Origin of the sequence: Streptomyces sp. NPDC049585 (genome assembly GCF_040675615.1) — a bacterium.
GTDB lineage: Bacteria > Actinomycetota > Actinomycetes > Streptomycetales > Streptomycetaceae > Streptomyces > Streptomyces luteosporeus.
Window position 1 is genome coordinate 55,813 of sequence record NZ_JBFAPE010000007.1, and the last position, 53,640, is coordinate 109,452.

General features: G+C 70.6%; 67 protein-coding genes and 1 pseudogene (2 of these 68 cut by a window edge). 13 read left to right on the forward strand and 55 right to left on the reverse strand.

The window, feature by feature from the left end:
- Positions 1-684 carry the 3' portion of a GPP34 family phosphoprotein gene (locus AB0K17_RS10795; protein WP_365982804.1) on the forward strand. It extends 3 nt beyond the left edge of the window, so 684 of the gene's 687 nt are visible here — the last part of the coding sequence; its start codon lies beyond the left edge, outside the window; its stop codon occupies positions 682-684.
- Positions 685-687: 3 nt separating this feature from the next.
- Here AB0K17_RS10795 and AB0K17_RS10800 read toward each other — a convergent pair whose 3' ends face one another.
- The 6 genes from AB0K17_RS10800 to tsaB form a co-directional block, all read right to left on the reverse strand.
- Positions 688-1,500, reverse strand: a complete 813-nt coding sequence (locus AB0K17_RS10800; RefSeq protein ID WP_365982805.1) for a PIG-L family deacetylase — start codon at positions 1,498-1,500, stop codon at positions 688-690.
- Positions 1,501-1,537: 37 nt separating this feature from the next.
- Positions 1,538-1,996, reverse strand: coding sequence for a hypothetical protein (locus AB0K17_RS10805; protein WP_365965689.1), 459 nt, complete (start codon positions 1,994-1,996; stop codon positions 1,538-1,540).
- A gap of 74 nt (positions 1,997-2,070) precedes the next feature.
- Positions 2,071-2,412, reverse strand: a complete 342-nt coding sequence (locus AB0K17_RS10810; protein ID WP_365982806.1) for a hypothetical protein — start codon at positions 2,410-2,412, stop codon at positions 2,071-2,073.
- A 53-nt stretch (positions 2,413-2,465) separates the two neighbouring features.
- On the reverse strand, positions 2,466-3,608 hold the full coding sequence (gene tsaD, locus AB0K17_RS10815) for a tRNA (adenosine(37)-N6)-threonylcarbamoyltransferase complex transferase subunit TsaD (RefSeq protein WP_365982807.1): 1,143 nt from the start codon (positions 3,606-3,608) through the stop codon (positions 2,466-2,468).
- Positions 3,592-4,089: a ribosomal protein S18-alanine N-acetyltransferase gene (rimI, locus tag AB0K17_RS10820; RefSeq protein WP_365965736.1), complete on the reverse strand. Its 498-nt coding sequence runs from the start codon at positions 4,087-4,089 to the stop codon at positions 3,592-3,594. Before rimI ends, tsaD begins: the two co-directional genes overlap by 17 nt.
- Before the next feature lie 26 nt (positions 4,090-4,115).
- Entirely contained in the window at positions 4,116-4,784 is a 669-nt protein-coding gene (gene tsaB / locus AB0K17_RS10825; RefSeq protein WP_365982808.1) for a tRNA (adenosine(37)-N6)-threonylcarbamoyltransferase complex dimerization subunit type 1 TsaB, read from the reverse strand.
- A gap of 143 nt (positions 4,785-4,927) precedes the next feature.
- On the opposite strand from tsaB, the gene AB0K17_RS10830 reads away from it, so the two are divergent.
- Positions 4,928-5,530, forward strand: coding sequence for a hypothetical protein (locus AB0K17_RS10830; RefSeq protein ID WP_365965693.1), 603 nt, complete (start codon positions 4,928-4,930; stop codon positions 5,528-5,530).
- A 16-nt stretch (positions 5,531-5,546) separates the two neighbouring features.
- On the opposite strand, the gene AB0K17_RS10835 is transcribed toward AB0K17_RS10830, so the two are convergent.
- The 4 genes from AB0K17_RS10835 to alr form a co-directional block, all read right to left on the reverse strand.
- On the reverse strand, positions 5,547-5,732 hold the full coding sequence (locus AB0K17_RS10835; protein ID WP_365965694.1) for a hypothetical protein: 186 nt from the start codon (positions 5,730-5,732) through the stop codon (positions 5,547-5,549).
- A gap of 133 nt (positions 5,733-5,865) precedes the next feature.
- Positions 5,866-6,384 (reverse strand): tRNA (adenosine(37)-N6)-threonylcarbamoyltransferase complex ATPase subunit type 1 TsaE, encoded by a 519-nt coding sequence (tsaE, locus tag AB0K17_RS10840; RefSeq protein ID WP_365965695.1) that lies wholly within the window; start codon positions 6,382-6,384, stop codon positions 5,866-5,868.
- A gap of 129 nt (positions 6,385-6,513) precedes the next feature.
- The gene (locus tag AB0K17_RS10845; RefSeq protein WP_365982809.1) at positions 6,514-7,743 is read right to left on the reverse strand and encodes an alpha/beta hydrolase; all 1,230 of its coding nucleotides are present in this window, start codon (positions 7,741-7,743) and stop codon (positions 6,514-6,516) included.
- Between the two features lies 1 nt (position 7,744).
- Positions 7,745-8,956 (reverse strand): alanine racemase, encoded by a 1,212-nt coding sequence (alr, locus tag AB0K17_RS10850; protein ID WP_365982810.1) that lies wholly within the window; start codon positions 8,954-8,956, stop codon positions 7,745-7,747.
- Between the two features lie 83 nt (positions 8,957-9,039).
- Between alr and AB0K17_RS10855 the strand changes: the two genes are divergently transcribed.
- From AB0K17_RS10855 to AB0K17_RS10865, 3 genes are all read left to right on the forward strand, one after another.
- Complete coding sequence (locus AB0K17_RS10855; protein WP_365982811.1) at positions 9,040-10,482, forward strand: NAD(P)H-hydrate dehydratase; 1,443 nt, start codon at positions 9,040-9,042, stop codon at positions 10,480-10,482.
- A gap of 70 nt (positions 10,483-10,552) precedes the next feature.
- On the forward strand, positions 10,553-10,807 hold the full coding sequence (locus tag AB0K17_RS10860; RefSeq protein WP_365965738.1) for a hypothetical protein: 255 nt from the start codon (positions 10,553-10,555) through the stop codon (positions 10,805-10,807).
- Complete coding sequence (locus AB0K17_RS10865) at positions 10,804-11,184, forward strand: hypothetical protein (protein ID WP_365965698.1); 381 nt, start codon at positions 10,804-10,806, stop codon at positions 11,182-11,184. Before AB0K17_RS10860 ends, AB0K17_RS10865 begins: the two co-directional genes overlap by 4 nt.
- Positions 11,185-11,194: 10 nt before the next feature.
- Here AB0K17_RS10865 and AB0K17_RS10870 read toward each other — a convergent pair whose 3' ends face one another.
- Both AB0K17_RS10870 and AB0K17_RS10875 read right to left on the reverse strand, forming a co-directional pair.
- Positions 11,195-13,750, reverse strand: a complete 2,556-nt coding sequence (locus tag AB0K17_RS10870; protein ID WP_365982812.1) for an NACHT domain-containing protein — start codon at positions 13,748-13,750, stop codon at positions 11,195-11,197.
- A gap of 84 nt (positions 13,751-13,834) precedes the next feature.
- Positions 13,835-14,779, reverse strand: a complete 945-nt coding sequence (locus AB0K17_RS10875) for a MerR family transcriptional regulator (RefSeq protein ID WP_365982813.1) — start codon at positions 14,777-14,779, stop codon at positions 13,835-13,837.
- Between the two features lie 188 nt (positions 14,780-14,967).
- Between AB0K17_RS10875 and AB0K17_RS10880 the strand changes: the two genes are divergently transcribed.
- Positions 14,968-15,363: a hypothetical protein gene (locus AB0K17_RS10880; RefSeq protein ID WP_365965701.1), complete on the forward strand. Its 396-nt coding sequence runs from the start codon at positions 14,968-14,970 to the stop codon at positions 15,361-15,363.
- A gap of 4 nt (positions 15,364-15,367) precedes the next feature.
- On the opposite strand, the gene AB0K17_RS10885 is transcribed toward AB0K17_RS10880, so the two are convergent.
- On the reverse strand, positions 15,368-15,733 hold the full coding sequence (locus AB0K17_RS10885; RefSeq protein WP_365965702.1) for a hypothetical protein: 366 nt from the start codon (positions 15,731-15,733) through the stop codon (positions 15,368-15,370).
- A 199-nt stretch (positions 15,734-15,932) separates the two neighbouring features.
- On the opposite strand from AB0K17_RS10885, the pseudogene AB0K17_RS10890 reads away from it, so the two are divergent.
- Positions 15,933-16,220, forward strand: a pseudogene (locus AB0K17_RS10890) (chloramphenicol phosphotransferase); the annotation flags it as partial.
- Between the two features lie 28 nt (positions 16,221-16,248).
- Here the strand turns inward: AB0K17_RS10890 and AB0K17_RS10895 are convergent.
- Genes AB0K17_RS10895 through AB0K17_RS10905 form a run of 3 tightly spaced genes read right to left on the reverse strand, consistent with a single transcriptional unit; the run spans position 16,249 to position 18,770 of the window.
- Positions 16,249-16,617 carry a holo-ACP synthase gene (locus AB0K17_RS10895; protein ID WP_365965703.1) on the reverse strand — a complete coding sequence of 123 codons (369 nt, stop codon included), beginning with the start codon at positions 16,615-16,617 and terminating at the stop codon, positions 16,249-16,251.
- Positions 16,614-18,467 carry a glutamine--fructose-6-phosphate transaminase (isomerizing) gene (gene glmS / locus AB0K17_RS10900; protein ID WP_365982814.1) on the reverse strand — a complete coding sequence of 618 codons (1,854 nt, stop codon included), beginning with the start codon at positions 18,465-18,467 and terminating at the stop codon, positions 16,614-16,616. The genes AB0K17_RS10895 and glmS overlap by 4 nt, the downstream gene beginning before the upstream one ends.
- A 24-nt stretch (positions 18,468-18,491) precedes the next feature.
- The gene (locus AB0K17_RS10905) at positions 18,492-18,770 is read right to left on the reverse strand and encodes a hypothetical protein (RefSeq protein WP_365982815.1); all 279 of its coding nucleotides are present in this window, start codon (positions 18,768-18,770) and stop codon (positions 18,492-18,494) included.
- A 250-nt stretch (positions 18,771-19,020) separates the two neighbouring features.
- On the opposite strand from AB0K17_RS10905, the gene coaA reads away from it, so the two are divergent.
- On the forward strand, positions 19,021-19,944 hold the full coding sequence (coaA, locus tag AB0K17_RS10910) for a type I pantothenate kinase (RefSeq protein ID WP_365965739.1): 924 nt from the start codon (positions 19,021-19,023) through the stop codon (positions 19,942-19,944).
- A gap of 154 nt (positions 19,945-20,098) precedes the next feature.
- On the opposite strand, the gene glmM is transcribed toward coaA, so the two are convergent.
- The 3 genes from glmM to rplM form a co-directional block, all read right to left on the reverse strand.
- The gene (gene glmM, locus AB0K17_RS10915) at positions 20,099-21,457 is read right to left on the reverse strand and encodes a phosphoglucosamine mutase (protein ID WP_365965706.1); all 1,359 of its coding nucleotides are present in this window, start codon (positions 21,455-21,457) and stop codon (positions 20,099-20,101) included.
- A gap of 184 nt (positions 21,458-21,641) precedes the next feature.
- Positions 21,642-22,145: a 30S ribosomal protein S9 gene (rpsI, locus tag AB0K17_RS10920; RefSeq protein WP_344435171.1), complete on the reverse strand. Its 504-nt coding sequence runs from the start codon at positions 22,143-22,145 to the stop codon at positions 21,642-21,644.
- Positions 22,146-22,184: 39 nt separating this feature from the next.
- Complete coding sequence (gene rplM / locus AB0K17_RS10925) at positions 22,185-22,631, reverse strand: 50S ribosomal protein L13 (protein ID WP_344435172.1); 447 nt, start codon at positions 22,629-22,631, stop codon at positions 22,185-22,187.
- Positions 22,632-22,920: 289 nt separating this feature from the next.
- On the opposite strand from rplM, the gene AB0K17_RS10930 reads away from it, so the two are divergent.
- Positions 22,921-23,970 (forward strand): hypothetical protein, encoded by a 1,050-nt coding sequence (locus AB0K17_RS10930; RefSeq protein ID WP_365982816.1) that lies wholly within the window; start codon positions 22,921-22,923, stop codon positions 23,968-23,970.
- Positions 23,971-24,000: 30 nt separating this feature from the next.
- On the opposite strand, the gene AB0K17_RS10935 is transcribed toward AB0K17_RS10930, so the two are convergent.
- Positions 24,001-24,813, reverse strand: coding sequence for a hypothetical protein (locus AB0K17_RS10935; protein WP_365982817.1), 813 nt, complete (start codon positions 24,811-24,813; stop codon positions 24,001-24,003).
- 138 nt (positions 24,814-24,951) lie between these two features.
- Between AB0K17_RS10935 and AB0K17_RS10940 the strand changes: the two genes are divergently transcribed.
- Positions 24,952-27,021, forward strand: coding sequence for a glycosyltransferase family 4 protein (locus AB0K17_RS10940; protein WP_365982818.1), 2,070 nt, complete (start codon positions 24,952-24,954; stop codon positions 27,019-27,021).
- Between the two features lie 37 nt (positions 27,022-27,058).
- Here AB0K17_RS10940 and truA read toward each other — a convergent pair whose 3' ends face one another.
- The 31 genes from truA to rpsJ form a co-directional block, all read right to left on the reverse strand.
- A complete protein-coding gene (gene truA, locus AB0K17_RS10945) occupies positions 27,059-27,922 on the reverse strand; it encodes a tRNA pseudouridine(38-40) synthase TruA (protein WP_365982819.1) in 864 nt (287 codons plus the stop codon).
- Between the two features lie 76 nt (positions 27,923-27,998).
- Positions 27,999-28,463, reverse strand: a complete 465-nt coding sequence (rplQ, locus tag AB0K17_RS10950) for a 50S ribosomal protein L17 (RefSeq protein WP_365965711.1) — start codon at positions 28,461-28,463, stop codon at positions 27,999-28,001.
- Between the two features lie 165 nt (positions 28,464-28,628).
- Positions 28,629-29,651: a DNA-directed RNA polymerase subunit alpha gene (locus tag AB0K17_RS10955; protein ID WP_004946635.1), complete on the reverse strand. Its 1,023-nt coding sequence runs from the start codon at positions 29,649-29,651 to the stop codon at positions 28,629-28,631.
- Between the two features lie 117 nt (positions 29,652-29,768).
- Positions 29,769-30,173 (reverse strand): 30S ribosomal protein S11, encoded by a 405-nt coding sequence (gene rpsK / locus AB0K17_RS10960; RefSeq protein WP_003948617.1) that lies wholly within the window; start codon positions 30,171-30,173, stop codon positions 29,769-29,771.
- A 72-nt stretch (positions 30,174-30,245) separates the two neighbouring features.
- The gene (rpsM, locus tag AB0K17_RS10965; protein WP_344435179.1) at positions 30,246-30,626 is read right to left on the reverse strand and encodes a 30S ribosomal protein S13; all 381 of its coding nucleotides are present in this window, start codon (positions 30,624-30,626) and stop codon (positions 30,246-30,248) included.
- Positions 30,627-30,810: 184 nt separating this feature from the next.
- Positions 30,811-30,924 (reverse strand): 50S ribosomal protein L36, encoded by a 114-nt coding sequence (gene rpmJ, locus AB0K17_RS10970; protein ID WP_003956441.1) that lies wholly within the window; start codon positions 30,922-30,924, stop codon positions 30,811-30,813.
- A gap of 69 nt (positions 30,925-30,993) precedes the next feature.
- The gene (infA, locus tag AB0K17_RS10975) at positions 30,994-31,215 is read right to left on the reverse strand and encodes a translation initiation factor IF-1 (RefSeq protein ID WP_003956442.1); all 222 of its coding nucleotides are present in this window, start codon (positions 31,213-31,215) and stop codon (positions 30,994-30,996) included.
- Between the two features lie 163 nt (positions 31,216-31,378).
- Positions 31,379-32,215 (reverse strand): type I methionyl aminopeptidase, encoded by an 837-nt coding sequence (gene map, locus AB0K17_RS10980; RefSeq protein WP_365965712.1) that lies wholly within the window; start codon positions 32,213-32,215, stop codon positions 31,379-31,381.
- Between the two features lie 215 nt (positions 32,216-32,430).
- Positions 32,431-33,087 (reverse strand): adenylate kinase, encoded by a 657-nt coding sequence (locus tag AB0K17_RS10985; RefSeq protein ID WP_365965713.1) that lies wholly within the window; start codon positions 33,085-33,087, stop codon positions 32,431-32,433.
- Positions 33,087-34,400, reverse strand: a complete 1,314-nt coding sequence (gene secY / locus AB0K17_RS10990) for a preprotein translocase subunit SecY (RefSeq protein ID WP_344435182.1) — start codon at positions 34,398-34,400, stop codon at positions 33,087-33,089. Before secY ends, AB0K17_RS10985 begins: the two co-directional genes overlap by 1 nt.
- Before the next feature lie 215 nt (positions 34,401-34,615).
- Positions 34,616-35,071 carry a 50S ribosomal protein L15 gene (rplO, locus tag AB0K17_RS10995; protein ID WP_066930849.1) on the reverse strand — a complete coding sequence of 152 codons (456 nt, stop codon included), beginning with the start codon at positions 35,069-35,071 and terminating at the stop codon, positions 34,616-34,618.
- A 1-nt stretch (position 35,072) separates the two neighbouring features.
- Positions 35,073-35,255 (reverse strand): 50S ribosomal protein L30, encoded by a 183-nt coding sequence (rpmD, locus tag AB0K17_RS11000; RefSeq protein WP_365965714.1) that lies wholly within the window; start codon positions 35,253-35,255, stop codon positions 35,073-35,075.
- Complete coding sequence (rpsE, locus tag AB0K17_RS11005; protein WP_344435183.1) at positions 35,255-35,857, reverse strand: 30S ribosomal protein S5; 603 nt, start codon at positions 35,855-35,857, stop codon at positions 35,255-35,257. The genes rpmD and rpsE overlap by 1 nt, the downstream gene beginning before the upstream one ends.
- Before the next feature lie 47 nt (positions 35,858-35,904).
- Entirely contained in the window at positions 35,905-36,288 is a 384-nt protein-coding gene (rplR, locus tag AB0K17_RS11010) for a 50S ribosomal protein L18 (protein ID WP_344435184.1), read from the reverse strand.
- 3 nt (positions 36,289-36,291) lie between these two features.
- Positions 36,292-36,831 (reverse strand): 50S ribosomal protein L6, encoded by a 540-nt coding sequence (gene rplF / locus AB0K17_RS11015; protein ID WP_344435185.1) that lies wholly within the window; start codon positions 36,829-36,831, stop codon positions 36,292-36,294.
- Positions 36,832-36,852: 21 nt separating this feature from the next.
- A complete protein-coding gene (gene rpsH, locus AB0K17_RS11020; RefSeq protein WP_049718674.1) occupies positions 36,853-37,251 on the reverse strand; it encodes a 30S ribosomal protein S8 in 399 nt (132 codons plus the stop codon).
- A gap of 211 nt (positions 37,252-37,462) precedes the next feature.
- Complete coding sequence (locus tag AB0K17_RS11025; RefSeq protein ID WP_344435187.1) at positions 37,463-37,648, reverse strand: type Z 30S ribosomal protein S14; 186 nt, start codon at positions 37,646-37,648, stop codon at positions 37,463-37,465.
- A 2-nt stretch (positions 37,649-37,650) separates the two neighbouring features.
- Positions 37,651-38,202: a 50S ribosomal protein L5 gene (gene rplE / locus AB0K17_RS11030; RefSeq protein ID WP_365965715.1), complete on the reverse strand. Its 552-nt coding sequence runs from the start codon at positions 38,200-38,202 to the stop codon at positions 37,651-37,653.
- Positions 38,202-38,525, reverse strand: a complete 324-nt coding sequence (gene rplX / locus AB0K17_RS11035; RefSeq protein ID WP_344435189.1) for a 50S ribosomal protein L24 — start codon at positions 38,523-38,525, stop codon at positions 38,202-38,204. Before rplX ends, rplE begins: the two co-directional genes overlap by 1 nt.
- Before the next feature lie 2 nt (positions 38,526-38,527).
- Complete coding sequence (gene rplN / locus AB0K17_RS11040; protein WP_004946682.1) at positions 38,528-38,896, reverse strand: 50S ribosomal protein L14; 369 nt, start codon at positions 38,894-38,896, stop codon at positions 38,528-38,530.
- 98 nt (positions 38,897-38,994) lie between these two features.
- Positions 38,995-39,276: a 30S ribosomal protein S17 gene (gene rpsQ, locus AB0K17_RS11045; RefSeq protein WP_019888756.1), complete on the reverse strand. Its 282-nt coding sequence runs from the start codon at positions 39,274-39,276 to the stop codon at positions 38,995-38,997.
- Positions 39,276-39,500 (reverse strand): 50S ribosomal protein L29, encoded by a 225-nt coding sequence (gene rpmC / locus AB0K17_RS11050; RefSeq protein WP_004950453.1) that lies wholly within the window; start codon positions 39,498-39,500, stop codon positions 39,276-39,278. The genes rpsQ and rpmC overlap by 1 nt, the downstream gene beginning before the upstream one ends.
- Positions 39,500-39,919, reverse strand: a complete 420-nt coding sequence (gene rplP / locus AB0K17_RS11055) for a 50S ribosomal protein L16 (RefSeq protein WP_106677952.1) — start codon at positions 39,917-39,919, stop codon at positions 39,500-39,502. Before rplP ends, rpmC begins: the two co-directional genes overlap by 1 nt.
- A 5-nt stretch (positions 39,920-39,924) precedes the next feature.
- Positions 39,925-40,743 carry a 30S ribosomal protein S3 gene (gene rpsC, locus AB0K17_RS11060; RefSeq protein WP_365965716.1) on the reverse strand — a complete coding sequence of 273 codons (819 nt, stop codon included), beginning with the start codon at positions 40,741-40,743 and terminating at the stop codon, positions 39,925-39,927.
- Positions 40,743-41,090, reverse strand: coding sequence for a 50S ribosomal protein L22 (rplV, locus tag AB0K17_RS11065; protein WP_030685471.1), 348 nt, complete (start codon positions 41,088-41,090; stop codon positions 40,743-40,745). Before rplV ends, rpsC begins: the two co-directional genes overlap by 1 nt.
- Before the next feature lie 42 nt (positions 41,091-41,132).
- On the reverse strand, positions 41,133-41,414 hold the full coding sequence (gene rpsS / locus AB0K17_RS11070) for a 30S ribosomal protein S19 (protein ID WP_030368412.1): 282 nt from the start codon (positions 41,412-41,414) through the stop codon (positions 41,133-41,135).
- Between the two features lie 12 nt (positions 41,415-41,426).
- Positions 41,427-42,263, reverse strand: a complete 837-nt coding sequence (gene rplB / locus AB0K17_RS11075) for a 50S ribosomal protein L2 (protein WP_004950440.1) — start codon at positions 42,261-42,263, stop codon at positions 41,427-41,429.
- A gap of 41 nt (positions 42,264-42,304) precedes the next feature.
- On the reverse strand, positions 42,305-42,628 hold the full coding sequence (rplW, locus tag AB0K17_RS11080; RefSeq protein ID WP_365965718.1) for a 50S ribosomal protein L23: 324 nt from the start codon (positions 42,626-42,628) through the stop codon (positions 42,305-42,307).
- A complete protein-coding gene (gene rplD / locus AB0K17_RS11085) occupies positions 42,628-43,281 on the reverse strand; it encodes a 50S ribosomal protein L4 (protein ID WP_365965719.1) in 654 nt (217 codons plus the stop codon). Before rplD ends, rplW begins: the two co-directional genes overlap by 1 nt.
- A gap of 8 nt (positions 43,282-43,289) precedes the next feature.
- Positions 43,290-43,934, reverse strand: a complete 645-nt coding sequence (gene rplC / locus AB0K17_RS11090) for a 50S ribosomal protein L3 (RefSeq protein ID WP_344435197.1) — start codon at positions 43,932-43,934, stop codon at positions 43,290-43,292.
- A 13-nt stretch (positions 43,935-43,947) separates the two neighbouring features.
- Complete coding sequence (gene rpsJ, locus AB0K17_RS11095) at positions 43,948-44,256, reverse strand: 30S ribosomal protein S10 (protein WP_003948644.1); 309 nt, start codon at positions 44,254-44,256, stop codon at positions 43,948-43,950.
- A 576-nt stretch (positions 44,257-44,832) separates the two neighbouring features.
- Between rpsJ and AB0K17_RS11100 the strand changes: the two genes are divergently transcribed.
- The 3 genes from AB0K17_RS11100 to AB0K17_RS11110 all read left to right on the forward strand — a co-directional run bounded on the left by AB0K17_RS11100 (position 44,833) and on the right by AB0K17_RS11110 (position 49,024).
- Positions 44,833-46,923 carry a PIG-L family deacetylase gene (locus AB0K17_RS11100; RefSeq protein ID WP_365982820.1) on the forward strand — a complete coding sequence of 697 codons (2,091 nt, stop codon included), beginning with the start codon at positions 44,833-44,835 and terminating at the stop codon, positions 46,921-46,923.
- A gap of 121 nt (positions 46,924-47,044) precedes the next feature.
- On the forward strand, positions 47,045-48,046 hold the full coding sequence (locus tag AB0K17_RS11105; protein WP_365982821.1) for a winged helix-turn-helix domain-containing protein: 1,002 nt from the start codon (positions 47,045-47,047) through the stop codon (positions 48,044-48,046).
- A gap of 114 nt (positions 48,047-48,160) precedes the next feature.
- Positions 48,161-49,024 (forward strand): metallophosphoesterase, encoded by an 864-nt coding sequence (locus tag AB0K17_RS11110; RefSeq protein ID WP_365982822.1) that lies wholly within the window; start codon positions 48,161-48,163, stop codon positions 49,022-49,024.
- A gap of 276 nt (positions 49,025-49,300) precedes the next feature.
- Here the strand turns inward: AB0K17_RS11110 and tuf are convergent, their stop codons facing one another.
- From tuf to rpsL, 4 genes are all read right to left on the reverse strand, one after another.
- Positions 49,301-50,494: an elongation factor Tu gene (gene tuf / locus AB0K17_RS11115; RefSeq protein ID WP_365982823.1), complete on the reverse strand. Its 1,194-nt coding sequence runs from the start codon at positions 50,492-50,494 to the stop codon at positions 49,301-49,303.
- Between the two features lie 179 nt (positions 50,495-50,673).
- Positions 50,674-52,797 (reverse strand): elongation factor G, encoded by a 2,124-nt coding sequence (gene fusA, locus AB0K17_RS11120; RefSeq protein WP_365965724.1) that lies wholly within the window; start codon positions 52,795-52,797, stop codon positions 50,674-50,676.
- Positions 52,798-52,836: 39 nt separating this feature from the next.
- Positions 52,837-53,307: a 30S ribosomal protein S7 gene (rpsG, locus tag AB0K17_RS11125; protein WP_365965725.1), complete on the reverse strand. Its 471-nt coding sequence runs from the start codon at positions 53,305-53,307 to the stop codon at positions 52,837-52,839.
- A gap of 2 nt (positions 53,308-53,309) precedes the next feature.
- Positions 53,310-53,640, reverse strand: the 3' portion of a protein-coding gene (gene rpsL / locus AB0K17_RS11130; protein WP_003948652.1) for a 30S ribosomal protein S12. It continues 41 nt past the right edge of the window; the window shows 331 of its 372 coding nt (coding positions 42-372); its start codon lies off the right edge, out of view — the gene reads right to left on this strand; its stop codon occupies positions 53,310-53,312.

Consider the following 53,640-nt stretch of genomic DNA (forward strand, 5'->3'; position numbering starts at 1 on the left):
AACGCGACCCCTGACGGCTGGCCGACGCTGCCCGAAGAATTGTTGCTGCTCTCTCACCAACCCTCCACTGGCCGGAAGTTGTGCCGCGGCCGCTTCCTGCAGTACGGCGTGGCCGGCGCCGTACTGGCCGAGTTGGCACTCGCTGGGCACGTGGCCGAGGAGCGCGGGCGGGTGGTCGTCACCAACCCGCTGCCGCCCGCGGATCCGCTGCTGGCGGCCACCCTCGCCGAACTGGCCGCCCAGACCCACGGCAAGGGTCCCCAGGCGAAAGGGCCGCGGACGCGGGCCTGGGTGCGGCGGGCCGGGCGGCGGCTGGAGGGGCCGTGGCTCGACCGGCTCGTCGAGCGCGGGGCGCTGCGCCGGGAGTCGCGCCGGTTGCTGCGCCTGATCCCCTACCACTGCTTCCCCGTTGCGTCGGTCGACCGCACGACCCCGGCGCGCATACGCCTGGACGAGGCGCGTCACGCCGGTTTCCCCGACCCGCGCGCGCGGGCCCTGGGGGCCCTGCTCGCCGCGATCGACGTGCACGCCCGGCTGTACCCGGGCTGGGACGCCCGCCGTACGCGCCGGGAGCTGCGGCGGCTGACGCGGCAGGAGTGGCCGGCCGAGGCGGTGTACCGCAATGTGCGGCAGGACAAGTCCTCGGGCGCTTCCGATTCGGGCGCGAGCGCCGCAGTGAGCTGAGCGTCAGCGCCCGCCGGTGGGTCGGCGCAGGGGCTGGAAGATGCCGGAGACGACGTCCGGGGCGCAGGCCCCGGTGGCGTCGACGAACCACTCGCGCCCCAGCAGCAGCCCGAAGACCGGGGCGGGGAGGCGGATCAGGGCCCGCATCACCGGTGCGAGCCGGCCCGTTCCCCGTACCTGACTCCGGTGGGTGGCCATGGCCTGCTGCTTCTGGCGGGCGAACCTGCGGGCGTCCACCGCGTGGGTGATGGCCGTGCGCGGGCTGTAGGCGGTGTGCGGTGCGACGGCGTCGTGGCGGACGGGAAGGCGCAGGCGGTCGACGAGCTTGAGGGTCCGCACGACCAGGTCGCGCGGGATCGTCGCTTCGAGCACGCGGTCCACGCCGGCGAGGGCGGCCGCCAGCCGGCCGACCTCGTGCACCCTGACGTGGTCGCGGTGGCCGTAGCCGCCGTTGGCGTCGTAGCTCAGAAGCAGGTCGGCCCGTTCCTCGCGCAGGACGGCGGCCAGCCGCTCGGCGGCGGTGCGGGAGTCGGCGCTGACGAAGCGCTTGCGGTCGGGCGGATCGGGGTACAGCTCCTTGCCGTTGCCGCTGTCCGCGTACCCCAGGTGCACGACACGGGCCGCGCCGAGGACGGCGGCGCTCGCGCGCAGTTCTTCGAGGCGGACGGGTCCGCCGGGCCCGACGGCGTCCATGGTGCCGTCCGTGGCGACGACGATCACGACGCGGTGCCCCTCGGCGGCGGCGCGGGCCAGGGTGCCGCCGGTCATCAGGGCCTCGTCGTCGGGGTGGGCGTGGAAGGCGACAAGGGTTGCCATGCCGGCCCATCCTGGCCGACGGGGGCGGCCGCGGGGGTCAGGGCGCGTACCAGCCACCCGTACGACCGACCCAGCGCGGTACGCCGCCCACGTGCCGCCTGCGGTGCTGGATGGCCGTCTCCCAGGTCAGGAGCGGTTCGGTGGTCCCCCAGGCCTCGGCCGCCAGCGCGTTGATGCGGGCCTCCAAGGTACGCAGGTGACCCCCGATGCGCTGGATGCCCTTGTTGATGCCGCGAAGCCAGAGGACGGCGAGCAGGAGCACGCCCGCCGTCACGTACAGACCGGGGCCGTCGAAGGCGAGCGGGTTCGCCACGGCCAGGAACGCGGAGACGACCCCGGCGAACCCGATCATCTGCATGCGGGCGGCGACGCGTTGGGTTATCTCCTCGCGCAGCGCGCGGTACTCCTCGAAGAGCGCGCCGATCTCCCTCTCACGGTTGCGCACCGGGACGCCTGCGGCGACCGGCGGCGGAGTCTGCTCCCCGGCTGAACCCACGCCCGAGTACGTACCCGCCGCGCCGGTCGCTCATACGGCCGCCCCGTCCCCCGGCCGCGGCTCCTGCGAGACGGTCACAGACCGTCGTGGGCGTCGTCGAGCATGCGCCCGAGCTCGGCTGCGGCCTCGCGGACCTGTGCCTCGTCCTCCGAGGCCGCCACCAGGTCCTCGAGTTCCCGGAACCGCGCCGCGATGTGCGGGTGACGCTGGACGTGGACGTAGGCCGCCCACGAGGCGATGAACTTCCGCAGTGGGCCCGGGTCCGACGCCTGGCACGCCTCGTCGGCCGCCGCGTCCGCTTCCCTGGTGAAGGCGGGCAGGGCGGCCGGGGCGACCCTCGCGACGGTCTGGCGCAGTGCGGCAACGGTAGCCGGAGGCTGCGGGATCAGCGGGTGCTCGGGGACACCGGCGGTCATGTGTTCTCCCACGGTGGGGCTGGTGGGTCGCCGGACGAGTCCTGACCGGCCCCTTACGAGTACAGGTTGTCCTTGCTCAGCTCGTGGAAGTGGTCGTGGTCATGGCCGTGACCGTGCCCATGCCCGTGCTCGTGGTCGGTGTCCTCGCCCGGGACGTGGGTGTGGGTCACCGGCAGCGAGGAGTCCGCCGACAGGTCCCACGACGACGCCGCCCGGCCCCGTGCCACCATCTCCGCGCCCAGGGCCGCCACCATGGCGCCGTTGTCGGTGCACAGCTTGGGGCGCGGGACGCGCAGCGTGATGCCGGCGTCCTCGCAGCGGCGTTCGGCCATGGCGCGCAGGCGGGTGTTGGCGGCGACGCCGCCGCCGATCATGAGGTGGTCGACGCCGTGGTCCTTGCAGGCGCGGACGGCCTTGCGGGTGAGGACGTCGACGACCGCCTCCTGGAAGGAGGCCGCCACGTCCGCCACGGGGACGTTCTCGCCGGCCGCGCGCTTGGCCTCGATCCAGCGGGCCACGGCGGTCTTCAGGCCGGAGAAGGAGAAGTCGTAGACCGGGTCGCGCGGGCCGGTCAGGCCGCGCGGGAAGCGGATCGCGTCGGGGTCGCCCTCGCGCGCGTAGCGGTCGATGACCGGGCCGCCGGGGAAGCCGAGGTTCAGCACGCGCGCGATCTTGTCGAAGGCCTCGCCCGCCGCGTCGTCGATGGTGGAGCCGAGGGGGCGGACGTCGGAGGTGATGTCCGGGGCGAGCAGGAGGGAGGAGTGGCCGCCGCTGACCAGCAGCGCCATGGTCGGCTCGGGCAGGGCGCCGTGTTCGAGCTGGTCGACGCAGATGTGGGAGGCGAGGTGGTTCACGCCGTACAGCGGCTTGCCGAGGGCGTACGCGTACGCCTTGGCGGCCGAGACGCCCACCAGGAGGGCGCCGGCGAGGCCGGGGCCGGCGGTGACGGCGATGCCGTCGAGGTCCTTGGCGGTGACGCCGGCCTCCTCCAGCGCACGCTGGATGGTCGGCACCATGGCCTCCAGGTGCGCGCGACTGGCGACCTCGGGCACGACGCCGCCGAAGCGCGCGTGCTCGTCGACGCTGGAGGCGACGGCGTCGGCCAGCAGCGTGTGGCCGCGGACGATGCCGACACCGGTCTCGTCGCAGGAGGTTTCGATGCCGAGGACGAGGGGTTCGTCAGTCCTGCGAGCCATGGGTCATTCCTTGGACAGCGTTGATCGGATCGGACAGGCGCATGACGAGCGCGTCGACGTTGCCGGGCTGGTAGTAGCCGCGGCGCACGCCCACCGGCTCGAAGCCGAAGCGCTCGTAGAGGCGCTGGGCACGGGTGTTGTCCACGCGCACTTCGAGCAGCACCTCGCGGCAGTCGAAGGCGGTGGCCGTGGTGAGCAGTTCGCTCAGCAGGCGGGCGCCGAGGCCGGTGCTCCAGTGCTCCCGGTCCACGGCGATGGTCTGCACGTCGCCGGTGCGGTCGACGGCAGCGAGGCCGGCGTAGCCGACGATGCGGGCGGCGCCGGTGGTCCCGTCGGTGGTCTCGGCCACGACGTAGCGGCGGTTGGCATGGGCACCGCGCGCGTGGGCCAGCTCCGACCAGAACAGGCCCTTGGACCAGGCGTCGTCCGGGAAGAGCGCACGCTCCAGTTCCAGCACCGGGGCGATGTCCCACCAGCGCATGTCGCGGACGCGCACTGCGGTGCCGGTCACTGCGGCGTGACCACCTTGTAGTTGGCGGGCACCTGGGCGTCGGGGCGGCGCAGGTACAGCGGCCGGTCCGGCAGGAACTCGCCGCCCGTGCGGAGCTTCTCCGCCGCCAGCGCCGCCAGCGCCCCCGCGCTCTGGTGCTGCGGCAGCTGCTCGCGCACGTCGCCGAAGGCGTCCGCGTACAGCACGGCGCCCGCGCCGATCGCCGGCAGGGCCGTCACGTCGGCGGGCAGCTCGGCGGGACGGTCCACGGCGGGCTCGGTGACGCGCGTACGGGCGTCGGCGTAGCGCGCCCAGTACACCTCCTTGCGGCGGGCGTCCGTCGCCACGACGAATTCGCCCTCCATCCCGGCCTGCCCCGCCGCGTACGCGATGCCGTCCAGCGTGCACAGGCCGTGGACGGGCACGGACAGCGCGGCCGCGAACGTCGCGGCCGTCACGATGCCCACCCGCAGGCCGGTGTACGGGCCCGGGCCGACGCCCACGACGATGCCGGTCACGGCGTCCAGCGCGGTACCCGCCTCGCCGAGCACCCGGTGCACGGCGGGCAGCAGCAGCTCCCCGTGCCGGCGGGCGTCGATCTGGGTCGACTCGGCGACGACGGACTCCCCGTCGTGCAGGGCGACCGTGACGGCGGGGGTGGCGGTATCAAGAGCGAGCAACAGCACGTGACAAGCGTACGGCGCGCCGTGGGAGCTGTGTGGTGCGGGCGCCGGGACAACGGCGCGGCAGGCGTGTGCGGCACCTGGTGCTACGGTCAGCCGCATAGCCGTACGACGCATCGGGTAAGTCGGTAAGGAGTGTGCGCAGCGTGGCACGCAGCAGCTCGGGGGTCATCGTGGCCGCGCTCACCGCGGCGGCCCTCGCCGGGGTCGGCTTCCTGGCGTACCAGGCGGAGGCCGCGCCCGACCGCCCCGCCGCCGCCCACGCAGCGGGCCAGGGCTCCGGCAAGGGCGCCAAGGGCGACGGTTCCGGTGCCGATGCGGGCAAGGGCGGGGACGCGGCCGGCCAGGGGCAGGCCCCGGCGCCCGACGCGGTGCCGGAGGGCTCCGGGACGGGGCTGCGCGTCGTCTATGCGCTCGCGCAGAAGCGCGTGTGGCTGGTGGGCCAGGACGGCAAGGCCACCCGCACCTTCGAGGTCGCACCGAGCACGGTGAGCCCGCCGCCGGGCACGTACGCGGTCACCTCGCGCACCCCGACCGTCACCGGCTCCGACGGCACGCCCGTCGAGCACGTGGTGATCTTCCACAAGGACCCGACCGGGATCGTCTTCGGCTTCAGCGCGGCCGTGGACGGCTCCTCGCCGAACCCGGCGTCGGCGAAGAAGACCGGCGCGATCCGCGAGAAGCCGGCCGACGGGCGGTCGATGTGGGAGTTCGCGGTGACGAACACGAAGGTGGTCGTGATCCCGTAGCGGTCACCCGTTCGGGCTAAGCCGCGTCGCGCTGCTCCTGCGGCCCGTCGGTGCGGGTTTCGTCCGGTTCCGGCGCGCGCGGTGGCGTGGAGACCGCGTCCGCGGCGGCGCAGGAGGCCAGCAGGTCGTGCATCGACGGGGTCCGTTCCGGATCGCGCGGCACGGCGGCAACGGCGGGGGCAGCGGGCTCGTGGGCCGACATGGTGCCTCCTGGGGAGCAGAGCGCGGGCACGCAGGCGTAGGTTAGGTAGACCTAACCAAGCCTCCGTACTCCATGTGACCACGCGCGGCACCACGCGCGCAACATTTTGCCGACGGCCTGTCGGAACCCGGTCTCAGACCAGGGTGGTGAAGTCGGCGTCCGCCCAGCGCGCACCGATGCCCGTGACCGTGACCGTACGCACGTCGTCGGCCTCGTCGCCCGCGTCCAGGGCGGGGGCGTCCGCGCCCACCGCACGCTCGATCACCACGCGCAGCCGGTCCTCCGAGAGGTCCTCCACCTTGCCGTCGCCCCACTCGACGACCACGACGGACTCGGGGAGGGAGACGTCGAGGTCCAGGTCCTCCATCTCGTCCAGGCCGCCGGAGAGTCGGTAGGCGTCGACGTGCACCAGCGCCGGACCGCCCACCAGGGACGGGTGGACGCGGGCGATGACGAACGTGGGCGACGTCACGGCCCCCCGCACTCCGAGGCCCTCGCCGAGACCGCGCGTCAGCGTCGTCTTCCCGGCACCGAGCTCGCCGGAGAGCAGGACGAGGTCACCGGGGCGCAGGCATGCGGCGAGGCGGCGGCCCAGGTCGCGCATGGCGTCCGCGGACTTGATCGTCAGCTGGGTGGGTACAGCGGTGTTCATACCCGCCGATGGTACGGGGTGAGTCCCGGGCAGGCGGATCCCGCCGGTTCGTGCCCACCGGGCAGCAAGCACCCCGCCGCGTCAGCACCCCGCCGCGTCAGCACCCCGCCGCGTCAGCACCCCGCCGCGTCAGCGCCCCGTCCGGCGTGCCGCCGGGCGGCGCGCGGCCGCCGCCGCCGTCGCCGACTCCAGCAGTGCGGCCAAGTGCGTCCGCACCAGCTCCGGCCGTTCCAGCATCACCAGGTGCCCCGCCCCGGGGACGACGACCAGGTCCGCCGCATCCGGCAGGGCCTCCGCGATCGTCTCGCTGTGCGAGGCCGGCGTGATCAGGTCCTTCTCGCCGGCCAGCACCAGCACCGGGACGTCCTCGAACGCCGCCAGCGCCGCCAGTTTGTCGTGTTCGCCGAAGGCCGGGTAGAAGGCGGCGACCACGTCGACGGGCGTGGCCTCGATGAGGCGTTCGCAGAAGCGGGCGACCGCCGGGTCGACGTCCTTGGGGGAGCCGAAGGAGTAGCGGCGGATGATGCCGGCGAGCAGGTCGGCCGTGGCCCGGCGGCCCTTCTCGACGAGTTCCGTCTGTACGGACATCAGCTTGAACGCCCCCGGCAGGACCGTGCGCCGCAGGACGTTCATGCCGGTCGCCGGCAGCCCGTAGGTGACGTCGGAGAGCCGGCCCGAGGACGTGCCGACGAAGGCCGCGCCGACGACACGCTCGGCGATCAGCTCCGGGTACTGGGCGGCCAGCGCCATCGTCGTCATGCCGCCCATGGAGTGGCCGACGAGGACCAGCGGTCCCTCGGGGGCGGCGGCGTCGACGACGGCCTTCAGGTCGCGGCCGAGCAGGTCGATGCTGACGGGGGTGGCGGCCGGGGCACGCCCGGAGCGGCCGTGGCTGCGCTGGTCCCAGAAGACGGCGCGCACGCCGGCCTCGCGCAGGGCGGCGCGCTGGAAGTGCCAGGAGTCCTGGCCGAGGCAGTAGCCGTGGCTGAAGACGACGGTGAGGGGCGGTGCGGCCGGCCGGCGGCCGAGGAACCCGGCGACGCCGCCGCGTGCCGCGGGGGCCGCGGCCGGCTCGTCGACCTCGTAGTACAGCGGGGTGCCGTCCTCGGCCACCGCCGTGCCGGGGCGGCCGCGCAGGGTGCCGTACGGGCCGGTGGAGTCGAGGGCGAGGCGCGCCTTGCGGCGCATGCCGCGGCCGACGGTCAGGCGTTCGACGGCCACGCCGACCGCGGCTCCCGCGGCCAGCACCCCGACCGCCGTGCCCGCCACACCGGCTCCGCGTCGCCACGCGGCGGCGCCGATGCCGGCGACGCCAGCCTTCATCGCCCCGGTTGTGCTGCCGTCGCCGCCGTCGCTCATGTCAGGCCCCCGTGTCGTCCGCGATCACGTCCGTGTGCGTACCGGTGTCCGTACCCGTGTCCGGATCCGTCTCCCCGAGATAGACGCGGGGTACGCGTGCGGAGATGCGGGTGACGACTTCATAGGCGATGGTTCCGGTCGCCCGGGCCCAGTCCTCGGCGGTCGGTTCTCCCCGGTCACCGGGGCCGAAAAGCACCGCTTCGTCCCCTGGTGCGGCGCTGTCGCCGCCCAGATCGACGACGAACTGGTCCATGGCCACGCGCCCCGCGACCGTGCGCCACTTGCCTCCCACCAGCACCGGACCGGTGCCGGAGCCCGCGCGCGGGATGCCATCCGCATATCCGACCGGAACCAGCGCCAGCGTCGTCTCGCCCGGCGTGGTGTACGTCAGCCCGTACGACACCCCGTGCCCGCCCGGGACCCGCTTGACCGAGGCGAGGGACGCCGACAGCGTCATGATCGGCCGCAGGCCCAGCTCCTCGGGGCTGCCCACCTCCGGGCTCGGCGAGATCCCGTACATGGCCACGCCGGTACGGACGAGGTCGAAGTGCGCCTCGGGGAGCGTGAGGGTGGCCGGCGAGTTCGCGATGTGCCGCACCTCCGGGTCCAGGCCCTGGGCGCGCGCGTAGGCGACCGCGTCCGTGAAGACGCGCAGCTGCGCCCCGATGGAGGGGTGGCCCGGCTCGTCGGCGCACGCGAAGTGCGACCAGATGCCGGTGACCTTCACCAGACCCGCGTCCTCGGCGGCACGCGCCGCCGCAACCAGGGCCTCCCAGTCGCCGGGCTGGCAGCCGTTCCGCCCCAGACCCGTGTCGATCTTGAGCTGGACGCGGGCGGTCAGCCCGGTGCCGCCGATCGCCGCCGTCAGCTCCTCCAGCGCCCACAGGCCGCTGACCGAGACGTCGATGTCCGCCTCGACGGCCTCGCGCCACGGATCGCCCGGCGTCCACAGCCAGCACATCAGCCGGCCGGCATCGCCGGCCGCGCGCAGCGCCAGCGCCTCGTGCGGCGTGGCCGTTCCCACCCACCGGGCACCGGCCTGCCGGGCGGCACGCGCGCACGGCACGGCGCCGTGCCCGTACGCGTTCGCCTTCACGACGGCCATCAGCTGCGCGCGGGGGGCGCGGTCACGCAGGGCACGGACGTTCGCCCGCAGGGCGGCCAGGTCGACCACTGCCCGGGCACGCATCGGAGCCTTCGGTGTCTCACTCATCGCAGCCAGTCTCTCAGGCTGCTTCCGCTTGGTCCCACCCCTGGGTGGTGTCGCCGAGGGGGCCCGAGGGGAGGCTGTGCCCCATGAGGACTGGCTACAGCGTCGAGACCGTACGGGCCGCCGAGCGCGCACTCATGGCCGAGCTGCCCGAGGGCGCCCTGATGCAACGCGCCGCCGCGGGGCTCGCCGCGGCCTGCGCGGACCTCCTCGGCCGGGTGTACGGCGCCCGCGTCGCGCTCCTCGTCGGCAGCGGCGACAACGGCGGCGACGCGCTGTACGCCGGGGCCCGGCTGGCCCGGCGCGGCGCGGGCGTCACCGCGGTACTCCTGGCCCCCGACCGGGCCCACGCCGGCGGCCTGCGCGCCCTGCGCGCGGCCGGCGGACGAGCCGTGACCGCCGGTACGGCAGAGGGCGTACGGGCCGTCGGGCGCGCCGACCTCGTGGTCGACGGCATCGTCGGCATCGGCGGCAAGGGCGGCCTGCGGCCGGAGGCCCAGGAGCTCGTCCGCGCCGCCGAAGGCGCCCTCGTCGTCGCCGTCGACCTGCCCAGCGGCGTCGACGCCGACACCGGAGAAGTACGGGGCGCCGCCGTGCGGGCTGATGCGACCGTGACCTTCGGCGCGTACAAGCCCGGGCTGCTGGTCGACCCCGCACGCGAGCACGCCGGGGCCCTGCGGCTCGTCGACATCGGCCTGCGGCCGTGGCTGCCCGCCGAACCCGACATCGAAGCACTCCAGCACGCGGACGTGGCCCACCTGCTGCCGCGGCCCGCGGCGGAGAGCGACAAATACCGGCGCGGCGTCGTCGGCATCGTGGCCGGCTCCGCCCGCTACCCGGGCGCCGCCGTCCTCGCCGTCGCCGGCGCCCTCGCCGGCGGCGCAGGCGCCGTGCGCTACGCCGGGCCCGCGGCCGACGCGGTCATCGCCCGCTTCCCCGAGACGCTCGTGACGACCGGCCCGCCGTCCAAGGCCGGACGGGTCCAGGCCTGGGTCGTCGGCCCCGGCCTCGGCGACGGCGCGGAGGCGGAGCGGGCGCTGGCGGACGTCCTGGAATCCGACGTCCCCGCCCTCGTCGACGCGGACGGCCTCCGCCTCCTCGACCCCGCAACGGTGCGCTCCCGCACGGCCGAAACCGTCCTGACCCCGCACGCCGGCGAGGCGGCGGCCCTGCTCGGCCTCACGCGCGAGGAAGTCGAATCGGCCCGCGTCGAGGCGGCAGGCGCCCTGGCCGACCGCTTCGGGGTGACGGCCCTGCTCAAGGGCTCGACGACGCTGGTGGCGACCCCCGGCACACCGCTGCGGGTCAACCCGACGGGCACCCCCTGGCTGGCCACGGCGGGCAGCGGCGACGTCCTGTCGGGCCTGACGGGATCGCTGCTGGCCGCGGGCCTCCCCGGCCGCGACGCGGCGTCGGTGGGCGCGTACCTGCACGGTTTGGCGGCGCGCAGGCTGGGGGCGGCGCCGATCACGTCCGTGGCGGTGGCGGAGCGGCTGCGGGAGGTGTGGCGGGACGTCTCGAACGGGTGAATACTCGCAAGAAGCAGTACGGGTACGGGTACGTACCCGTACGGTCGTCGGCATGGAAAAGGAGATGACCGTGGCCGATGCGAACATTCGCATTCCCGCGGAAGCACGGGACCGACTGGCCCAGATCGCCGCAGCGGAGGGCATGTCGCTGCGCGCCTACCTCTCACACCTGGCCGACAGCCTGCTGACGCCGGCCGAGCGGGCCGAACAGGCCGAGCGCGCCCGACAGTTGCTCCGCGAGTGGAACGGGTACGACCCGACCCCGGAGGAAAAGGCGCAGATCGACGCCGAGATCGACCGACGCCTTGAGGCGGCGGCTCGATGAGCGACCATATGCACGTGGTCCTGGACGACACGGCCATGGTTGCCGCGGGCCGCGGCAACGTCATGGCCTCCGGGCTCCTCCACCGCGCGCACGAGGAAGCGACCTGGCACGTCTACGCTCCGGCGTGCGCGCTGGTCGAGGCCGACCGGGCCCGGCCGGGAACAGCGGAGCACATCGCCGCTCTCCCCGGGGTGGTGATCCTCGATCTGGACCTGCCGGCGGCGTTGGCTGTTGCGCGAGGTGACACGTGGGCGGCAGCCCACGCCCAGTACGCCGCCGAGCCGACCGCCGAGCGCCCCAACGGTGCCTTCGTCGCCACGGCCGAGCCCGGCCGGTGGGCGGGGCAAGCGGTGCGGGTGCTGGACGTGAATCCGTAGGAGCCGACTCTCACCGCTCGCGGGCTGTCCGTTCCTCGGGCGAGGTGTCCAGAGTCGTGGCAATCACCTCGTGCAACTTCCCTAGAACGTCGGGAAGCGCCTGCCAGGCCGCCCCGTACTCGGTCAGGACATCGCTGAGGCCACCAGATTCCTCCATCGGTTGCAGCACCGCACTGGTGTAGTGCTCTTGGCTGAAGTGGCCGCATCCGAACAACAGCTGCGCGCGCACCAGCCGCGACGGGTGCCCCGCATACCGCGCCAGCAGCGGGATCGCCCTGTCGTCGCCGATCGTCGTCGCCGTCACCACCACCGCGTGGGCCACCTCGTCGCTCAGGCCCTCCGGGCCCGGGAGGAGGTCCAGGACGACGTCGCCCGCCTCCGCCAGGGCCTTCGCCGATTCGACGTCCCGGGGTGGGATCAGTTCCGACGCCGCGCGTTCGACCTTCGTACGGACCGCCGGGTCCACCTCCGTCGCGTGTTCCAGGCAGGCCGCCGCCAGCAGGTGCAGACGGTGGCGGTTCGCGTCCTCCTTCTCGCCGCGTTCCAGCAGCATCCCCAGCAGTTCCGCCCGCGCCCGCGGCGGCGCGTGGCCCACCGCCATGCGCAGGACGTCCTCCCATTGCGCGTCGTGCGCGTTGTTGACCAGGAGGTCGAAGTCCCAGTCGTCGACGGCCGCCTGGGCGCCCAGGTAGTCCTGGAAGGTGCGGTGGACGAAGTCGAGGGTTTCGCTCGTGGGGCGGCGCAGGAGGCCGCTGCGGACGACGAGGTGGCGCAGGATGTCCTCGGCTCCGCCGAGGGCGGCGACGGCCGGCATGGCGGGCAGGGCGCGGTCGAGGATCTCGACGGCCTTGTGCCATTCGATCTCGGAGCGGCCGTTGCGGATGAGCCAGTAGGCGATCTTCTGCAGGAGCGCGGTCTGGGCCTGTTCGAGTTCGGGGCCTTCGAGGCCGGCGACGATGTCGCGTTCGCGGTCGCGGCGGATGAGGAGCAGGTCGAGGGCGGCGCGGTAGAGCTCCATGCGGCCGTGGGGCAGGTAGCCGCGGCGGGCGCGGTTGAGGGCGCAGATCAGGGCGCACATCAGCGGGTTGGTGGCGAGCCGGCCGAGGTCGCGGGTGGCGACGACGGCGGCGGAGAGGGTGTCGCGGAAGGCGCGCAGGCGTGCGTCGTGCCGGGCGCCTGCGGCTTCGTGCCAGCGGTCGATGAAGGCGAGGACGTCGCCGCGGCTCATGGGCAGGAGTTCGAGTTCGGTGAAGCCGGATTCGGTGAGCCATCCCTCGCGGACGGCGGAGGGCCGGGTGGTGATGACGTAGCGGGCGTCGGGGTAGGCGGCGAGGAGGTCCTTGAGCCAGGCCAGGGTGCGGCGGCGGTCGGCTTCGGGGACTTCGTCGACGCCGTCGACGAGCAGCAGGGCGGTGCCTTCGGTGAGGCGGCGGGTGACCCAGCCGCGGGCGGCGGGGAGTCCGGCGAGGGGGCCGGCCGCGGCGGCGAGGAATTCCTCGGGTTGGGGCAGTGTCCCGCGCCGGATGAGGGTGCGCAGCGGGAGGGTGAGGGGGATGCATCCGCTGAGGTGGCCGAGGGCGGGCGGGAGGTCGCCGCGTGCGGTGACGGTGGCGAGCCACTGCAGCAGGGTGGTCTTGCCGGAGCCGGCGACGCCGCGCAGCAGGACGCGGTTGCGCCCGGCGAGTGCTTCTTCGGCGCGGCGGGGCGAGGTCAGGGCCCGGTCGGCGCCGGGGAGGGTGAAGCCTTCGCCGGCGCCGGTGAGTTCGAGGCTGAGGTAGGCGGTGTCCAGGGGCCAGGTCTCGCCGTCGCCGTCGGTGAGGGTGAGGCCGATGATGGTGAGTTCGCCGGACTTGCCGATGACGTACTCGCGTAACCGTCGCTCGAATTCCTCCACTTCGAGCTGTTGCTTCGAGGCGAGGGAGCGGGATTGCGGCCGGTCGCCGGCGAGGACGCACTCCTGCAGGAAGCGGAAGTCCTGCCACAGGGTTTCGGCGGGGGTGATGGTCAGGCGGCCGTGGGCCCATCCGCCGGGGTCGGCGTGGACGACGCCGGCGAGCAGGCCGCCCACGAAGACGGCGGCTCCGGACATGCCCGCCCAGGGTGAGGTGCCGTCGCCGGGGGCGGCCGGTGCGCCGTGCTCGCAGTCGAGGACGTACCGGCCGCCGAGCAGGTTGCTGCCGGGCTTGAGGGTGCCGACGAGCTGCTCGCTGTCGAGTTCGCCGGCTCCGTCGCGCTGGACGTGGGGGTAGCCGATGGCGTGTGCGCCCGGCCAGGCCCGCAGGTCGTACGCGCGCCCCCACACCAACGGTTCGAAGTGTCCGGCGACTTCCTCGTGCACCAGGTCGCGGTCGGCGACGAGCAGGGCGACGTCGCAGCGGCGGTTGTCGTCGCGTGCCCAGGTCACCCGGCAGCGCACCCTGCCGGTGCCGCCGGGGACGATCACCGCCGGTTCGGTGCAGCCGGCGACGACGTGGGCCGCGGTGAGCACGACTCTCGGTGTCAGCAGGTACCCACTGCCCTGGCTGCTGCCGAGCACCGCCGCGATGCGTTCCCTTGCCGGGTGCACTCCCCCGCCCCCTTCGACCTCTGCCGTACCGCCGGGCTCGAGGTGACGATACGGCAGCGGGGCGAGGAGGGAAGGGGCAACGGCTCAGGCGGTGCGGGACGCCCGTACCGCCGCGGTCAGCCAGTCGACGGCCGGGCCCATGTCCGGGGCGGGCCAGCCGTTGATGACGGAGATCAGGCGCCAGTAGTGCTCGTAGCGGGAGTCCCTGGCGACGTCGAGGCGCTGCAGCAGCCAGGCGCGGAACTCCGGCCCGTCACTGCGGCCGCTGAGCTCGGCGCACTGGCGCACGAGTTCGTCGGCGACCGGGCGGGCCGCGTCCGACTCCGGCGCGATGCCGGCGGCGCGGGCGTCGGCGGTCCGCTGCCGGATCAGCTCGGCGAGCCGCTCGGCCTCGGAGGGCGCCGGCCGGTCGACGTCCTTCAGGGCCTCGATCTGGTCGATGGCGGCCTTGCGCATGCCGGCGCGGAAGTCGTCGTCCTGGAGGAGTTCGGCCAGTTCGACCCAGGCGTCGAGCTGGGCCTGCGTGGGGTCGTCCGGCAGGTCGGGCATGGCTGCGCGCATCGTGGCGAGGAAGCCGGGGTCGACGTCCAGGCCCTGGAAGGCGCTGTCGATGAAGGTGGTGACCAGGTGGCGGCGTTCCCGGTCGGACAGGGTGGCGAGCTTGTGCATGAGTTCCATCTCCTCCGGTGCGGACCCGCGTCCGGCCACCGCGCGCAGGACGGCCCGGCGCAGCCGCAGCGTGCGGATCTGCGTCTCCAGGGCCTCGGCGTGCACCGCGGCGACCTCGGCGACGGTGACCTCGCGCTCCAGCACCCGCTGGATGGTGGCGAGGCCGACCCCGAGGTCGCGCAGTGTCCGGACGAGGCCGAGCCGGGCCAGGGCGTCCTGCCCGTAGCGGCGGTAGCCGGCGGGCGTACGGTCGGCCGGCGGCACCACGCCCGCATCGGACCAGAACCGGATGGTCCTGACCGTCAGGCCGGTCGTCCGGGCCAGTTCGCCGATGGAGTACAGGGGGGTGTCGTCGTCCATGTCCGCCACCTTGGGGTCTCCCGTCGCTGGAGGGTCAAGCCGGCGGGCGAGGAGCGCGCGAGCCGGTTGGGCCGAGCGGCTGAATGTGGCACCCGGGCGCTCGTCCTCCTGTGGGTTGCCGGGACGCTGCGCGACAACCGCAGCACGATACGTCGGGGACGAGTGGGTCGACCGTGCGGAGGAGCGTCGTGAAAAGAGTCGTGCAGGCGGTGACGTTCGCCGGGACCTGTGGCCTGGCCCTGTTCGGTACCACGGACGCGCAGGCGCAGACCGCTCCCGGCGGATCCCTGCTGGCCGCCGTGGTGGGCGCCGATCTGGGCACGGTGACGAGCATGGTGTCGGGGGTCGCCTGCGACAACCGCCTGGCCGACTTCCACTACAAGTCGCCGGTGACCCGTGCGCCGCACCCTTGTATCAACGGTCCGGTCGACAGCGGAAACAGCAGCAACAGCAACAACTTCCTCAACCACGGCAACCCGGTGGACAGCGGCAACATCGAGACCGCGGCGGGCTCGACCAACAGCCTCAACACCGCCAAGGGATCCGAGCACAACAGCGAGAACGACATCGCCCGGCTGCGCTAGGGCGTCACCGGTACAGGTCGGCGGCCTTCCCGAGGTCCTGCTGCTCGTTGGCGCTGCCCGCGGCAGCGCCCGTACCGGTGGAGCCGGAGTTCACGGAACCGGCGTTGTTCGTGGGGCTTCCGCTGCTGCTGGGGTTGCCGGTGATCCGGACGTTCTGCGCGTTGCTGGAGTTGCCGCTGTTCACGGGGCCGTTGACGCACGTCCGGGCCCGCCCCTCGCAGGTGAACCCGGCGTGGAAACGGATGTACGTGTCACCGTCGGCGTCGAAGGGCCCGACGCCCCCCGCCGCGGCGGGCGACGCCCCGACCCCGGCCAGGAGGAGGCCGAGGACGCCCGTGCCCACCGTCTTCATGCCACTGGTTGTCTTCACTGTGCGGTCCTGTCCCTCGCGGTCGGCGCATGCTGCAGACCTCCCTACCGGGAGCCCCCGTACCGGCCAAGCCCGCAGGACGACCGGCCTGCCACGTTCACCCTCTCCGACTACCGGTATTCACCGTGACGGCCCTTTCACGGGCGCGGCCCGGGCCCTGCCGCCCGCCGGAAATCCGTCGCGGCCCTGCGGACGGCCCGCCTACGGTGGCCGCGTCGTCCTCGACGAGGTCTTCCTGGACGGCGCGGCGTCGCAGCAGCGCCTGCGGGAGGGCCTGGCGGGGCTGGAGGTCCTGTGGGCCGGCGTCCGGTGCGACGGCACGGTGGCGGCGGGCCGCGAGATCGCCCGCGGCGACCGGGTTCAGGGGATGGCAGCCCTGCAGGCGGAGAGCGTCCACGTCGGCGTCACGTACGACGTGGAGGTCGACAGCACCCGCGCCGAGTCGATCGAGTGCGCCCGTCTCATGGCCGCAGCCGTGAAGCGGTAGCTCTGCAGCGGGCGCACTCCCCGTGCCCCTACCCCTCCGCGATCACCACCGCCGAGGCCACGCCCGCGTCGTGGCTGAGGGAGAGGTGCCAGGAGCGGACGCCGAGGGCCTCGGCGGCGGCCGCCACCGTGCCGCTGACGACGAGGCCGGGGCGGCCGCGGTCGTCGGTGGTGACCTCCGCGTCCGTCCACAGCAGCCCGGGCGGCGCGCCCAGCGCCTTGGCCAGGGCTTCCTTGGCGGCGAAGCGGGCCGCCAAGGAGGCGATGCCGCGCCGTTCGCCGCTCGGCAGGTACCGCTCGCGTTCGACGAAGAGGCGGTCGGCCATCCCGGGCGTGCGCTGCAGGGCCGCGTCGAAGCGCTCGATCTCGGCGACGTCGATGCCGACTCCGACGATCATTCGACCGTCACCGACTTGGCGAGGTTGCGCGGCTGGTCGACCTCGTTGCCGCGGGCCGTGGCGAGTTCGCAGGCGAAGACCTGCAGGGGCACGGTGGCGACGAGGGGCTGCAGGAGCACGGGCGTGGGCGGGATCTCCACCAGGTGGTCGGCGTAGGGGCGTACGGCCTCGTCGCCGCGCTCGGCGATGACGATGGTGCGGGCGCCGCGGGCGCGGATCTCCTGGATATTGGAGACGATCTTGTCGTGGAGGACGGAGCGCCCGCGCGGCGAGGGGACGACCACGACGACCGGCACGTCCTTCTCGATGAGCGCGATCGGGCCGTGCTTGAGCTCGCCGGCCGCGAAGCCCTCGGCGTGCATGTACGCCAGTTCCTTGAGCTTGAGCGCGCCTTCCAGGGCCACCGGATAGCCGACGTGCCGACCGAGGAAGAGGACGGTGTTCTTGTCGGCCAGGGAGCGGGCGAGCTCGCGCACCGGCTCCATGGTCTCCAGGACCTCCTCCACCTCCTGCGCGATCTCGGACAGCTCGTGGATGACGGAGCGGATCTCGTCGCCCCACTTGGTGCCGCGCACCTGCCCCAGGTACAGCGCCACCAGGTAGCAGGCGACGAGCTGGGTGAGGAACGCCTTGGTGGAGGCGACGGCGACCTCCGGCCCGGCGTGCGTGTAGAGGACGGCGTCCGACTCGCGCGGGATCGTCGAGCCGTTGGTGTTGCAGATGGCCAGCACCTTGGCGCCCTGTTCGCGGGCGTGCCGCAGGGCCATCAGGGTGTCCATGGTCTCGCCGGACTGGCTGATGGCGACGACGAGCGTGCGCTGGTCGAGGATCGGGTCGCGGTAGCGGAACTCGCTGGCGAGCTCGGTCTCGCAGGGGATGCGGGTCCAGTGCTCGATGGCGTACTTGGCGATCAGCCCCGCGTGGTAGGCCGTGCCGCAGGCGACGATGACGACCTTGTCGACCTCGCGCAGCACGGAGTCGGGGATGCGGACCTCGTCGAGGGTGAGCGAGCCCGCCGCGTCGATGCGGCCGAGGAGGGTGTCGGCGACGGCGCGCGGCTGCTCGGCGATCTCCTTGAGCATGAAGTAGTCGTAGCCGCCCTTCTCGGCGGCGGAGGCGTCCCAGTCGACGTGGTAGGCGCGCACGGCGTCGTCGGCCGGGTTGCCGTCGAAGTCGGTGACGCGCACGCCGTCGCGGCGCAGCTCGACGACCTGGTCCTGGCCGAGTTCGATGGCGTCGCGGGTGTGGGCGATGAAGGCGGAGACGTCGGAGGCGAGGAAGTTCTCGCCGTCACCGATGCCGACGACGAGGGGGGAGTTGCGGCGGGCGCCGACGACGACCTCGGGGTCGTCGGCGTGCACGGCCACGAGGGTGAAGGCGCCTTCGAGGCGGCGGCAGACCTGGCGCATGGCCTCGGCGAGGTCGCCGCAGGAGGAGAAGGCCTCGGAGACCAGGTGGGAGACGACCTCGGTGTCGGTCTCGGACTGCAGGCGGTGGCCGCGGTCGGTGAGCTCGGCGCGCAGGTCGGCGAAGTTCTCGATGATGCCGTTGTGGACGACGGCGACGCGGCCGGGGTTGTCGAGGTGGGGGTGGGCGTTGGCATCGGTGGGTCCGCCGTGGGTGGCCCAGCGGGTGTGGCCGATGCCGGTGGAGCCGGAGGACAGGGGCCGGTCGGCCAGTTCCTTCTCCAGGTTGGCGAGCTTGCCCGCCTTCTTCGCGGCGGCGAGCCCGCCGTCGGCCAGGACCGCCACGCCGGCCGAGTCGTAGCCGCGGTACTCCAGCCGCCGCAGCCCTGCCAATACGACGTCGAGGGCGCACTGCCCTCCCACATAACCAACGATTCCGCACATGGACTGCAGCGTACGACCCCGGGGTCAACGCCCGCGGTCGATCCGGTCGATGGCGTCCTGCACCATCTCCAGGTACTCGACCTCCTCGCAGCGCGGTTTGCTGCCGAGAACATAGCGGTCGAGGCAGTCGGAGAGGTCCTGGCCGATGTCCTCGTCCGGCAGTTCGGCGGCGAGGTCGCCGCGCACGCGGTCGGCGAAGACGGCGCGGGCCGCGCCGCGGGACGGCCGGTGGGGGCGTACGAGCCGAAGTGCGCCGCTGCAGGCGCGGCGGACGCGGCGGGCGGCGAGGCGGAGGACGAACAACGCGACCCCTGGTGCGACAGGTGGGGGCAGAGGCGGGCGGACGCTATTCCTGACTTGCGGGTAAGTACAGGGCCCGGACGGAACTTCACCCACGGTCGTCACTCACTTCCCTACCGTCACGACGGAACCGCCACCCGGGCGTGAACCCCGCCCCGCGGACGCGCACAATGGGCCCGTGCCCACCACCACCGAGCAGCCGCAGCAGCGACGCCGCGGCGGCGACTCCCCCGCACAGCAGTCCTCGCCCTTTGTGGACCTGACCAGGGCGCAGTGGAGCGCCCTGCGCGAGAACACGCCGCTGCCGCTGACCGCGGCGGAGGTCGAGCGGCTGCGCGGGCTCGGCGACGTGATCGACCTGGACGAGGTCCGCGACATCTACCTGCCGCTCTCGCGGCTGCTGAACCTGTACGTGGGGGCCACGGGCAGCCTGCGCGGCGCACTGAACACGTTCCTGGGCGAGAAGGGCGCGCAGCGCGGCACGCCGTTCGTCATAGGCGTGGCCGGCAGCGTGGCGGTGGGCAAGTCGACCACGGCCCGACTGCTGCGGGAGCTGCTGGCACGCTGGCCCGAGCACCCGCGCGTGGAGCTGGTCACGACGGACGGCTTCCTGCTGCCGAACGCCGAGCTGCACCGGCGCGGGCTGATGTCGCGGAAAGGTTTCCCCGAGTCGTACGACCGCCGGGCCCTGACGCGCTTCGTCGCGGATGTGAAGGCCGGCAAGGACGAGGTGAGCGCGCCGGTCTACTCCCACCTCACCTACGACATCGTCCCCGGCGAGCGGTTGACCGTGCACCGGCCCGACATCCTGATCGTCGAGGGCCTGAACGTGCTGCAGCCCGCCCAGCCCGGCAAGGACGGCCGTACGCGGGTGAGCCTGGCCGACTACTTCGACTTCAGCGTGTACGTCGATGCGCGGGCCGAGGACATCGAGCGGTGGTACTACGAGCGGTTCACGAAGCTGCGGGCAACGGCCTTCCAGGACCCGAACTCCTACTTCCGCCGGTACACGCAGGTGTCGGAGGAGGAGGCGCTGGACTACGCCCGCCGCAACTGGCGCACCATCAACAAGCCGAACCTGCTGGAGAACGTGGCCCCGACGCGCGGCCGCTCCAACCTGATCCTCCGGAAGGGCGCGGACCACAAGGTGCAGCGGCTGTCGCTACGGAAGCTGTAGGGGCTGCGCCCCGTAGGGGCGCGGGGCAGTGTCGTTCTGCGGCTGCCGCCGCGTGGGCGCGATCGGCCACCGACGCGCCCGCACTTCATCTGCGGGCGCGTCGTGGCTTGTTGCGCAGTTCCCCGCGCCCCTTCGGGGCGCAGGCGGCGGGCGGCTAGCCCAGAGCCGTCCGCACGACCTCGGCCAGCTGCTCGGCAACCTTCGTCGCCTGCTCGTGGTCCGCGGCCTCGACCATGACCCGCACCAGCGGCTCCGTGCCCGAGGAGCGCAGCAGGACGCGGCCGGTGCCGCCCAGCTCGCGCTCGGCGGCGTTGACGGCGGCGGCGAGCTCCTCGGAGGTGCCCACGCGGGACTTGTCAACGCCGCGCACGTTGATCAGGACCTGCGGCAGGCGCTCCATGACGCCGGCCAGCTCGGCCAGCGGGCGGCCCGTGGCGGCCACGCGGGCGGCCAGCATCAGGCCGGTCAGGGTGCCGTCGCCGGTCGTGGCGTGGTCCAGGACGATGACGTGGCCGGACTGCTCGCCGCCGAGGGCGAAGCCGTTCGCCTTCATCTCCTCCAGGACGTAGCGGTCGCCGACCGCGGTCTGGACGAGCTGGACGCCCTCGCGCTCCATGGCGAGCTTGAAGCCCAGGTTGGACATGACGGTGGCCACGACGGTGTTCTTGCGCAGCGTGTCCGCCTCGCGCATGGCCAGGGCCAGGACGGCGAGGATCTGGTCGCCGTCGATCTCGTTGCCCTGCGCGTCCACGGCCAGGCAGCGGTCGGCGTCGCCGTCGTGGGCGACGCCCAGGTCGGCGCCGTGCTCGACGACGGCGGCGCACAGCTTGGCCAGGTGGGTGGAGCCGCACTCGTGGTTGATGTTGAGGCCGTCGGGCTCGGTGCCGATGGTGACGACCTCGGCGCCGGCGCGGGCGAAGGCCTCGGGCGAGACGCGGGCGGCGGCGCCGTGGGCGCCGTCGATGACGACCTTCAGGCCGTCGAGGCGGTTGGGCAGGACGCCGATGAGGTGGGCGACGTAGTTGTCGAAGCCCTGGTCGTAGTCGCGGACCCGGCCGACGCCGGCGCCGGTGGGCCGGTCCCAGGGCTCGCCGGAGGCGTGGGCGCGGTAGGTCTGCTCGATGCGGTCCTCGAGCTCGTCGGCCAGCTTGTGGCCGCCGCGGGCGAAGAACTTGATGCCGTTGTCGGGCATCGCGTTGTGGCTGGCGGAGAGCATGACGCCGAGGTCGGCGCCGAGCGCGCCGGTGAGGTAGGCGACGGCCGGCGTGGGCAGCACGCCCACCCGCAGGACGTCGACACCGGCGCTGGCGAGCCCGGCCACCACGGCGGCCTCCAGGAACTCCCCGGACGCACGCGGATCACGGCCGACCACCGCCACCGGGCGATGGCCCTCGAACGTGCCCGCCTCGGCGAGCACGTGCGCCGCCGCGACCGACAGGCCGAGCGCGAGCTCGGCCGTCAGATCGGCGTTGGCGACACCGCGCACGCCGTCCGTACCGAAGAGTCGTCCCACTGGTGTCCTCCGAAAAACGCGGGAGTGCGGGGCCCGGCACGAGCCCCCTTGCTTGAGCTGTCGAGTCTGTGCGGCTTTGACCCCCCGCGCCGCTTTTCATCCTCGGGCCGTCAATGGCCGAACGCCCCGGCGGCACGAGAGAACGTGTCGCCGGGGCGTTCGAGCAGTGCAGCAGAAGCCGCGATTAGCGCTTGCTGTACTGCGGAGCCTTGCGGGCCTTCTTCAGACCGGCCTTCTTGCGCTCGACCGCACGGTCGTCGCGGCTCAGGAAGCCGGCCTTCTTCAGCGGGCCGCGGTTGTTGTCCACGTCCGCCTCGTTCAGGGCGCGGGCCACGCCCAGGCGCAGGGCGCCGGCCTGGCCGGAAACGCCGCCACCCGAGATGCGGGCGATGACGTCGTAGCGGTCGTCGAGCTCGAGCACCTTGAAGGGCTCGTTGACTTCCTGCTGGTGCACCTTGTTCGGGAAGTAGTCCTCGAGGGTGCGACCGTTGATCTTCCACTGACCGGTGCCCGGAACGATCCGGACGCGGGCGATGGCGTTCTTGCGACGGCCCAGGCCGGCGGCCGGCTGCGGCTCGCCGAAGCGGGACGCGAGGGACTCGGAGGTGTACTCCGACTCGACGACCTCGGTCTCGGTGGTGTACTGCTCGACGTCCTCGATCGGCGTCTCGGCGGTGGTCTCAGCCACTGGTTCTCCTCAGACTTTCTGGTTCGGCGGTGGCCGGGACTAGCCCTGCTTGACCTGGGTGATCTCGAACGGAACGGGCTGCTGGGCGGCGTGCGGGTGCTGGTCGCCCGAGTAGACCTTCAGCTTGGAGAGCATCTGACGGCCGAGGGAGTTCTTGGGCAGCATGCCCTTGACGGCCTTCTCGACGGCCTTCTCCGGGTTCTTGTCCAGCAGCTCGTCGTAGCGGACGGAGCGCAGACCACCCGGGAAGCCGGAGTGGCGGTAGGCCATCTTCTGGATCTTCTTGTTGCCCGACAGGTGCACCTTGTCGGCGTTGATGATGACGACGAAGTCACCCATGTCCATGTGCGGCGCGTACACGGGCTTGTGCTTGCCGCGGAGCAGCGACGCGGCCGTGGAGGCCAGACGGCCCAGGACGACGTCCTGGGCGTCGATGATGTGCCACTGGCGCTGGACATCGCCGGGCTTGGGGCTGAACGTACGCACGGTCGTAGCCTTCGCTTCGTTAGTGAGTGGGTCCTGACACGGGTCCACCGTGTCGATCACACGGTCTCGGCCGCACACGGGGACGCAACCCGCATGCCGGCCCACCGGTACTCGACCTGGCGGACAAGCGTAAGGGCCCCTCGCGTGAGAACGACCAAGCCAATACGCATAACGAACTCGTAGAGTACCGGGCCGTCCCCACCGGGGTCAAAACGTCCCGCCGGGCCCGCACAGGCCGCCCGGGACCGGCGCTGCCGCGGCTTCGGGGCCCCGGTCTACGATGCACGCCATGAGTTTCGGGCAGGCAGGGCCGCACGGGGGCCAGCAGGAGGGCCGGCACGGGGGCCCGGGGGAGACGCAGCCGGTCACGCCACCGCCGTGGGGGCAGCAGCCGCAGCGGCAGGCACCGCCCCAGGTGCCCCCGCCGCCCGCCGCAAGCCACCTCGGCCCCGGCGGCGCCCCCATGCCGCCCGGCGCGCAGCTGCCCGGCTGGCAGCAGCCCGCCGCCCCGGCGGACACCCCCGACTGGTCCGCCCTCGCCGAATCCGGCGCCGCCCGGGACCGGCGCCGCAAGCTGCTGATGATCGGCGGCGGCGTGCTGGCCACGGCGGCCGTCGCCGGGATCGTGGCCGCGGCCGTGGCGCTCTCCGGCAAGGACGACAAGGACCTGCCGCCCGCGCAGAAGCTGCCCAGCGCCTCCGCCGGCACCTCGGAGCCGACGTTCTCGCAGAACACGCCCCCGCCGAACCCGCTCGAGTTCATATCCAGCGCGGACAAGGACACCGCCCCGCTCAACACCAAGACGATCTTCCCGCACACCAAGCCGTCCATCGACAAGCGGCAGTACGAGCGTGTGGCCACCCACACCGCCCTGACCTGCTCCGACGCCACGCAGGGCGGCCTGGGCCACGTCCTGGCCCGCAACGACTGCCGGCAGGTGCTGCGCGCCACCTACGTACGCGACGGCGTCGCGGTCACCGTCGGCGTGGCCGTCTTCGACACCAAGGTCAAGGCCGACCAGGCCAAGGTCGACTTCACCGGCAACATCACCCCGCTGACCGGCGGCGAGGCGCCCAGCTTCTGCAAGGGCACCGCCTGCCGGCTGACCGCGAACTCGCAGGGGCGCTACGCCTACTTCACCGTCGCCGGCTACACCGACGGCTCCGCGGTGCCGGACAACGACACCAAGGCGCTCCAAGCCGGCCGCGACCTGTCCGGCTACATCTTCCGCCGGATCATGGACCGCGCCAACGCGGCGGCCGCCGGGCAGCCCCAGCCGTCCGGGAAGCCCTCCGACAAGCCCGCGCAGATTCCCTCGGGGAAGCCCTCTTCGAGCTGAGCGGCGAGCCCGGCGCTTTACTCCGGCGGGTTACTCCGGCGCCTCGCCAGCGCCCGCCTCGCCGCCCTCGTCCGGGGCCTGGACCGGCAGGCGGGAGGGCGGCACCGCCGGCGGCCGCGCCGCCCGGTCCAGCCGCTCGACCTTGGCCACCTGCGCCGCCACCAGCGCCTGCGGGATCTCCACGGCCGACGGGTCGGACAGGTGCGTGGCGAAGAACATCGACAGCATCGACCCCGTGCGCACCACGGTCACCAGGCTCGGGGCCCGCTCCGCGGCGTTCACCAGGCGGTACGCCACGGCCTCGTCCCCGATCCGCGGCGCCGGCAGCACCGTCACCGTGGAGAAGCGCTGCGGCTGCCCCTCCCCCGTGCGCATGGCGAAACCGCCCGCGCAGCTGCCCGCCGCCGTCCGCAGCCCCCGCAGCGTGGCGCGGGCGCCGTCCCCCTCGTACGCCGAGACCCGGATCGTGCCGAGCAGGCCCTGGAAGCGCCGGTCGCCGGTCGTCCGGGAGAAGGTCCGCACCACCGAGGCCACGGGGGCCGGCTGCTGCCGGGACCCCAGCGCGACCACCAGCGGTCGGCAGGCGCTGCTGCGCGTGGTCGGCGTGCCGCTGCCCGCCGAGCCGGCGGACGCGCGCTCGATCGCGTACCCCGGCACCTCCCGGGCCCCCAGCTCCACGTGGGCGAGGTGTCCCCGGTCGAGCGCCGCGAGCGCGTGCGGCCCGCCGTCGGCCCGCGGCTCGTCCTTGCCCTCGCCACCCCTGCCGCCGCCCGCCACGCCGCAGCCGGCCACCAGTGCCAGTACGGCGGCCGCCGTCACGGCCCCGCGCCTCCCAGTACCCACGTAAGTGGCCTCCTCATGAATTCGCGCGGCGTGACCCACGCCACAATGTAGGCTGCGCTGGCGAACGAGAGAGTCCGGACACACCCAGGCCAGGGGGAAGGACGGCCGCGGCGCCCGCGCGCCGCCGCCCACACCGCCATGAAGATCTCTTTCCTTTTGCAGAACGCCTACGGCATCGGCGGAACCATCCGCTCCACCTTCAACGTGGCCGGCGCCCTCGCCGCCCGTCACGACGTGGAGATCGTCTCCGTCATCAGAAGCGGCGAGAAACCCCGGCTGGCCCTGCACCCCAGGGTCAGGGTCGTCAACCTCATCGACCAGCGCACCGACAAGGGCATCGACCTCGACGACCCCCTCCTGCGGCAGGACAGCGAGTACGTCCCGCCCGCCGAGGCCAAGGGCGCCCACTTCAGCGCGCTCACCGACCGCCGGGTCGCCGCCCACCTCGCCGCCACCGACGCCGACGTCGTCATCGCCACCCGCCCCGGCCTCGTGATGTACCTCGCCGAGTTCGGCCGTGACCGCCGCTACCTGCGCATCGGCCAGGAACACCGCATCTACGGCACCCACGAGCCCGCCATCCGCGCCTACCAGGACGCCTCCATCCCCCACCTCGACGCGCACACCACCGTCTCCGAGGCCGACGCCGTCACCCACCGCGAAGCCCTGCCCGGCATCACGACGAAGATCGTCTGCATCCCCAACGGCTGCCCGCCCTCCGAGGTCGAACCCGCCGACCCCACCACCAAGCTCGTCGTCGCCGCCGGCCGGCTCATCCCCGTCAAGCGCTACGACCTGCTCATCGGCGCCTGGGCCCAGGTCGCCGCCGCCCACCCCGACTGGCGCCTGCGCCTGTACGGTCGCGGCCCCGAGCACGCCAAACTGCGCGCCCGCATCGACAAACTCGGCCTCAACGAATCCATCACCCTCATGGGCGCCCACTCCCCCATCGAGCCCGAATGGGCCAAGGGCTCCATCGCCGCGGTCACCTCCCGCGAGGAGTCCTTCGGCATGACCATCGTCGAGGCCATGGGCTGCGGCGTCCCCGTCGTCGCCACCGACTGCCCGCACGGCCCCGGCGAGATCATCAGCGACGGCGAGGACGGCCTGCTCGTCCCCGTCGGCGACACCGACGCCATCGCCAAGGGCCTGCTCACCCTCATCGAGGACGACGACCTGCGGCGCACCATGGGCGAGGCCGCCCGCCTCTCCGCCCGCCGGTACGCGCCCGAACGCATCGCCGACGCGTACCTCGCGCTCATCGACGACCTCGGCGGGCCCCGCCCGGCGGCCGCCCCCGCCGCGGACCCGGCCCTGCGGCTTCCGCTCAAACGGCGCCTGCGCCGCCTCGCCGGACGACTCCACCGCGCCCTGCGCCCGCGCCCCTCCACCAGCCCGCCCCCGGCGAAGAAGGTGCTCAAGGACGTCGTCGTCCGCAAACCGCTGCGGCCCGTCGCCTCCTGCCGCGTCGACGCCGCCGGCGACATCCGGGTCCTTGTCGACCCCACGGGCGTCAGCGGCCACACGCTCTCCCTGACCGTCACCCGGCGCAAGGAGGGCAAACCCCTCACCGTCCCCCTCGACCCCCCGGCCGACGGCACCGGCCCCTGGACGGCCGTCCTGCGCCGCACGGAGCTGCGGCTGGCCGAAGGCCGCTGGGACCTGCACGTCGTCCGCGCCGAGGACAAGGCCCGCCGCCGCGTCGTCGCCCACCTCCCCGAAGGCCGCCGCCTCCTCGCCCTCGACCCCCTGCCCGGCTCCCCCTTCACCTGGTGGATCCCCTACTCCACCGTCGACGGCTACCTCGCCGTACGCGCCTGGTACCGCGAGGCCCACGCCGAGGCCCGCACGGTACGGGTGCGCGACGACGCGTTCACGGTGGAGGGCACGGTGCACGGCGCCGCGGAGCTCGGCTCCGGGGCGACGGTGTTCGGGCGGCCGCGGGGCGAGGGCGGCACGGAGGTGACGGCGGACGTGGAGGTCCTCACCCCCACAACGTTCCGCTTCACCCTCCCCCACGAGCGCCTGGCGCCCCGCCCGGCCACGTGGGACCTCTTCCTGCGCCCCGCGGCCTCCGCGGACCCGATCCGCATCGGCCGTCTGACGGGCGACATCGTGGACCGCAACAAGACGGACGTCTACCCGGTCGTGTCGGGCATCCGCCCGTACTTCACGGTGACGAGCGACCTGGCGGTGACGGCCGAGTAGAGCGGGGGTCCGGGGGCGCAGCCCCCGGAAACACCCCTCAGCAGCAGCCGCCCCCGACGGCACCCGGCAACGTCCGCCGGTTGCGTGCCTCCCGGTTCCGGGCCGCCAGTTCGGAGTCCGCCGGGTAGCCGACCTCCTCCAGCGTCAGCCCGTGCGGCCGCACCACGTGCACGGCCGAGTCGCGGACGCCCGCGGCCAGCACCTTGCCCGGCCATTCGACCGGCCGGTGCCCGTCGCCGACGAACAGCAGGGCGCCCACCAGCGAGCGCACCATGTTGTGGCAGAAGGCGTCCGCCCGCACCGTGGCGGTGATGATGCCCGACGCGTCGCGCTCCCAGCTCAGTTGCTGCAGGGTGCGGATCGTCGTGGCGCCCTCGCGCCGCTTGCAGTAGGCCGCGAAGTCGTGTTCGCCGAGCAGCGCCTGCGAGGCGGCGTTCATGGCCTCGACGTCCAGCGGCCAGTCGTGCCACAGGACGTGACCGCGCAGCAGGGGGTCGACGCCGCCCGGGTGGTCGACCACCCGGTAGGCGTACCGGCGCCAGATCGCCGAGAAGCGCGCGTTGAAGCCGGCCGGGGCGGGCGCCGCGCGCCATACCCGGACGTCGTGCGGGAGCCGTCCGGCCAGCCTGCGCAGCAGCTTGTCCTCGTGCTCGGCCCACAGCTCCGCCGGCAGGTCGACGTGCGCGACCTGGCCGCGGGCGTGGACGCCGGCGTCCGTACGGCCGGCGACCGTTAGCTCGAAGGTCTCCTTCGAGCGGGTCACGGTGCGGATGGCGTCCTCGATCTCGCCCTGCACCGTGCGCTGGCCCTCGCGCTGCCTGGCCCAACCGGAGAAGTCCTTGCCGTCGTACGACAGGTCCAGCCGCACCCGCACGTACCCGGGCTCCACCTCGTCACTCACCGAGTGTTTCCTCTCAGAATGCGGGACGGGCCCGCCCCCGGAAAGGGGCGGGCCCGTCACTGACACGTCGGGCGCGTCAGGCGTCCTTCGACTCCTCGGCCGGAGCCTCGGCAGCGGCCTCGGACTCCTTGACCGCGCGCTTGGTCGCGGCCTCGGCCTCGGCGACGGTCGCCTTCTTCGCGATCTCGCCCTCGACCAGCTCGATCACAGCCATCGGGGCGTTGTCGCCACGACGGTTGCCGATCTTGGTGATGCGGGTGTAGCCACCCGGACGCTCGGCGAAGCGCGGAGCGATCTCGGTGAAGAGGGTGTGGACGATGCCCTTGTCGGTGATCGTCTGCAGCACCTGGCGACGGTTGTGGATGTCGCCCTTCTTCGCCTTGGTGATCAGGCGCTCGGCGACCGGACGCAGGCGGCGGGCCTTGGCCTCGGTCGTCGTGATGCGGCCGTGCTCGAAGAGCGCCTTGGCGAGGTTCGCCAGCAGCAGCTTCTCGTGCGCGGCGCTGCCGCCGAAACGGGCACCCTTGGTGGGACGCGGCATGGTATTTCTCCTAGAAGTCTGCCCCGGCCGTATCAGGTACCGGAGTCAGTATCCGAGCAGGCGGTCGCCTGTCGGAGATCCGGGGCGAGCCCCGGAAGGCCCGCGCCCCGTAAGGGGCGCGGGGAACTGCGCGACCAGCCACAGCGGGCCGGCAGCCAAAGACCGTCAGTACTGCTCGGTCTCCACGAACCCGGCATCCGCGTCGTCGTCCGCGCCAAACGCGTCGGCGGCAGCGGTCGGGTCGAATCCGGGCGGGCTGTCCTTGAGGGCCAGGCCCATGCCGGCCAGCTTCGCCTTGACCTCGTCGATCGACTTCGCACCGAAGTTGCGGATGTCGAGCAGGTCGGCCTCGGAGCGGGCGACGAGCTCACCCACGGAGTGGATGCCCTCGCGCTTGAGGCAGTTGTAGGAGCGAACGGTGAGCTCGAGCTCCTCGATCGGCAGCGCCAGGTCGGCGGCCAGGGCGGCGTCCGTGGGGGACGGGCCCATGTCGATGCCCTCGGCGTCGATGTTCAGCTCGCGGGCCAGGCCGAACAGCTCGACCAGGGTCTTGCCGGCGGACGCCATGGCGTCGCGCGGGCGCATGGCCTGCTTGGTCTCGACGTCGACGATCAGCTTGTCGAAGTCGGTGCGCTGCTCGACACGGGTCGCCTCGACCTTGTACGTGACCTTGAGCACCGGCGAGTAGATGGAGTCGACCGGGATGCGGCCGATCTCCTGGCCCACCTGCTTGTTCTGGACGGCGGAGACGTAGCCGCGACCGCGCTCGACGGTCAGCTCCATCTCCAGCTTGCCCTTGGCGTTCAGCGTCGCCAGGACCAGGTCGGGGTTGTGCACCTCGACACCGGCCGGCGGGGCGATGTCGGCGGCGGTGACCAGGCCCGGGCCCTGCTTGCGCAGGTACATCACGACCGGCTCGTCGTGCTCCGAGGAGACGACCAGCTGCTTGATGTTCAGGATGAGGTCGGTGACGTCCTCCTTGACGCCCGGCACGGTGGTGAACTCGTGCAGGACACCGTCGATGCGGATGGACGTGACCGCCGCACCCGGGATCGAGGAGAGGAGCGTACGACGCAGGGAGTTGCCGAGGGTGTAGCCGAAGCCCGGCTCCAGCGGCTCGATGACGAACCGGGAACGGAACTCGTCCACGACCTCTTCGGTCAGGGAGGGGCGCTGAGCGATCAGCATGTGTGGATCAGATCCTTCAGTCGTGGGCGCCCGCTATTTGACGCCCGCTGCTACTGCAAGGGTACGGGCGGCACGGCCGAAAGGCCGTACCGCCCGAAAGCACAGGTGTGCCGGACCTCAGACGCGACGGCGCTTCGGCGGACGGCAGCCGTTGTGCGGCGTGGGGGTGACGTCCTGGATCGAGCCGACCTCGAGGCCGGTGGCCTGGAGGGAGCGGATCGCGGTCTCACGGCCGGAGCCGGGACCCTTGACGAAGACGTCGACCTTGCGCATGCCGTGCTCCTGCGCACGACGGGCAGCCGACTCGGCGGCCATCTGCGCGGCGAACGGGGTGGACTTCCGGGAGCCCTTGAAGCCGACGTGGCCGGCGGAGGCCCAGGAGATCACGTTGCCGGTCGGGTCCGTGATGGACACGATCGTGTTGTTGAACGTGCTCTTGATGTGCGCGTGGCCGTGAGCGACGTTCTTCTTTTCCTTGCGGCGCACCTTCTTGGCAGCGCCCTGACGTCCCTTGGGGGGCATGTCTTAACTCCTACTGGAGGGAGGTGGTCGGTCCTACAGCGAAGACCGCTTGGTGAGCGAGTCCGCTGCGGACTACTTCTTGCCCGGCTTCTTCTTGCCGGCGATGGCGCGACGCGGGCCCTTGCGGGTACGAGCGTTCGTGCTGGTGCGCTGACCGTGGACGGGCAGGCCACGACGGTGACGCAGACCCTGGTAGCAGCCGATCTCGACCTTGCGGCGGATGTCGGCCTGAACCTCACGACGGAGGTCACCCTCGGTCTTGATGTTGGCGTCCACGTACTCGCGGATCGCGACGAGCTCCTCCTCGGAGAGGTCGCGAACGCGGGTGTTCGGGTTCACGCCGGTGGCAGCCAGCGTCTGCTTCGAGAGGGTCCGGCCGATGCCGAACACGTAGGTGAGGGCGACCTCCACGCGCTTTTCGCGCGGGATGTCAACACCGGAAACGCGTGCCATTCAATGGCTCCAGTTGATCGTTCGGAGGTCTTCCACAGGACCACTCCCGGAGGCCGTATGAGGTACCTGTCGGGTCCCCGGCCTCCGACCGGGGGTGTCGCCCTCCGTTACAGAGAGGGACGAGTCCTGCGTATGTACGTTTTCGCTTGCGTCGCGCGAAGAATCTGCGGGTGCAGGTTCTGCGTCAGCCCTGGCGCTGCTTGTGGCGCAGGTTGTCGCAGATGACCATGACCCGGCCGTGGCGGCGGATCACCTTGCACTTGTCGCAGATCTTCTTGACGCTCGGCTTGACCTTCATGGGATGTGAGGTTCTCCGGGTCAGTGCCACTGTCCGTCACGCAACGTGACGCGACGGAGAGGGCAAGATCTACTTGTAGCGGTAGACGATCCGACCGCGCGTGAGGTCGTACGGAGAGAGCTCCACGACGACCCGGTCATCCGGAAGGATGCGGATGTAGTGCATACGCATCTTGCCGCTGATGTGCGCGAGGACCTTGTGACCGTTCTGGAGCTCCACCTTGAACATGGCGTTCGGCAGAGACTCGATCACGGTGCCCTCAATCTCGATGGCACCTTGCTTCTTGGCCACGCTTCGCCTTTCGAATCGGCTACCTTGATCGACTCCGATGATCCGATTACCCATTTGATGGACGGGCATGCGGATACACGAGAGCCGACGCATCAGTCTACGTCAGGGAAACGGGAAAGCCTAATCCAGGGATCAAGCTCGGGTGTCCCCAACCCCTCGGGCCCTACGCCAGCGGGTCCGGGGCCGCCACGATGCCCAGCTGGGCCAGCTTCGCCTTGCCGCCGTCGGGGGCCGTGAGGACCAGGGGGCCCTCCTCCGTCAGGGCGATGGAGTGCTCCCAGTGGGAGGACCAGGTCTTGTCGTCCGTCAGGACGGTCCAGTCGTCCTCCAGGACGTGCGTCTTCGCCGTGCCGAGGCTGACCATCGGCTCGATCGCGATGCAGAAGCCGGGCACCAGCTTCGGGCCCTTGCCGCGCTTGCGGGAGACGTAGTTCAGCAGGTGGGGGTCCATGTGCATCTCGGAGCCGATGCCGTGGCCGCCGTAGTCCTCGATGATCCCGTACTTGCCGCTGGCGGGGCGGGGCTGGCGGCGGATGTAGCCCTCGATCGCCTTGGAGATGTCGACGAGGCGGTTGCCGTTCCGCACGGCCGCGATGCCGGCCCACATCGACTCCTCGGTCACCCGGGAGAGCTCGTGCAGCTCGGGGGCGTGGCCGGTGCCCACGAAGGCCGTGAAGGCGGCGTCCGCGTGCCAGCCGTCGATGATGGCGCCGGCGTCGATGGAGATGATGTCGCCGTCCTTCAGGACGGTCTTGTCGTCGGGGATGCCGTGGACGACGACCTCGTTCACGGAGGTGCAGATCGTGGCGGGGAAGCCCCCGTACCCGAGGAAGTTCGACTTCGCGCCGTGGTCGGCGATCACCTTGCGGGCGACCTGGTCCAGATCCCTGGTCGTGGCACCCGGCACGGCCGCCTCCCGGGTGGCCGCGTGGATGGCGGCGACGACCAGCCCGGCCTCGCGCATCTTCGCGATCTGCTCGGGGGTCTTGATCTCGACCATGGGGGACTGCCTTCCTGGCTGTACGTCGACTCTGCTCGAACAAACACTACGGCCGCGATGCCCCTATGGGCACCGCGACCGGGGGTTGCTCAGAGCAACCATGAATTGAGGAACCCACGCGGCGAGCAACCACCTCCGCGAGAGCGGCGGCGGTTTAGCCGCAAAAAGGGGCCGCGATGCCCCGGGGGGCATCGCGGCCGTCGTTACAGCAGTGATCAGGCGGCTTCGCGCTTGAGCGCGGCCATCGCGCGGTCCGTGACCTCGGCGACCTTGCCGAGGGCCGAGATCGTCACCACGAGGTCCTGCGCCTTGTAGTAGTCGATGATCGGCTCGGTCTCGCTGTGGTAGACCTCCAGCCGCTTGCGGACGGTGTCCTCGCTGTCGTCCTCGCGCTGGTACAGCTCGCCGCCGCAGGTGTCGCAGACACCCTCCGCGGCCGGCGGGTTGTAGATCACGTGGAAGATGTGGGAGCTGTCCTTGCGGCACATCCGGCGGCCGGCGATGCGCTTGACGACCTCGTCCTCGGGGACCTCGAGGTCGAGGACGGCGTCCAGCTTCAGGCCCTCGGCCTGGAGGAGCTCGTCCAGCGCCTTGGCCTGGGCCAGGTTGCGCGGGAAGCCGTCGAGCAGGAAGCCGCCCTCGGCGTCCGCCTGCTGCATCCGGTCCTTGGCCATGCCGATGGTGATCTCGTCCGGGACGAGCTGGCCGGCCCGCATGTACTCCTGGGCCTTCTTGCCCAGCGGCGTGCCCTGGCTGATGTTCGCCCGGAACAGGTCGCCCGTCGAAATGTGCGGGATCGCGAGGTTCTTGGCGAGGTACGCGGCCTGCGTACCCTTGCCGGCGCCGGGCGGCCCGACGAGGACGATTCGCATCAGCGGAGGAACCCTTCGTAGTTGCGCTGCTGAAGCTGGCTCTCGATCTGCTTCACAGTCTCCAGACCGACACCCACGATGATCAGGATGCTGGTTCCCCCGAACGGGAAGTTCTGGTTTGCGTTGAGTGTGACCAGTGCCACCGTGGGGACCAGGGCGATCAGACCCAGGTAGAGCGAGCCGGGCCACGTGATGCGGTTCAGCACGTAGCTCAGGTACTCGGCCGTGGGACGACCCGCCCGGATGCCCGGGATGAATCCACCATACTTCTTCATATTGTCGGCAACTTCTTCGGGGTTGAAGGAGATGGCGACATAGAAGAACGCGAAGAAGACGATCAGCAGGAAGTACGTGACCATGTAGATCGGGTGGTCACCCTTGACCAGGTTGGCCTGTACCCACTGCGCCCAGTCCGCCTTGGAGCCGGTGAACTGCACCAGCAGCGCCGGGATGTAGAGCAGCGACGAGGCGAAGATGACCGGGATCACACCCGCCTGGTTCACCTTCAGCGGGATGTAGGTCGAGGTGCCGCCGTAGGACCGGCGACCGATCATGCGCTTCGCGTACTGCACGGGGATGCGGCGCTGGGCCTGCTCGACGAAGACCACCAGCGCGACCATCGCAAGGCCGCACAGGATCACCAGGCCGAACTCCAGCCAGCCACCGACCAGCTTGCCCTGCATCTTGATGGCCCACAGGGCGCCGGGGAAGCCGGCGGCGATGGAGGTGAACATGAGGATCGACATGCCGTTGCCGATGCCGCGGTCGGTGATGAGCTCACCGAGCCACATGATCACCGACGTGCCGGCGGTCATGGTGATGACCATGACGACCGTGGTGAAGATCGACTGGTTGGGGACGATCTGGTTGCCGACCGTGCAGTTCCCGAAGAGCGCACCGCTGCGCGCGGTGGCCACGAGGCCGGTGCCCTGGAGCACGGCGAGGGCGACGGTCAGATAGCGCGTGTACTGCGTGATCTTGGCCTGGCCCGCCTGGCCCTCCTTCTTGAGGGCTTCCAGGCGCGGGATCACCACGGTGAGCAGCTGAAGGATGATGCTCGCCGTGATGTACGGCATGATCCCCAGCGCGAAGATCGTGATCTGCAGCAGCGCACCGCCGCTGAACATGTTCACGAGGCCGAAGAGGCCCTGCCCACTCTTGGCCTGGTCCATGCACGTCTGGACGTTGCGATAGTCCACCCCCGGCACGGGGATGTGCGCCCCCAGCCGGAAGAGCACCATGATGCCCAACGTGAACAGCAGCTTCTTGCGCAGGTCGGGCGTCTTGAACGCCCGGGCGAACGCGGTGAGCACGGTGCCTCCTGCGGCGCCCCCCACGTGGATGCGCGAGGGGTGACGGTCTTGAGAATCGACGAATGCTGGCTAATACGTAACGGTCAAAGTCCGCGTGGGCATGGGCCGCGCGAAAGTTAACAGTGCACGCCACCTTACCGGCGACCGTGCCCCCCTTGGAACGACCAACCGGGGATGCCCCAGTTGGGACATCCCCGGTCGTCGGATCAACGAACTCAGATGAGCTCGGTGACGGTGCCGCCGGCGGCGGCAATCTTCTCCTTGGCGGAGCCGGAGACGGCGTCGACCGTCACCTGCAGCGCCACGGAGATCTCGCCCTGGCCCAGGACCTTGACGAGCTCGTTCTTGCGAACAGCACCCTTGGCGACCAGGTCGGCCACCGTGACCTCGCCACCCTGCGGGTAGAGCGCGGCCAGCTTCTCCAGGTTCACGACCTGGAACTGCTTGTGGGCGGGGTTCTTGAAGCCCTTCAGCTTCGGGAGGCGCATGTGGAGCGGCATCTGGCCACCCTCGAAGCGCTCCGGAACCTGGTAGCGGGCCTTCGTACCCTTGGTACCGCGACCAGCCGTCTTACCCTTCGACGCCTCACCACGACCGACACGGGTCTTGGCGGTCTTGGCGCCCGGGGCGGGACGGAGGTTGTGGACCTTCAGCGGGTTGGTCTCCGCCATGTCAGTCGACCTCCTCGACCGTGACGAGGTGGCGGACGGTGTGCACCATGCCGCGGATCTCGGGACGGTCCTCCTTGACAACCACGTCGTTGATCTTCTTCAGACCGAGCGAACGCAGGGTGTCGCGGTGGTTCTGCTTGCTACCGATGTAGGACTTGATCTGCGTGACCTTGAGGCGAGCCATTACGCACCCGCCCCTGCACGCGCCCGCAGCAGAGCGGCGGGAGCCACGTCCTCCAGCGGCAGACCACGACGGGCGGCGATCTCCTCGGGACGCTGCAGTCCCTTGAGGGCCTCCACCGTGGCGTGCACGATGTTGATCGGGTTCGAAGAACCGAGCGACTTCGACAGGATGTCGTGGATGCCGGCGCACTCGAGCACCGCACGCACCGGACCACCGGCGATAACACCGGTACCCGGGGTGGCGGGCTTGAGCAGGACGACACCGGCCGCCTTCTCGCCCTGGATCGGGTGCGGGATGGTACCGGCGATACGGGGGACCTTGAAGAAGTTCTTCTTGGCCTCTTCCACGCCCTTGGCGATGGCAGCCGGAACTTCCTTGGCCTTGCCGTAACCGACACCCACGGTGCCCTCGCCGTCGCCCACCACGACCAGCGCGGTGAAGCTGAAGCGACGGCCACCCTTGACAACCTTGGCGACGCGGTTGATCGCGACTACGCGCTCAACGTACGCGGTCTTCTCGGCGGCAGCGCCACCGTCACGGCCCTTCCGGTCCCGCCGCTCGCCGCCACCGGCGCCGCCACCGCGGCGCTGGGGTCCAGCCATTGGAATTACCTCTCTCTGTTACGTCCGCTAGCTCCGGAACCGGGGCTTTAGAACTTCAGCCCGGCTTCGCGGGCGGCGTCCGCCAGAGCGGCAATGCGCCCGGCGTACTGGTTGCCACCGCGGTCGAACACGACGGCCTCGACACCGGCGGCCTTGGCACGCTCGGCGACCAGGGCGCCAACCTTCTTGGCCTGGGCGCTCTTGTCGCCCTCGCCACCGCGGATCGACGCGTCCAGGTGCGACGCCGACGCCAGGGTGTGACCCTTGATGTCGTCGATGACCTGGGCGGTGATGCCACGGTTGCTGCGCGTCACGACGAGGCGCGGACGCTCCGCCGTGCCGGAGATGTTCTTCCGGATGCGGATGTGGCGACGGGCCTTGGCGGCGCGCTTGTACGCGTCACCCTTGGCGATCTTCACACCGTATGCCATGGCTTACTTACCCGCCTTTCCGACCTTGCGGCGGATGACTTCGCCCTCGTACTTGACGCCCTTGGCCTTGTACGGGTCGGGCTTCCGCAGCTTGCGGATGTTCGCGGCGACCTCGCCGACCTTCTGCTTGTCGATGCCCTCGACCGAGAACTTGGTCGGGCTCTCCACCTTGAAGGAGATGCCCTCGGGGGCCTCGATCAGGATCGGGTGGCTGTAGCCGAGGGAGAACTCCAGGTTGGAGCCCTTCGCGGCCACGCGGTAACCGACACCGCTGATCTCGAGCTTCTTCACGTAGCCCTGGGTCACGCCGGTGATCATGTTCGCCACCAGCGTGCGGGAAAGGCCGTGCAGGGCCTTGTTCTGACGCTCGTCGTTCGGGCGGGAGACGACGATGGTGCCGTCCTCAGCCTTGGCGACCTCGATGGGGGCGGCCACGGTGTGGCTCAGGGCGCCCTTGGGGCCCTTCACCTGGACCGTACGGCCATCGATGGTGACGTCCACGCCGGCGGGAACCTGGACGGGCTGCTTGCCAATACGCGACATAGCCTTACCTTCCTGTTCCCGTTACCAGACGTAGGCGAGGACTTCCCCACCCACGCCCTTCTTCTGCGCCTGCTGGCCGGTCAGGAGACCGTGGGACGTGGAGATGATCGCCACGCCCAGGCCGCCGAGGACCTTCGGCAGGTTGGTGGACTTTGCGTAGACCCGCAGGCCCGGCTTCGAGATCCGCTTGATGCCCGCGATGGAGCGCTCACGGTTCGGACCGAACTTCAGGTCGATGACGAGGGACTTGCCGACCTCGGCGTCCTCGACCTTCCAGCCGGCGATGTAGCCCTCCTGCTGCAGGATCTCGGCGATGTGCGCCTTGATCTTGCTGTGGGGCATGGCCACGGTGTCGTGGTAAGCCGAGTTCGCGTTCCGCAGACGGGTCAGCATGTCTGCGATCGGATCGGTCATGGTCATGTTTGGCCTTCGGCCTCTCTCGCCGGGGTTTCCTATCTGCGCCATCCCTCTCCCCGAACTGGGTCGGGACGGGTGCGGCGCGGGGACCTACGGCGTAGTAAGACGATTGCGGGCGGCGGGGAGCCCAACCCCTCAACTCTATGTGAGAGGCGGAGCGGGGCTCCCGCCGTCCAGCTTGCTTACCGAGAGCCTGGGCAGCCCAACTGGGCTGTTACCAGGAGCTCTTGGTCACGCCCGGCAGCTCGCCACGGTGAGCCATCTCACGAAGGCACACGCGGCACAGGCCGAACTTGCGGTACACGGAGTGCGGCCGACCGCAGCGGTTGCAGCGGGTGTACGCGCGGACACCGAACTTCGGCTTGCGCGCGGCCTTAGCGATCAGAGCCTTCTTCGCCACGGTCAGTTCTCCTTGAACGGGAAGCCGAGGTGACGAAGCAGGGCGCGGCCCTCGTCGTCGTTGGTCGCCGTGGTGACCACGGTGATGTCCATGCCCCGGACCCGGTCGATCTTGTCCTGGTCGATCTCGTGGAACATGACCTGCTCCGTGAGACCGAAGGTGTAGTTGCCACGACCGTCGAACTGCTTCGGGGACAGACCACGGAAGTCGCGGATGCGCGGGAGCGCGAGCGACAGGGTGCGGTCCAGGAACTCCCACATGCGGTCGCCACGCAGGGTGACGTGGGCACCGATCGGCTGGCCCTCACGCAGCTTGAACTGCGCGATGGACTTGCGGGCCTTGGTGACGGCCGGCTTCTGGCCGGTGATCGTGGTGAGGTCGCGGATGGCGCCCTCGATCAGCTTGGAGTCGCGGGCGGCGTCGCCCACACCCATGTTGACCACGATCTTCGTGAGGCCGGGAACCTGCATGATGTTCTCGTAGGAGAACTCCTCACGCAGCTTGCCCGTGATCTCCTCGCGGTACTTCGTCTTGAGACGCGGAGCGGTAGCCATCAGATGTCCTCACCCGTCCGCTTGGCAACGCGGATCTTGTTGCCGTTCTCGTCGAAGCGGTAACCGACGCGGGTCACGACCTTCTTGCCGTCCTTCTCCACGATGAGCTGAACGTTGCTCACGTGGATGGGGGCCTCGGTGGTGACAATGCCGCCGGTCTTGGCACCGCGAGCGGTCTGGCCGGCCTTGGTGTGCTTCTTGACCCGGTTGACACCCTCGACGAGGACGCGGTCGTCGGCGGGGAAGGCCTGGATGACCTTGCCCTGCTTGCCCTTGTCCTTACCGGTGATGACCTGGACCAGGTCGCCCTTCTTGATCTTCATGCTTACAGCACCTCCGGCGCGAGCGAGACGATCTTCATGAACTTCTTCTCGCGCAGTTCCCGGCCCACGGGGCCGAAGATGCGGGTGCCGCGGGGGTCACCGTCGTTCTTGAGGATGACGGCCGCGTTCTCGTCGAAACGGATGTACGAGCCGTCCGGACGGCGGCGCTCCTTGACGGTGCGAACGACGACCGCCTTGACGACGTCGCCCTTCTTCACGTTGCCACCGGGGATCGCGTCCTTGACGGTGGCGACGATGACGTCACCGATGCCCGCGTAGCGGCGACCCGAGCCACCGAGAACACGGATGCAAAGGATCTCCTTGGCACCAGTGTTGTCGGCGACGCGCAGTCGCGACTCCTGCTGGATCACGTCTATCTCCTGATTGTCTGCCGGTTCCCGGCAGGGGCTCCGTGAAGAGCCCCTGCCGAGCCTGGCGGAACTGTCCTAAGGGCGAACGCCCCTAGGAATTACTTGGCCTTCTCGAGGATCTCGACGACGCGCCAGCGCTTCGTCGCGGACAGCGGCCGGGTCTCCATGAGGAGGACGCGGTCGCCGACACCCGCGGCGTTCTGCTCGTCGTGCGCCTTGAGCTTGTTGGTACGGCGGATGACCTTGCCGTACAGCGCGTGCTTGACACGGTCCTCGACAGCGACGACGACGGTCTTGTCCATCTTGTCGCTGACGACGAGACCCTCACGGGTCTTGCGGAAACCGCGCTCGTTCGTCTCAGTCACATTCTTCTCGCTCATCAGGCGCTCTCCACCGTCTCGATGCCGAGCTCGCGCTCACGCATCAGGGTGTAGATCCGGGCGATGTCCTTGCGGACGGCCTTCAGCCGGCCGTGGTTCTCAAGCTGTCCGGTCGCCGCCTGGAAGCGGAGGTTGAACAGCTCTTCCTTGGCCTCGCGCAGCTTGGCAACGAGGTCCTCGTTGTTCAGCTCACGCAGCTCGGTCGCCTTGGTACCGGCAGCCATCACGACTCACCTGCCTCGCGCCGAACAATGCGGCACTTCATCGGAAGCTTGTGGGCGGCTCGGGTGAGCGCCTCACGCGCAACCTTCTCGTTCGGGAAGGACAGCTCGAACATCACCCGACCGGGCTTGACGTTCGCGATCCACCACTCGGGGGAACCCTTACCGGAACCCATGCGGGTCTCGGCCGGCTTCTTCGTCAGCGGACGGTCCGGGTAGATGTTGATCCACACCTTGCCGCCACGCTTGATGTGACGGGTCATGGCGATACGAGCGGACTCGATCTGCCGGTTCGTCACGTAGGCCGGGGTCAGGGCCTGGATGCCGTACTCACCGAAGGCGAGCTCGGTGCCACCCTTGGCCATGCCGTTCCGCTTGGGGTGGTGCTGCTTGCGGTGCTTGACCCTGCGAGGGATCAGCATGTCGGTCAGGCCTCCGTTCCGGTGGTCTCAGCCGGAGCAGCGGTGGCCTCGGCCTTGGGGGCCTCGGCGCTCTGCTGCGGCTTGCGGCCGCGGCCGCCACGCTCGCCGCCGCGGCCACCACGGGCCGGGCGCTCGCCGGCGCCACGGGACGGGCGGTTGCCCGCACGGGCGGCGGCGTTCTCGGCGCGGACCTCGGCGATGTTCTTGACGTCGCCCTTGTAGATCCAGACCTTCACGCCGATGCGGCCGAAGGTGGTCTTGGCCTCGAAGAAGCCGTAGTCGACGTTCGCGCGGAGCGTGTGCAGGGGCACACGGCCCTCGCGGTAGAACTCCGAGCGGGACATCTCGGCGCCGCCGAGACGGCCACCGCACTGGATCTTGATGCCCTTGGCGCCGGCCTTCATCGTCGACTGCATGCTCTTACGCATGGCGCGACGGAAGGAGACGCGGGAGGACAGCTGCTCGGCGACGGCCTGGGCCACCAGCTGAGCGTCGACCTCGGGGTTCTTGACCTCGAGGATGTTCAGCTGGACCTGCTTGCCGGTCAGCTTCTCCAGCTCGCCACGGATGCGGTCGGCCTCGGCGCCACGGCGACCGATGACGATGCCCGGGCGGGCGGTGTGGATGTCAACGCGGACGCGGTCGCGGGTGCGCTCGATCTCAACCTTCGAGATACCGGCGCGCTCCATGCCCTTCGTCATCATGCGACGAATGGCAACGTCTTCCTTGACGTAGTCCTTGTACAGCTTGTCGGCGTACCAACGCGACTTGAAGTCGGTGGTGATGCCGAGTCGGAACCCGTGCGGGTTAACCTTCTGGCCCATTACCGGGTTCCTTCCTTGCTGCTGACGACCACGGTGATGTGGCTGGTCCGCTTGCGGATCCGGTAGGCACGGCCCTGGGCGCGCGGACGGAACCGCTTCAGGGTCGGGCCCTCGTCGACGTACGCCTCGCTGATGTACAGCGAGGAGGCGTCAGTGTGGTCGTAGTTGTGCGCGGCGTTGGCGATGGCGCTGTCCAGCACCTTGCCGACCGGCACGCTAGCGGCCTGCGGGGCGAAACGCAGGACCGCCTGAGCCTCCGTGGCGTCCATGCCACGGATGAGGTCCACCACGCGGCGGGCCTTCATGGGCGTGACGCGGATGTACCGCGCCTGGGCCCTGGCTTCCATGGTTGTCCCTTCGGTGTCAGTCATAGTCGTTCACACCCCGCCTTAGCGGCGCTTCGACTTCCGGTCGTCCTTGACGTGGCCGCGGAAGGTGCGGGTCGGCGAGAACTCGCCGAGCTTGTGGCCGACCATCGACTCGGTGACGAACACCGGGACGTGCGTCTTGCCGTTGTGCACCGCCAGCGTGTGGCCGAGCATGGCCGGCACGATCATGGAGCGGCGGGACCAGGTCTTGATGACGTTCTTGGTGCCGGCTTCGTTCTGGGCGTCCACCTTCTTGATGAGGTGGTCGTCGACGAAGGGCCCCTTCTTGAGACTACGCGGCATCTAAACCCGCTCCTAGCGCTTCTTGTTCGTCTTGCGGCGGCGGACGATGTACTTGTTGCTCGCCTTCTTGGGAGAACGAGTACGACCCTCCTTCTGACCCCACGGGGAGACCGGGTGGCGACCACCGGAGGTCTTGCCCTCACCACCACCGTGCGGGTGGTCAACCGGGTTCATCGCGACACCGCGGACGGTCGGGCGAACGCCCTTCCAGCGCATGCGGCCGGCCTTGCCCCAGTTGATGTTCGACTGCTCGGCGTTGCCGACCTCGCCGACAGTGGCGCGGCAGCGGACGTCGACCAGGCGGATCTCACCGGACGGCATACGAAGGTGGGCCATGGTGCCCTCCTTCGCCAGCAGCTGCACGGAGGAACCGGCGGAGCGGGCGATCTTCGCGCCGCCACCGGGACGCAGCTCGATGGCGTGGATGGTCGTACCGACCGGGATGTTGCGCAGCGGCAGGTTGTTGCCCGGCTTGATGTCGGCCCCGGGGCCGTTCTCGATCCGGTCACCCTGGCCGAGGCCGCGGGGGGCGATGATGTAGCGCTTCTCGCCGTCCACGTAGTGGAGCAGCGCGATGCGCGCGGTGCGGTTCGGGTCGTACTCGATGTGAGCGACCTTGGCCGGCACGCCGTCCTTGTCGTGACGACGGAAGTCGATCACACGGTAGGCGCGCTTGTGGCCACCGCCCTGGTGACGGACGGTCACACGACCGGCGTTGTTACGGCCACCCTTGCTGTGCAGCGGGCGGACCAGCGACTTCTCCGGCGTGGACCGCGTGATCTCGACGAAGTCGGCGACGCTGGAGCCACGACGGCCCGGAGTCGTCGGCTTGTACTTGCGGATACCCATTTCTCAGTCCTCGTCCGATATTCGGACGACTCGGCACTCCGTTAGGAGACCGGGCCGCCGAAGATGTCGATACGGTCGCCCTCGGCGAGGGTCACGATGGCGCGCTTGGTGTTGGCGCGCTTGCCGAAACCGGTCTTGGTGCGCTTGCGCTTACCCTGACGGTTGATCGTGTTGACCCCGGTGACCTTGACCGAGAAGACCGCCTCGACGGCCTGCTTGATCTGGGTCTTGTTGGCGCGCGGGTCGACGACGAACGTGTACTTGTTCTCGTCCAGCAGCGCGTAGCTCTTCTCGGAGACAACCGGCTTGACCAGGAGGTCGCGCGGGTCCGAGAACGTCTTGCTGGTGACGACGGCCTCAGTCATCAGGCCTCGCTCCCTTCGGTCTCAACGGCGGCCTTGGGGCCAGACACGAAGGACTCGAAAGCGGCCTGGGTGAAGACCACGTCGTCGGAGACGAGCACGTCGTACGTGTTCAGCTGGCCCGGCTCCAGGATGTGGACCTGGGGCAGGTTGCGGGCGGACAGCCACGCGGCCTCGTCGGACCGGTCGGCGACCAGGAGCAGGTTCTTGCGCTCCGAGATCTTGCCGAACAGGGTCTTGGCGGCCTTGGTGGAAACCGCACCCTCGACCACGCCGGAGACGACGTGGATGCGGGAGTGACGGGCCCGGTCGGTGAGGGCGCCACGCAGAGCGGCGGCCTTCATCTTCTTGGGGGTCCGCTGCGAGTAGTCACGCGGCACGGGACCGTGCACGACGCCACCACCGGCGAACTGCGGCGCGCGGGTCGAACCCTGACGGGCGCGACCGGTGCCCTTCTGGCGGTACGGCTTCTTGCCACCGCCGCGGACCTCGCCACGAGTCTTCGTCTTGTGCGTGCCCTGACGGGCAGCGGCCAGCTGCGCGACGACGACCTGGTGGATCAGCGGAACGCTGACCTTCGCGTCGAAGATCTCCGCGGGGAGCTCGACGGTCCCGGCCTTGTCGCCTGCCGGCGAAAGGATGTCAATGGTGCTCATCGGTTACCTCAGGCCCCCTTGGCCGCGGTACGGACCAGGACGAGGCCGCCGTTCGGACCAGGAACCGCGCCCTTGATCAGGAGCAGGCCCTTCTCCGCGTCAACGGCGTGGACGGTCAGGTTCTGGGTGGTGACCCGCTCGTTGCCCATGCGGCCCGCCATGCGGAGGCCCTTGAACACACGGCCCGGGGTGGCACAGCCACCGATGGAACCGGGGGAGCGGTGCTTGCGCTGGGTGCCGTGCCCGGCGCCGAGGCCACGGAAGTTGTGGCGCTTCATGACACCGGCGAAGCCCTTGCCCTTGCTCTTGCCGGTCACGTCGACCTTGATGCCCGCCTCGAAGACGGTGGCGTCGAGCTCCTGGCCGAGGGTGTACTCGGAGGCATCCGCGGTGCGGATCTCCACCAGGTGGCGGCGCGGGGTCACGTCGGCCTTGGCGAAGTGGCCCTTGAGGGGCTTGTTCACCTTGCGCGGGTCGATCTCGCCGAAGGCGATCTGGACCGACTCGTAGCCGTCGGTGTCGTTGGTGCGGACCTGGGTAACGACGCAGGGCCCGGCCTTGACGACGGTCACCGGGACGACACGGTTGTTCTCGTCCCAGACCTGAGTCATGCCGAGCTTCTCGCCCAGGATGCCCTTGATCTGCTTAGCCATCTCGCGCGTCACCTCAGAGCTTGATCTCGATGTCGACGCCGGCCGGCAGGTCGAGACGCATCAGCGAGTCAACCGTCTTCGGCGTGGGGTCGAGAATGTCGATGAGGCGCTTGTGCGTGCGCATCTCGAAGTGCTCGCGCGAGTCCTTGTACTTGTGCGGCGACTTGATGACGCAGTACACGTTCTTCTCAGTGGGCAGCGGCACCGGGCCCGCGACCGACGCACCAGTACGCGTCACCGTCTCGACGATCTTCTTCGCCGAAGAGTCGATGACCTCGTGGTCGTAGGCCTTGAGCCGGATGCGGATCTTCTGTCCCGCCATGGCTACTTCGTAGTCCTGTCTCTCGTAACGCTCCGGAACTCGGTGAGCTGCGCCCTCGCCATCGGCAAAGCGCTGCCGTTCCCCACTCCACCTCCGACCCACGCGGTCGGGCGTGTCGCGCCCCTTCCAGCAGATCTCCCAAGGGAGATTCCCTGATGAAGGGGTTTGTGGGGGAAAAACACCCACCGAGTGCCTGGCTGGGGCCCCGCTGACACTTCCCGGAAGATTCCCGTACTTCCACCCCTGAGAAGGGGTGACGAGTACTGCGGGACTCGCTTCCAGTCCTCCCGGCGGGAGGCGCGCAGCATCGGCACTCAACCGAGCAACCTGAACAGTGTGCCATACGTGCGCGAAGGGGCGCCAATCGAAGCAGAAGAAGGTACCCCGAGCGGCGCACTTGTCAAACCACCCCGCCGACACACGGGACACTATGACGGTGAACGGTCCGCCACCGGGCCATCACTCTCCGGCAGGCTTTGACCGGGCTCGAGCAACCCGAGGGAGCCCCGGGTCGTCCCCTCTCACATCTGGGGCAGTCGGGGACTGCGCGCCGGCCGATGGGACGGAGTCACTCTGTTGAACATCTCACACCGCGGGGGACCAGCGCGCCGGTCCGTGCTCACCGGCATCGCCCTCGCCGCGGCGGCGACGGTCGCGGGCTGCAGCGGCGGCCCCGACCGACTGACATCCTCCCCCGACCGGATCCCCGCTGTCGAGCCCGGTGCCGCACATGCGTTCACCACTTCCGGTGCCCCCCTGCTCCTGCAGGTGCTCGCGCACCCCGACGACGACCTGTTTTTCATGAACCCCGACGCCCAGCACCTGGTTGCCGCCGGCGTCCCGGTCGTCTCCGTCTACGTCACCGCCGGCGAGTCCGTCGGCCAGAACTGGATCGCCGGCATGCCCCGGCGGCAGCCCGACAAGGCCGCCTACTCCTCCGCCCGCCACCAGGGGCTGCGCCAGGCCTACGCCGAGATGATCGGCCGCGACAAGTTCACCCCCTGGAGGAAGTCCGTCATGGACCTTCCGGGTGGTGTGCGCGCCGAGGTCGACGAGCTCGACAACGGCACCCGCAAGGCGCGGCTGGTCTTCCTCAACATCGCCATGTTCTCCGCCGGCGGCACCCGGCTGCCGCAGCTGTGGGACGAGCCGTACGCGGTCATGGAGACCCTCGTCGCCGCCGGCTCCCCCTGCACCTCGGTCAGCACCTACCGGCACTCCACCCTGGTCGACGTCCTGGCCGGTGTCATGGCCCACTACCGCCCCACCGTCGTGCACACCATGGACCCCGACCCCGACTACCAGGTCCACGACGCCACCCACCCCAAGGACAACGACTACGGGGCGTGCTCGGACCACCGCGACCATACGCCGACCGCGCTGTTCACCTGGAAGGCCATGGTCCAGTGGGTCGCCGACGAGACCCGCCGCAACGGGCATCCGCCGCGCTTCGCCACGGTCTCCTTCCGCGGCTACTACAACCAGCGCTGGCCCTTCAACCTCCCCCCGGAGGTCGTCGACGGCAAGCACCGCCTGATCGCCGCCTACGGCGGCGATCCCCTGTGGCACTGCGGCAACACCGGCGGCTGCGGCGACTACGGGCAGGGCGGCGCGCGCCCGATGCAGAACCGCAAGGGCTGGATCCGCTCCACCCACTACCGCTACCCCGCCCCCGCCGTCCACGCCGCCCCCGACCGCAGCGGGCGCCTGGAGGCGTACGGCGTGCTCGGGCTGCAGGCGGTGCGCTGGGTCGAGAGCGCGCCCGGCAGCGGGCGCTGGGGCGCCCCGCAGAACCTCGGGGGCGGCCCCCTCGCCCCCGCCCTGGCCTGCGTCCGGGACGCCCGCGGCCACCGGCTGCTGTTCGCCCTGCGCTTCTCCTCCCTGGAGGGCCGCGGCCGCTCCAACAGCCGCGAGATCGTCGTACTCGAAGAGGGCAGGGAGTGGCACAGCCTCGGCAACCCCGAGCACCGCACCGAACGCGGCCGGCGCGTCGGCGTCCCCGCCGCCGTCGCCACCCCCGACGGGCGGGTCCACCTCTTCGTCCGCAACGCCGGCAAGGGCCTGTCCACGCGCGTGCGCGAAGCCGACGGCACCTGGGGCGGCTGGCGAAGCCTGCACGGGCAGGACATACAGGAAGGGCTCACCGCCGCCCTCGACAAGGACCAGCGCGTCCACGTCTTCGGCCTCGGCCGCGACACCGTCCACCACTGGAGCCAGGACGCGCCCGGACAGCCCGTACGGCTCATGCCGCTCGACGGCCTGCCGGGCCCCGGCGGCAACCAGATGGGCGCCGCCCCCGGGCCCGACGGGGCCCTGACCCTCGTCTACCGCACGCCCACGGCAGCAGAACCGGTGGCGTACCGCCTGACGTCCGACGGCGGCACCGAGGAGCTCCACGGCGGCGGCCTGCGCGCCCTCGCCGGCTACGGCCCCCTGGCAGCGGCCGCGGTGCCGCGGCGGGGCGGCAGGGAGTCCCTGATGCTCCTGAGCCGCTCCCTGACGGGCAGCCTCCGGCTGGCGGACGCGTCCGCCGGCACGACGGCCCCGGTGACCTCGGTGGCAGCCGCCGGCCTCGCCCTGGACGCCGACCACCGCCCGTGCGTGGTCGGTCTCTCGCCCGACGCAACGCCGTGGGCCTGGCGCCCTGCACCGGGCACGGGCCTGTGAACGGTGGCCGGGGGAGCTTGAGGACCACCGCGCGGAGCGCCCCGCCCCCGCCCTGGCGCGAAGCACCACCCCCACGGGTGACCCCGCGTTCAAATGAGCCCGGGAAGGGCAAGGGCACACCGTGCGCATTCACTTCACCAGCGTCGACCTCGGCCGCATCCGCCTGGCCGCCGAGCCCGACCCCCTGTGGGAGACGCTGCTGGCCGCTCACATGCTGCAGACCGCCCAGGGCCCGCTGGTGTTCGACGCCTGGCGGGCCAGGGTGCGCCCGCGCCTGACGGACCCGATGCGCCGTGTGCTCGCGCTCGCCCCGCCCCGTGGCTACTCCCCCGACTTCCTGACGCCGCCGGAGACGGCCGAGGGGGGCCTGGCGGGCGGCATCGACGCGATGCTCTCCCTGCCGCGGCAGCGGTTGTGCGCGGAGCTGGAGCTGCTCTCCGCGGACCGCCGGGAGCTGCGTTTCGTGCGCGGCCTGGCGGAGGGCGGCAGCGGCTCCCTGCGGGCGCTCGGCGAGGGGCTGACGGCGTTGCACGAAGCCGCGATCGGCCCGTACCTGGGCAAGGTGCGGGAGCACATCGAGGCCGACCGGGCGGCGAGATCGCAGACGATCCTGCTGCACGGGATGGAGCACCTGCTGGCGACGCTCCATCCGGCGATCCGCTGGAGTCCACCGGTTCTCGAGGTGGCCGTGCCAGGGACGACGGAGGACCTCTATCTGGAGGGGCGCGGGCTGCGGCTCGTGCCCTCCTTCTTTTGTTGGCGCGCCCCCACCGTGCTGCGTGATCCGGAGCTTCCGCCGGTGCTGGTCTACCCGATCGTGCACGATCCCGCCTGGCTGCCGCCGGCGCCCGGGCACGTGGTGCCCGAGCAGCGCCGCGAGCCGCCGCTGGCGGCGCTGCTGGGGCGCACGCGTGCCGAGGTGCTGGAGGCGACGGCGCGCGGCTGCACGACCAGTGAGCTGGCGCGGCGGGTGCGGATCGCCATGGCCACGGCCAGTCACCACGCCTCGGTGCTGCGGGAGGCGGGGCTCATCACGACGCACCGGGCCAACGGGCGGGCGTACCACACGCTGAGCGTGCTGGGCCGGGAGCTGCTGAACGGCCGCCCGCTGCTGGGGCAGTGACGGGAAACGATCATTTCCGTACCGTTGTCGACGGAACATCGACAGAAACGTCGACAGAACAGCACGGCAGCACCATCCCGCACCACCCCGTAGCCACCGCGAGTCTGGGAACCGATGCAGCAGCCGAACACGCCCCGCCCCGGCCGACGCCTCCTGGCCGTCAGCGACCTGCACACCGGCATGAGCGCGAACGTGCCCATCGCCGAATCACTGCGCCCGACGACGGCGGACGACTGGCTGATCGTCGCGGGTGACGTGGCCGAACGCTTCGAGGACGTCGAGCGGACCCTGGCACTGCTGGCCGGCCGCTTCGCCCGGGTGCTGTGGGCGCCCGGCAACCACGAGCTGTGGACGCCCGCCGGCGACCCCGTACAGCTGCGTGGGCAGGCCCGTTACGAGCGCCTGGTGGAGCTCTGCCGCGGTCTGGGCGTCGACACGCCCGAGGACCCCTGGCCGGTGTGGGAGGGCGAGGGCGGCCCGGTCGCGGTCGCGCCGCTCTTCACGCTGTACGACTACACCTTCCGCACGCCCGGCGCGCGCACGAAGAAGGAGTCGCTGGAGCAGGCCCACGAGGCCGGCATCGTGTGCACCGACGAGTATCTGCTGCACCCGGAGCCGTACGAGGGCATCGACGACTGGTGCCGGGCCCGGGTCGCCGCGACCGAGGAGCGGCTGGCGGCGCACGACGCGTCCATACCCCTGGTGCTGGCCGGTCACTGGCCGCTGGTGCGCCAACCGACCGACATCCTGCACTTCCCGGAGTTCGCCCAGTGGTGCGGCACGGTCCTCACGCACGACTGGCACACGCGCTTCAACGTGGCGGTGGTGGTCTACGGGCACCTGCACATCCCGCGCACGACGTTCTACGACGGGGTGCGGTTCGAGGAGGTGTCGATCGGCTACCCGCGCGAGTGGCGCCGCCGCGGCCACCCGCGCGGCCTGCTGCGCCAGGTCCTGCCGTACGAAGCGCAGCTCTAGGCCGCGCCCGGTAGGGGCGCGGGGCAGTGTCCGATGTGCGGCTGCCGCCGCGTGGGCGCGACAAGCCACAACGTGCCCGCAGAGGGGGTCCCGAGCTTCGCCCCGGCGCGTCGGCTGCGGGCCGTCCCCGGCTGATCGCGCCCACGCGGCGGCAGCCGCACATCGACACCGCCTCGCGCCCCGTACCGGGCGCCGACGCATGCGAAAGGGCCCGCACATCGAACGATGTGCGGGCCCTTTGCGACCGTCAGGTCAGACCTTCAGGCAAGCCGGAGCTTACTTGTTGATCTTGGTGACCTGGCCGGCGCCGACGGTGCGGCCGCCCTCACGGATGGTGAAGCGCAGGCCCTCCTCCATGGCGACGGGCTGGATGAGGGAGACGGACATCTCGGCGTTGTCGCCGGGCATGACCATCTCCGTGCCCTCCTTGAGGGTCACAACACCGGTCACGTCAGTCGTACGGAAGTAGAACTGCGGACGGTAGTTGTTGAAGAACGGGGTGTGACGGCCACCCTCGTCCTTGGAGAGGATGTACGCCGTGGCCTCGAACTCGGTGTGCGGGGTGACCGAACCGGGCTTGATGATGCACTGGCCGCGCTCGACGTCCTCGCGCTTGATGCCACGGAGCAGCAGACCGACGTTCTCACCGGCCTGGCCCTCGTCGAGCAGCTTGCGGAACATCTCGATACCGGTGACGGTGGTCGAGGTCTTCTCGGTCTTGATGCCGATGATGTCGACGGTCTCGTTGACCTTCAGGACACCACGCTCGATACGACCGGTGACGACGGTGCCACGACCGGTGATCGTGAAGACGTCCTCGATCGGCATCAGGAACGGCTTGTCGACAGCGCGCTCCGGCTGCGGGATGAACTCGTCGACAGCCTTCATCAGGCCGAGGAGCTTCTCGCCCCACTCCTTGTCGCCCTCCAGCGCCTTCAGCGCGGAGACGCGGACGACCGGAGCGGTGTCGCCGTCGAAGTCGTACTCGGAGAGGAGCTCACGGACCTCGAGCTCGACGAGCTCCAGGATCTCCTCGTCGTCCACCATGTCGGCCTTGTTCAGGGCGACGACGATGTACGGAACGCCGGACTGGCGGGCCAGGAGCACGTGCTCCTTGGTCTGCGGCATCGGACCGTCGGTCGCGGCGACCACGAGGATCGCGCCGTCCATCTGGGCGGCACCGGTGATCATGTTCTTGATGTAGTCCGCGTGACCGGGGCAGTCGACGTGGGCGTAGTGACGCGACTCGGTCTGGTACTCGACGTGCGCGATGGAGATGGTGATACCGCGCTGACGCTCCTCCGGCGCCTTGTCGATCTCGTCGAACGGCGTGAAGGGGTTCAGGTCCGGGTACGCGTCGTGCAGCACCTTGGTGATCGCCGCGGTAAGGGTCGTCTTACCGTGGTCGACGTGACCGATGGTGCCGATGTTGACGTGCGGCTTAGTCCGCTCGAACTTCGCCTTCGCCACTGGGGTCCTCCTGTGGAGTGGTTCTGGTACGCCTTACTTCGATCGGCGCCAGGGATCTTTGCTGGGGTGCCGTCCGCCGGGGCGTTCCCGTGCAGAACCCGGAGGTTCTGCACGGGAATGCCCCGACAGTCGGTGTCAAGCCTAAAGCGTGTGCTCAGCCCGCTGAACGCGGGATTCGCTTACTCGCCCTTGGCCTTCGCGATGATCTCCTCGGCGACGTTCCGCGGAACCTCGGCGTAGGAGTCGAACTGCATCGAGTAGCTTGCGCGACCCGAGGTCTTGCTGCGGAGGTCGCCGACGTAGCCGAACATCTCCGACAGCGGCACCAGGCCCTTGACGACCTTGGCGCCGGCCCGGTCCTCCATGGCCTGGATCTGGCCACGGCGGGAGTTGATGTCGCCGATCACGTCGCCCATGTAGTCCTCGGGCGTGGTGACCTCGACGGCCATCATCGGCTCGAGCAGGGCGGGCGACGCCTTGCGGGCCGCCTCCTTGAACGCCATGGAACCGGCGATCTTGAACGCGAGCTCCGAGGAGTCGACGTCGTGGTAGGCACCGTCGAGCAGCGTCACCTTGACGCCGGTCAGCGGGTAGCCGGCCAGAACACCGAACTCCATGGCCTCCTGGCAACCCGCGTCCACGGACGGGATGTACTCCCGCGGGATGCGGCCACCGGTGACCTTGTTCTCGAACTCGTAGCCGTCGCCCTCGAGGGGCTCGACCGCGATCTGCACCTTGGCGAACTGGCCGGAACCACCAGTCTGCTTCTTGTGCGTGTAGTCGATGCGCTCGACCGCCTTGCGGATGGTCTCGCGGTACGCGACCTGCGGCTTGCCGACGTTGGCCTCGACCTTGAACTCGCGCTTCATGCGGTCGACCAGCACCTCGAGGTGCAGCTCGCCCATGCCCGCGATGATGGTCTGGCCCGTCTCCTCGTCCGTGTGGACCTGGAAGGACGGGTCCTCCTCGGCCAGGCGCTGGATCGCGACGCCGAGCTTCTCCTGGTCGCCCTTCGACTTGGGCTCGATGGCGACCTGGATGACCGGGGCCGGGAAGTCCATGGACTCGAGGATGACCGGGCTACCGGAGTCGCAGAGCGTCTCACCGGTGGTGGTCTGCTTCAGGCCCATGACGGCGACGATGTCGCCGGCGCCCACCGACTCGATCTCCTCACGCTTGTTGGCGTGCATGCGGTAGATCTTGCCGATGCGCTCCTTCTTGCCCTTGACGGAGTTCTGGACCTGGGATCCAGACTCCAGGCGACCGGAGTACACGCGGACGAAGGTGAGCTTGCCGAGGTGCGGGTCGCTCATGATCTTGAACGCCAGCGCCGCGAGGGGCTCCTCGTCGGACGGCTTGCGCTTGATGACCTCGTCCGGGTTGTTGACCGCGTGGCCCTCGATGGCCTCGATGTCGAGCGGCGAGGGGAGGTAGCGCACGACCGCGTCGAGCAGGGGCTGGACGCCCTTGTTCTTGAACGCGGTACCGCAGAACACCGGGGTGACCGTGGTGCCCTCGGTGGTGCGGCCGGACTCGATCGTGATGCGACGGATCGCGGCCATCAGCTGCTCCTCGGAGGGCTCCTGGCCCTCGAGGAAGAGCTCCATGATCTCTTCGTCGTTCTCGGCGACGGCCTCGACCAGCTTGTTGTGCCACTCCTCGGCGGCCTCAACGTGCGTGTCGGGGATGTCGACGACGTCGTACATCTCGCCCTTGGCGGCCTCGGCGGACCACACCAGAGCCTTCATACGAACGAGGTCGATGACGCCCTTGAAGTCGGCCTCGGCACCGATCGGGAGCTGCATGACCAGCGGCTGAGCACCCAGGCGGTCGACGATCATGTCGACGCAGCGGTGGAACTCGGCACCGGTACGGTCCAGCTTGTTCACGAAGCAGATGCGCGGCACGCCGTAACGGTCGGCCTGACGCCACACCGTCTCGGACTGGGGCTCGACACCGGCGACACCGTCGAACACGGTCACGGCACCGTCGAGCACGCGCAGGGAGCGCTCCACCTCGACGGTGAAGTCGACGTGACCCGGGGTGTCGATGATGTTGATCGTGTGGTCGACGTTCTCGAGCGGCCAGTGGCAGGTCGTCGCGGCAGACGTGATCGTGATGCCGCGCTCCTGCTCCTGCTCCATCCAGTCCATCGTGGCAGCGCCGTCGTGGACCTCACCGATCTTGTACGAAACACCGGTGTAGAAGAGGATGCGCTCGGTGGTGGTCGTCTTGCCCGCGTCGATGTGGGCCATGATCCCGATGTTGCGGACCTTGGCCAGGTCAAGCGAAGTGGTGGCCATATGGCTCAGTCTTCTCTCGGTTCTCGATGGGGTTTGCGACTACCAGCGGTAGTGCGCGAAGGCCTTGTTGGACTCGGCCATCTTGTGCGTGTCCTCACGCTTCTTGACCGAGGCGCCGAGACCGTTCGAGGCGTCCAGCAGCTCGTTCATGAGGCGCTCGGTCATGGTCTTCTCGCGACGGGCGCGGGAGTAACCGACCAGCCAGCGCAGCGCCAGCGTGGAGGCGCGGCCGGGCTTGACCTCGACCGGCACCTGGTAGGTGGCGCCACCGACACGGCGGGACTTGACCTCGAGAGCCGGCTTGACGTTCTCGAGGGCGCGCTTGAGCGTGATGACCGGGTCCTGGCCGGTCTTGTCGCGCAGGCCCTCCATGGCGCCGTACACGATGCGCTCGGCGGTGGAGCGCTTGCCGTGCAGCAGGATCTTGTTGATCAGCGAGGTGACAAGAGGAGAACCGTAAACCGGGTCGATGATGACCGGGCGCTTCGGGGCGGGGCCCTTACGAGGCATTCTTACTTCTCCTTCTTGGCGCCGTAGCGGCTGCGAGCCTGCTTGCGGTTCTTGACGCCCTGGGTGTCGAGCGAGCCACGGATGATCTTGTAGCGAACGCCCGGCAGGTCCTTCACACGGCCACCGCGGACGAGCACGATGGAGTGCTCCTGCAGGTTGTGGCCCTCACCCGGAATGTAAGCGGTGACCTCGATGCCGGAGGTCAGACGCACACGCGCGACCTTACGGAGGGCCGAGTTCGGCTTCTTCGGGGTGGTCGTGAACACGCGCGTGCAGACGCCACGGCGCTGGGGCGAACCCTCGAGTGCGGGCGTCTTGTTCTTCTCGACCTTG

Bases quoted from the DNA above. Each gene is read 5' to 3' on its own strand.
- AB0K17_RS10800 (WP_365982805.1), bottom strand. From the start codon at position 1,500: ATGGCAACCCTTGTCGCCTTCCACGCCCACCCCGACGACGAGGCCCTG.
- AB0K17_RS10810 (WP_365982806.1), bottom strand. From the start codon at position 2,412: ATGACCGCCGGTGTCCCCGAGCACCCGCTGATCCCGCAGCCTCCGGCT.
- tsaD (WP_365982807.1), bottom strand. From the start codon at position 3,608: ATGGCTCGCAGGACTGACGAACCCCTCGTCCTCGGCATCGAAACCTCC.
- rimI (WP_365965736.1), bottom strand. From the start codon at position 4,089: ATGCGCTGGTGGGACATCGCCCCGGTGCTGGAACTGGAGCGTGCGCTC.
- AB0K17_RS10835 (WP_365965694.1), bottom strand. From the start codon at position 5,732: ATGTCGGCCCACGAGCCCGCTGCCCCCGCCGTTGCCGCCGTGCCGCGC.
- tsaE (WP_365965695.1), bottom strand. From the start codon at position 6,384: ATGAACACCGCTGTACCCACCCAGCTGACGATCAAGTCCGCGGACGCC.
- AB0K17_RS10845 (WP_365982809.1), bottom strand. From the start codon at position 7,743: ATGAGCGACGGCGGCGACGGCAGCACAACCGGGGCGATGAAGGCTGGC.
- alr (WP_365982810.1), bottom strand. From the start codon at position 8,956: ATGAGTGAGACACCGAAGGCTCCGATGCGTGCCCGGGCAGTGGTCGAC.
- AB0K17_RS10855 (WP_365982811.1), top strand. From the start codon at position 9,040: ATGAGGACTGGCTACAGCGTCGAGACCGTACGGGCCGCCGAGCGCGCA.
- AB0K17_RS10865 (WP_365965698.1), top strand. From the start codon at position 10,804: ATGAGCGACCATATGCACGTGGTCCTGGACGACACGGCCATGGTTGCC.
- AB0K17_RS10875 (WP_365982813.1), bottom strand. From the start codon at position 14,779: ATGGACGACGACACCCCCCTGTACTCCATCGGCGAACTGGCCCGGACG.
- AB0K17_RS10895 (WP_365965703.1), bottom strand. From the start codon at position 16,617: ATGATCGTCGGAGTCGGCATCGACGTCGCCGAGATCGAGCGCTTCGAC.
- glmS (WP_365982814.1), bottom strand. From the start codon at position 18,467: ATGTGCGGAATCGTTGGTTATGTGGGAGGGCAGTGCGCCCTCGACGTC.
- AB0K17_RS10930 (WP_365982816.1), top strand. From the start codon at position 22,921: ATGAGTTTCGGGCAGGCAGGGCCGCACGGGGGCCAGCAGGAGGGCCGG.
- AB0K17_RS10940 (WP_365982818.1), top strand. From the start codon at position 24,952: ATGAAGATCTCTTTCCTTTTGCAGAACGCCTACGGCATCGGCGGAACC.
- rplQ (WP_365965711.1), bottom strand. From the start codon at position 28,463: ATGCCGCGTCCCACCAAGGGTGCCCGTTTCGGCGGCAGCGCCGCGCAC.
- AB0K17_RS10955 (WP_004946635.1), bottom strand. From the start codon at position 29,651: ATGCTGATCGCTCAGCGCCCCTCCCTGACCGAAGAGGTCGTGGACGAG.
- rpsK (WP_003948617.1), bottom strand. From the start codon at position 30,173: ATGCCCCCCAAGGGACGTCAGGGCGCTGCCAAGAAGGTGCGCCGCAAG.
- rpsM (WP_344435179.1), bottom strand. From the start codon at position 30,626: ATGGCACGCGTTTCCGGTGTTGACATCCCGCGCGAAAAGCGCGTGGAG.
- rpmJ (WP_003956441.1), bottom strand. From the start codon at position 30,924: ATGAAGGTCAAGCCGAGCGTCAAGAAGATCTGCGACAAGTGCAAGGTG.
- map (WP_365965712.1), bottom strand. From the start codon at position 32,215: ATGGTCGAGATCAAGACCCCCGAGCAGATCGCGAAGATGCGCGAGGCC.
- AB0K17_RS10985 (WP_365965713.1), bottom strand. From the start codon at position 33,087: ATGCGAATCGTCCTCGTCGGGCCGCCCGGCGCCGGCAAGGGTACGCAG.
- rplO (WP_066930849.1), bottom strand. From the start codon at position 35,071: ATGGCGGAGACCAACCCGCTGAAGGTCCACAACCTCCGTCCCGCCCCG.
- rpmD (WP_365965714.1), bottom strand. From the start codon at position 35,255: ATGGCTCGCCTCAAGGTCACGCAGATCAAGTCCTACATCGGTAGCAAG.
- rpsE (WP_344435183.1), bottom strand. From the start codon at position 35,857: ATGGCTGGACCCCAGCGCCGCGGTGGCGGCGCCGGTGGCGGCGAGCGG.
- rplR (WP_344435184.1), bottom strand. From the start codon at position 36,288: ATGGCATACGGTGTGAAGATCGCCAAGGGTGACGCGTACAAGCGCGCC.
- rplF (WP_344435185.1), bottom strand. From the start codon at position 36,831: ATGTCGCGTATTGGCAAGCAGCCCGTCCAGGTTCCCGCCGGCGTGGAC.
- rpsH (WP_049718674.1), bottom strand. From the start codon at position 37,251: ATGACCATGACCGATCCGATCGCAGACATGCTGACCCGTCTGCGGAAC.
- rplE (WP_365965715.1), bottom strand. From the start codon at position 38,202: ATGGCTACCGCTCCGCGTCTCAAGACGAAGTACCGCGAGGAGATCACG.
- rplX (WP_344435189.1), bottom strand. From the start codon at position 38,525: ATGAAGATCAAGAAGGGCGACCTGGTCCAGGTCATCACCGGTAAGGAC.
- rpsQ (WP_019888756.1), bottom strand. From the start codon at position 39,276: ATGAGCGAGAAGAATGTGACTGAGACGAACGAGCGCGGTTTCCGCAAG.
- rpmC (WP_004950453.1), bottom strand. From the start codon at position 39,500: ATGGCTGCCGGTACCAAGGCGACCGAGCTGCGTGAGCTGAACAACGAG.
- rplP (WP_106677952.1), bottom strand. From the start codon at position 39,919: ATGCTGATCCCTCGCAGGGTCAAGCACCGCAAGCAGCACCACCCCAAG.
- rpsC (WP_365965716.1), bottom strand. From the start codon at position 40,743: ATGGGCCAGAAGGTTAACCCGCACGGGTTCCGACTCGGCATCACCACC.
- rplV (WP_030685471.1), bottom strand. From the start codon at position 41,090: ATGGAAGCCAGGGCCCAGGCGCGGTACATCCGCGTCACGCCCATGAAG.
- rpsS (WP_030368412.1), bottom strand. From the start codon at position 41,414: ATGCCGCGTAGTCTCAAGAAGGGGCCCTTCGTCGACGACCACCTCATC.
- rplB (WP_004950440.1), bottom strand. From the start codon at position 42,263: ATGGGTATCCGCAAGTACAAGCCGACGACTCCGGGCCGTCGTGGCTCC.
- rplW (WP_365965718.1), bottom strand. From the start codon at position 42,628: ATGACTGAGGCCGTCGTCACCAGCAAGACGTTCTCGGACCCGCGCGAC.
- rplD (WP_365965719.1), bottom strand. From the start codon at position 43,281: ATGAGCACCATTGACATCCTTTCGCCGGCAGGCGACAAGGCCGGGACC.
- rplC (WP_344435197.1), bottom strand. From the start codon at position 43,934: ATGGCTAAGCAGATCAAGGGCATCCTGGGCGAGAAGCTCGGCATGACT.
- rpsJ (WP_003948644.1), bottom strand. From the start codon at position 44,256: ATGGCGGGACAGAAGATCCGCATCCGGCTCAAGGCCTACGACCACGAG.
- AB0K17_RS11110 (WP_365982822.1), top strand. From the start codon at position 48,161: ATGCAGCAGCCGAACACGCCCCGCCCCGGCCGACGCCTCCTGGCCGTC.
- fusA (WP_365965724.1), bottom strand. From the start codon at position 52,797: ATGGCCACCACTTCGCTTGACCTGGCCAAGGTCCGCAACATCGGGATC.
- rpsG (WP_365965725.1), bottom strand. From the start codon at position 53,307: ATGCCTCGTAAGGGCCCCGCCCCGAAGCGCCCGGTCATCATCGACCCG.